Consider the following 52,599-nt stretch of genomic DNA (forward strand, 5'->3'; position numbering starts at 1 on the left):
GCCTTGGCCAGCCGCCACCTGGCCGCGCCGGTGCAGGCCAGCCCCTACGCCGGCGGCTGGCGCGAGATCCCGCCGGCCAGCCGCACCAGCATCGGCCCCAATGGCCGCAACGCCGCGCTGGGCCAGGGCGCGCTGGCCGGCCGCCGCGCCTGGGACGAACACGCTGGCATCCGCCTGACCGTGGGCCCGCTGGACCCGGCCGGCTACCTCGCCTTCCTGCCCGGCGGCGAACGCCACCGCGCGCTGGCCGCGCTGGCGGAGTTCTACTTTGGCCCGGACCTGGACATCCAGCTCAGCCTGCTGTGGCAAGCGCCGGCCGCCGCGCTCAAGCTGCAAGCCCGCGCCGCGCCGCGGCTGAGCTGGGACAGCTGGCTGGGCGGCCCCGGCGGAGCGCGACAGCTGGACACCCGGCTGCAACGGCCGCCCCCGGCCGGCGAGGACCCGACATGAGCGCCGAATTGTCCGAACTGGTGGCCCGCCTCAATCCCAGCTGCCGCAAGGCGCTGGAGCTGGCCGCCCAGCGCTGCCTGCAACAAAGCCACTACTACGTGGAAATCGAACACGTGCTGCTGGAGCTGCTGGAACTGCCCAACGGCGACCTGCCGCTGCTGCTGCCCAAGCTGGGCCTGAGCCCGGACCAGCTGAGCGCGGAGCTGCGCCGCAGCCTGGACCAGTTCAAGCGCGGCGAAACCCGCGCCCCGGCCTTCTCCAGCCACACCGTGGCCTGGCTCAAGGAAGCGCTGCTGCTGGCCACGCTGCGCCAGCAGGCCAGCATCCGCTCCGGCCTGCTGCTGCTCACCCTGCTGGAGCGCGACGAACTGCGCAATCTGCTGCTGATCGGCGCGCCCTGCCTGCTGCGCGCGCCGCGCCAGCCGCTGAGCGAACAACTGGACGCCTGGGCCGCCGCCTCGCGCGAAGCCCCGTCCGCCGCCGCGGCGGAACCGGCCGGCGCGCTGGCGCGCTTCACCCACGACCTGGTGGCCGACGCCCGCGCCGGCCGCATCGACCCCATCGTGGGCCGCGACGGCGAAATCCGCCAATGCCTGGACATCCTGCTGCGCCGCCGCCAGAACAACCCCATCCTGGTGGGCGCGCCCGGCGTGGGCAAAACCGCGGTGGCGGAAGGCCTGGCGCTGCGCATCGCCCACGAGGAAGTGCCGCCGGCGCTGGCCGGCGTCGGCCTGCTGGCGCTGGACCTGGGCCTGCTGCAAGCCGGCGCCGGGCTCAAGGGCGAGTTCGAACAAAGGCTGCAAAGCGTGATGGACGACATCCGCGCCGCCGCCCGGCCCATCATCCTGTTCATCGACGAAGCCCACACCCTAGTGGGCGCCGGCGCGGCCGAGGGCCACAGCGACGCCGCCAACCTGCTCAAGCCGGCGCTGGCGCGCGGCGAACTGCGCACCGTGGCCGCCACCACCTGGCAGGAATACAAGAAATACTTCGAACGCGACCCGGCGCTGGCGCGGCGCTTCCAGCCGGTGCAAGTGGAAGAACCGGACGAAGACAGCGCCGTGGCCATGCTGCGCGGCGTCGCCGCCCGGCTGGAACAGCACCACGGCGTGCGCATCCTGGACGCCGCCATTCACGACGCGGTCAAGCTGTCCCACCGCTACATCTCCGGCCGTCAGCTGCCGGACAAGGCCATCAGCGTGCTGGACACCGCCTGCGCCCGCGTGGCGCTGGCCCAGCACGACCAGCCGCCGCAGCTGGAAAACCTGCGCCACCGCCAGGCCATGCTGGACGAGGAACTGGAGCGGCTGCTGAACGAACAGGCCACCGGCCTGGACCACGCCGCCCGCATCGCCGCGCTGCGCCAAGACAGCGCGCGCCAGCTGCAAGCCATGCGCGAACTGACCGTGCGCTGGCAGGACGAATTGCGCGCGGTGCGCGAAATCCTGCGCACCCGCCAGCAACTGCTGGACTTCCTGGCCAGCGAACCCGAGCTGCCCGCCGGCGAACCGCCGCTGCTGCTGGAAGAAGCCGAAGACGGCACCGCGACCGCCGACGAGGACGAAGCCGCGGACCCGGCGCTGCGGCTGGCGGAACAACTGGCGCGGCTGGAAGCCGGCCTGGACGCACTGCGCCAGGACGACCCGCTGGTGCCGGAGCATGTGGACTCCAAGGCGGTGGCCGCCGTCATCGCCGGCTGGACCGGCATACCCGTGGGCAAGATGCTGGCCGACGAAGCCTACGCCATCCGCACCCTGGCCCAGCGCATGGGCCAGCGCGTGATCGGCCAGCCGGCCGCGCTGGGCAAGATCGCCCAACGCATCCAGGCCTACCGCGCCGGCCTCACCGACCCCGGCAAACCGGTGGGCGTGTTCCTGCTGCTCGGCCCCACCGGCGTCGGCAAGACCGAAACCGCCTACGCGCTGGCCGACGCGCTCTATGGCGGCGAACGCAATCTGATCGTGGTCAACCTGGCGGAATACCAGGAAGCCCATAGCGTCAGCCAGCTCAAGGGCGCGCCGCCCGGCTATGTCGGCTACGGCCAGGGCGGCGTGCTGACCGAGGCGGTACGCCGCAAGCCCTACAGCGTGGTGCTGCTGGACGAAATCGAAAAAGCCCACCCGGACGTGCTGGAAGCCTTCTACAACGTGTTCGACAAAGGCCAGATGGAAGACGGCACCGGCCTGACGGTGGACTTCAACAACACCATCATCCTGGCCACCAGCAATGTGGGGGCGGAAGCCATCCTGGCCGCCGCGCCCGCCGCCATCGGCCACCCCGGCTTCATCGACCAACTGCGGCCGCAGCTCAACGCCGCCTTCCGCCCGGCGCTGCTGGCGCGGATGACGGTGGTGCCCTACCGTGCGCTGGACGACGCGGTACTGGCCGACATCGTGCGCAGCAAGCTGGAAGTGCTGCGCCAGCGCTATCAACGCGCTACCGGCAAGATGTTTGATTTTGATCCGGGGCTCATTCAGGCGGTGCTGAACCGCTGTCGCGGCGCGGGGGCGCGGGATATTGATAATGTGTTATTGGCGGAGGTGGTGGGGAAGTTGGCGGAGTGGGTGGTCGGGTGATTTTATTGAAGATGGACACCCCATCGCAATTCAAATCAAGTACAAGTCATATAACTTAACTCAAAAATAAATTAATTTCTCAAGAAATTGAATCTCCTAAACAATAAAAAAGAAAAAACAGTCACCTCATTTTATTATGCAACAATCCAGGCACATGACTTATATCTCGAAATTCTTCCTTATCTTTACCAGCTGAGAATTCACAAAAGACCCCACATACAGGGAATAGCATAAAAACAACCAACAAGAGGCTAGGAAATGAAAAATGAAAAAATGAAAATATTTATCCCAATAATACCGAATCACCCTTTTTCGCGCATAAAATTTGCCGCCAGCATTGCTTTAGACGAATGCGACAACAAACAAATCAAATGCAAACCCACAAAACCAATAGAAGAAAATAAACTGTCAAAATTACAAAACGATGAAAATGAAAGTGTTTACATAATTGGACACGGGAAAGCCGGGAGTCCCTATTTAAGCATTGAGGGCCATGCTTTCACAGCCGATGCCTTAGTAACACAACTAGAGCAAAACGGCCTTAACAAGGAATATCCAGGAAAAATTAAATTATGGACGTGTGAAAGTGGAACGCCTGGCAATAATGGAACCCCTGCATTCGCAGTTCTTGTATTGAAAAGTTTAAGAGAAAAAGGTTTTATAAAGTGCAAAGTTTATGGCTATGCCTGCAAATTAAGAAACAAAAGATTCTCAAAATCAGAACATGAAAACCCTAAAATAAAAGGCACCATTAACGATGGAAACAAATATGGCGTTATTAATGCAGATACTCATGATGAAATGTTAATTAGAGCAAAAGATGCACGACTTGAGTTCTGCTCAGCCGAGCTTATCCAATAAATGGGCTGTGCGCGGCGATACGCCAGCTGCTGGGCGCCACCACAGACCGCCACAGCGTGACGCTTTGGCTGAGTAAATTGGAACTAATTAAACCACACCCGGCAGAGTATCTAGTCATTGAAAGCAAGCACAGGGAGACCACATGATTACCGTAATGACCCTCAGTGGTGGCTCGGGCACCATGTTTTGCAGTTGCAAGAATGGGGACTGCCAAGACCACAGCCTCATTTCCATTACCACTCAAAACCATGAGGTCTATCAGTTTCAATACTCCGCCGGCCATCAAACAATGTATCTCAGAACCGCCAAGGATAAGATCACCCAGTTTTGGACCAACACCAAAGCCGCTCACATCCGGGTCCGGCATGTGATTTACATCCCCAGCAAGAATGAAGTGGCGCACATACTAAGAAGCAAGCCGCCGGAAATCGGCATCCCGCCAACCAGCGCCATCGGCAAGCCGCCGCCAACCCATCAGAGCATGGGTTCGGTAGTGGAGATGAAGCCGCCCACCATGACCATGCGCCGCGGCGATGATGTCTTAATTGACATTGGCGGCAGCCATGGCGATGAAAAGGCCTTCTCGCATAAGCCGCTATTAAAAAAAACGCCGACGGCGCTGGGCTTGGATCAAGACAGAATGATCCAATTCATGAAAGAAAATAATGGAAAAAACCTAGGCAACTGCGCGGAGGTGGTGGCGGCGGTGCTTGAGGCCGGCATCACCGACGCGCGGGATAGGCCGCTGACCACCGGCTGCACGCTGCCCTTATGCGCTTGCATCTGCTGCTGCCATTCGCCTACCTCGGTGAGCAAACTGGCCTTTAACATTCAGAAAAACACCCTGGCGCAACTCAGCGAACAAGGCCTTCTGAGCACGGACTTGCTGGGCTACGCCCCCAATAAAATCTCCCAAGCCGGGAAAAGTCAACGTGACGAATTCGACTTATTCGATATCGACTTTGACTCGCTGTCTTACTACCAGAAAGATGACAATTGCTGTACCTCCCTGATTAAAATCATCTGGGACACTTTATCCATGTGCACCTTCAGCACCTACTCCAGAGCGCATGGCGGGGGCCAAGACAAGCAGCACTAACACCGCAGCATTAATTTGGAAGCTGTTTACCATCTGCTACGCGGTCAAGATCAAAGCGACTTGGCTTGCCAGCCGCACTGGAAACCGCGTATTCGATGCTCCCCAGGTCCCTTCAAGCCTGCCGTCGGGTGGCAGGCCCGAGGTCTTAAGCGGCTGCTTGTTCGAGCACCGCGACGTTAGCGCGGGGCGAGTTTGTGGGGTGGTGGTTAGTTTGTCACTCCAGGATAGAGGGGCGAATGCTGCTCAAAGCCAATAGCGGCGCGGGGTCTGTCGAATTCTTGCTGCGCGGACGCTGTGCGCAAAAATGAGAAATTCTGGTGTGATTGTGGAAGTTTTTGCGTTGTTATTGTCACTGGAATGATCAGCTTTCGACAATAACTGACCATCGTCCTAGTCGTAGAGCGGATCGTTTGCCGCCTCTTTGTTCTCGGGACGATTTTTCATGTATGGGCAGTGCGGGATTTTGCATAGTCGAGCCTGAGCTGTCTCTTCAAATGCATCATCCAAGGCACGCATCAGGGCAAGCTTAACCTCGTCTAGTTCCAACTTGCGGCTATGCTAACTGCAAAGCCGTCAGCATAGCCACATTTATAAGCGCCGCCAATTCTAGGCGGAGAGCACCTTCAACATTTCCTGCAAATCCTTCTCCGTCGCGCCTTTGGCCAGATAGTCGCACAGTACGGCCAGAATGCCCGCCCGCCGCTCAGGCTTGAGGCGTAGCCCTTTTTTCTGTAGCCACTCTTCTAGGACGGCATCGACAAACTTTATCGTCTCCAAGTCGACGCTACGCCCCCCCGGCATGATCGTGCCAGCAACCTTCTCTTCCTGTGCAGCCTCTATTTGCTCAGTTGGTATTAGCTCCGTCGGTAGAGGGACGGCCACCTCTACTGCAGACAAGTACTGAGCGGGAACTTCATAAACGCGGCGAGTGCCGCCTATCCCTTTCTTCTCCTCAAAGTACCAGCCCTCAGCAGCCGCTCGTGCAATCACAGCTTGCTTGGAAGTCGGCAGGCCAGGAAGACGCATCGCGCCAATCTCGCTGGCAGAAAGTAATTTTTTCACGGAACGCTTTGCGCCTCAAAAGTGTTCCGCTAGGACGATTTGCGCACCCGCACGGAACAGTTAAAATTTACCAATAAAAATCAATGGCTTGCTAGCCAGTCAACCCTAAAGGACACAAGCGACGAGTGTTTTTTAGTGTTCCGCAGCGGAACACTCTTGACGGAACACTTAAGAACACTTAATCTTGGTTAAAAGTGACCTTCGGGATTAACGCCCGAACAAAAAACCGGCGGTAACCGGTTATCAAAAGGAGCCAAGTATGAGTTCGACTCAGCCCCCTGGCTGGCACAAAGAGGACATCAAGGCGGCTATCCGCAAAGCCGGTAGCACGATGAACGCCTTGGCGCGCGATCGCAATCTTCCGCTTTCGACCATCCGCAACGCCTTGATTCGTCCTGTGTTGTCCGGAGAAGTCGCCATTGCCGAATTTCTTGGCATACCCGCCCACGAGCTTTGGCCGGAACGCTGGACGCCGGAAGGACGCCGCATCCGCCCTCGTTACGCCCACAAGTATATCGAGGCGAACAAAAACCGTTCATGACAAAACGGTCAGCGTAAATCGCACCCCTTAATTCTAACGAATTGTTCGCTTTGATAGTGCTTCAAGTGAACTGAAGCGGCAAAGGAGTACAGCATGAGCCGTCGCAAGCGTAATGATCGAGTTGATCCGCACGAGGACCAGCTTCCCCTTAACTTCGATGTGTTCGCCATCGAAACCCCCAGCGGCGTCGTCGCCGTCCAGGGCGAAAACATCCTGGACGCCGCGATCCGTCAAGCACTGGTTGTGGTCCTGGATAGCGCATTCGGCCGCGGGCTGTCACGCGACCGTGTCGCGGATCAAATGAGCGAGAAGCTGTGCCGCAACATCAGCAAGGCCCACCTTGACTTGTGGACGGCCCCCAGCCAAGCGGAGCGCCGGATCCCCGTCGACGCGATGATGGCGCTGATGTCGGTATGCGACGACTACAGCCCGCTGGAGTGGATGGCGCATTACGCCGGGCGCAAGCTGTTGACCGCCGACGAAGCATTGTGTGCCGAGTTTGGAGCCATGGCGGTGTTGGATCGCCACATCAAAGCCAAGCAAAAATCCATTGAGGGACAGATGGATGAAAAGCTGCTTGGCCAGTTGATGAACAGAATAAAGCGGCTGAACAAATGAACTTGGCCCTGAAGTCCCACTACAGCGCCGCAGAGCTGTCGGCCTTACAGGTAGAAGGCTTGCCGACCTCAAAAGGCAAGCTGATTGCCAAAGCAGAGCGGGAATGCTGGTCATTCGTTGAGACCAAAGGCAAAGGCGGCACCCGCCGCGAGTACAGCCCGCCCGCCGATGTGCTTGCAGCGATCCGCGCTAAAGCCGCCGAGAAAGTGGCGGCGCTGTCTGCGCCTGTCCTTCCCATCCGACGTGAAGACCAACTGCCGTTGATCGAGACCGAGGGCCAAGCGCTCAAAGCGGACGCCCGGCGAGGCGTGTTGCAGGCGCTGGAAATGCTGATGCAGCGCTCCGGCTACCCGATGAAGAAAGCCGCCGCGGTGCTGATCGACATGGCCCGCGTGGGTGCCGCCAACGAGCAGTTGGTGGGCATGCTGAAGATGGCCCGCGACGAGCGCGGCCGCAAGAGCGAAGACGGTTTGCCGAGCGTGCGCAGCGTGCAGCGCTTCGTCGAGTACGAACGCGCCGGCATGCTGGCCCCAAAAAAACGCGAGCGCGACATGAGCGTGCCGGCCTGGGCACCGTTCTTTCTCGGTTACTACCAGCGCCCGGAAAAACCCACGTTGGAACACGCTTACCGCGAGTTCATCAAGGACTGGGCCCAGGCCCAGCCGGGAACCGAAATGCCGAGCGTGTGGCAAGTGCGCCGCTTTCTGGCAAAGGTAGGCAACGTCAGCCGCGAGATCGGCCGCATGGGCGAGCGCGAGCTGAAAACCCTGCGCCCCTTCATCCGCCGCGGCTTTGAAAACCTGCTGCCGGGCGACATCTACAGCGCCGACGGCCACACATTTGATGCCGAAGTGCAGCACCCCTTGCATGGTCGCCCGTTCCGCCCGGAGATCACGACCATGGTCGATATCGCCACCCGCAAGGCGGTGGGCTGGTCTGTCGGCCTGGCAGAAAGCGCGCTGGCCGTGCTGGACGCATTGCGCGATGCGGCGATGAAGGCTGGGATCCCGGCGGTGTTCTACGTCGACAACGGGTCCGGCTACAAGAACCAGATGATGCTGGACGTCTCCACCGGCTTCATGGCCCGCCTTGGCATCGAGATGGTGAACAGCCTGCCGTACAACTCCCAGGCGCGCGGCGTGATCGAAAAATTGCACCAGACCATCTGGATCAACGCCGCCAAGAGCCTGCCGGGCTACATCGGCTGGGACATGGACCGCGAGGCCAAGCTGGCCACCTTCAAGCTGTCGCGCAAAGCCATTGCCCAAAACCAGCAGACCGCCGCCATGCCGCTGATGGCCTGGGCACGCTTCGTCGCATTCTGCGATGAAAAGGTGGCCGAGTACAACGACCGCCCGCACCGCAGCCTGCCGAAGATCACCGACCCGGCGACGGGCCGCCGTCGCCACATGTCGCCGAACGAGAAGTGGGCGCTGCATGTCGCCCAGGGGTTCGAAGCCCACCGCGTCACCGACGACGAGGCCCGCCCGCTGTTCCGTCCGCAAATGCTGCGCACGGTGCGCCGCTGCGAGATCGAGCTGCTAGGCAACCGTTACTTCGCCCGCGCCTTGGAAGAGTTTCACGGCGAGCAGCTGCGAGTCGGCTACGACATCCACAACCCGCACATCGTCTGGGTTTACGACGACGAAGGCCGCTTCCTCTGCACCGCCGAGCTGGACGCCAACAAGCGCGACTACATGCCGAAGTCGCTTATCGACCGCGCCCGCGAGAAGCGCGCCACCGGCCGCGAGAAGCGTCTGGAAGCCAAGCTGGTAGAGGTGCGCGAAGAGCTGCACGGCACCCCGGCGCTGGAGCACAGCGACACCGTCACCATCCCCGGCTTCATGAGCATCAACCGCGAGCAACTGGCGCAACGGGCGCGGGAGCTGCAGGCGGTGGACGTGGTGGCCGAACCGGTTGTCAGCAAGCCGACGGCGCAGGAAACCGCTACGCCGGCCGTAGAGACCGCCGCCTGGGGCGTGCCAAGCACACCGGAAGCGCGCTGGGCTGAGTGGAAACGACTGAACGCGATGACAGAGGAGGACATCGACAGCGAGAAGGCAAGGAAATGGCGGCACACCTATCAGGCGACCGCCGAATTCAGAACGTATCAGCGCAAGAGCGCGTGATCTTATGCCGCGCTGCTGCAACAGCGCGGGACCAACTTGGAGATTAAATCATGACTCAACACCAACCGATGGTCAATCGCGTGGCGCACATCGCCAACCTGGACCTGGTCGCCGTCGCTGCCGAGAAACTGCTGTCGCGCGTTGATGGACTGCCCGGCATCGGCGTGATGTACGGCGAAGCCGGCCGCGGTAAAACCATCGCCTGCAGCGCTCTGGCGAACCAGACGCGCGGCTACTACGTGCAGATGCGCAGCGCCTGGAACCGCAAGGCTTTGCTGGAGAAAATCCTGTTCGAGATGGGCATCAAGCCCGCGGGCACGATCCCGAATCTACTCGACCAGGTGTGCGAACAGATCGCCGCCAGCCGCCGCCCGCTGATCATCGATGAATTCGACTTTTGCCTGCGCTCCGACGGCCTGATCGAACTGGTACGGGACATCTACGAGGGCAGCCAGGGCACGCTGTTGCTGGTCGGGGAGGAAACCATCCCGCAGAAACTCAAGCGCTGGGAGCGTTTCCACAGCCGAGTGATGGCATGGATCCCGGCCCTGCCGGTGTCGCTGGTCGACGCCGAGTTGTTGGCCCCGATCTATTGCCCGAGCGTGAGCATTGCCGAGGATCTGCTGGCGCGCCTGGTTGAGGTGGCGCATGGCTCGGTGCGCCGGGTGTGCGTGAACCTGACCCGCGTCCATGAAGAAGCCATGATGCTGGCCGAGTCCGAAATGACGCTGGCTAAGTGGGGCGAGCGCGACCTGTATACCGGCGACGCGCCGAAACGCCGCGGGGGCCTGTGATGACGCGCCCCGCACCGATGATCAGCGCCGGCGGCCGCGGCAGCTTTCAGCGGATCTGGGAGGCGATCCGCGCGCGGCGCGACGACTTCACGCTGCTGCTGATTTACAGCGACACCGAGGCCAGCCGCGGCGGGATCCTTCACTACATCAACGCCCTGGTCAAAGGCGGCTACGTCGAACGCATCAATCAGCGCATCCGCAACAACGATCAGCAGCACTTCCGCCTGATCCGAGACTGCGGCATCGAGTACCCGCGTTTAAACGCCAAGGGGGAACCGATCCAGCGGGATCTGGCCACCGAGGCGATCTGGAGAACCATGCGCATTGTCGGCGGCGAGTTCTCGACGCGCGAACTCGCGGCGCTGGCCAGTACGCCGGAACGCCGCGTCGCCCACACCACCGCCAGCGTGTACATAGGCCAGTTGGTCCAGGCCGGCTATGTGCTGCAGACCCGGAAACGGAGCAAGTCCGGCCCGCCGCGCTATCGCTTCCTGTCGCAGCGCTACACCGGGCCGCGTCCGCCCGTCGTCGGACGCAACGCCTACGTGTACGACCCGAATTTGGACCAAGTGGTGTGGGCTGAGGAGATCAACCATGACGACCTCTGAAACCCGTACTTACTGGCTGGACTTGCTGCGCGCCGAGGCCGAGCGCACAAGCATGCGCTCTGTCGCCGCGCGGCTGGGGTACAGCCCGACCACGATCAGCCTGGTGCTGTCCGGCAAGTACCCCGGCCGGCCCGACAAGATCGCCAAGGCCGTGATCGAACTGCTGGAACAAGCCGTGGCTTGCCCCTACCTCGGGCAGACCATCGCCGCCGACCTCTGCCGCAGCCATGCCACCGGCCCGGCACCGACTCACAACCCGCTCAAGATGGCCCACTGGCGCGCATGCCAGCAGTGCCAAAACCGCCGCAAAGGAGACTGACATGCATGCCGTTCAAACACAGATCTATTCCCCGGCTCAGCGTCAATGCGTCAACGAAGTGATGCTCGCCGCTGCGCTGCGCCTGGCTGGAGCCATTGAAGAACTGACCGCCCGCGGTTTTACCGTGCTGCGCGTCGACTTCACCCCGGCTCGGCCGACCATCACAGTGCTGAAAGACGGCCGCTGCCAAGCGCTGATTGAGTCCGGCGAAGCGGCTTACTACTCGTTCGGGCGGGAAGCGCATTTCGGCCCCTACCGCGCCGCGCAGTTCAAGTGTGAAGGCTGCCGGGTGGTCTGGTCTGAACTTGAGTCATGACACAGATCGAGTTGGACGCGGCCACCAAGCAGCGCCTGGCCGACGAGGTCGAGCGTCTGGTGGCGATGGGGAAGACGAGGAAGGAGGCGCGACAGATTGTTTGGCTGGACTACCAAGACGAGCTGGCGGCCTTCACTACCCCAGCCCCTCCGGAGCCAGTCCAGCCGGAGCCGGCCCCACCGGACACCCCGGTGCCGGAGCCACCGGAGCCGCCACCGCAGCCCGCTGTAACGACGCCAGAGCGTAAGTTCTGGCAAGCAGCAGATGAACCGGCCCTTACCCCGGATTGGTTGAGCCGGAACCGGGTTGAGCTGGCAAAAGTGAAGCGATTACTGAGGAGCAAGACATGAACACGATTCCGCAGGGCTACAAACAAGATGCCAAGGGGCGCCTGATCCCTATCGAGACCATCAAGCCCATTGACCTGGAACGCGACCAGTTGGTGGCCGAGATCATCGAGAAGGCGCAAGTGGTGAGCCAGACGCTGGCCACGTTCAAGGAAACCGTCTTCGCCGACATCGGGGCGTTTATCGAGCTGTCGGCCGAGCGCTACGACGCCAAGCTTGGCGGAGCAAAAGGCAATGTCAGCCTGGTGTCGTTCGATGGTCGCTATATGGTGAAGCGCGCCAACCAGGACACGCTGACATTCGACGAAGGGCTGCAGGCCGCCAAAGCCCTGATAGACGAATGCGTACATACGTGGACCGAGGGGGCGCGCAGCGAACTCCGCGCACTGATCAACGACGCTTTCAACGTCGACAAGGAAGGCAACATCAGCACCGGCCGCATTCTCAGCCTGCGCCGCTTGGACATCCAGGACGAGAAGTGGCAGCGCGCGATGACGGCGCTCAGCGACTCGGTACGGGTGCAGTGCTCGAAGTCGTATATCCGCGTGTATGAGCGCGTCGGCGACACCGACCAGTACCGCCAAATCCCACTTGATATTGCGGGGGTGTGATATGGCCGATCTGATCGTGAAATGCGCCCGTTGCCGTTACCCACATCGTGAGACCGAGCGCATCAGCCGCCCAACGGAACTGGGGGACGTATTGGCCTGCCCTCGTTGCGGTGCCCATTCGTACTACGACATGACACCGCAGGTCGCCTGGTGCTGGGCCTCGGGCCTGATTGAGTGGGGTGACCAGGGACAGGAGCCGGAAGGCGGCATCGTCATCGCCCGCGGCCCGAAGTGCTCGCTCAAGTCCATCCTGAACGTGGTGGCGCGGCATGGCTTCCAGCACGGAGTTCTGTTGGTGCCGGGCGTGCCGGAGGCATCAGACCAGCGTGCGGCGGCCGACGCCCTGGATCAGTGGCTGTCCTGGTGCGCAAGCACCTCTCACGAAGACGTCGTGTTTGTGACGCTTCCTGAGAAAGTCTTTGGAGGTGCCGCGGCATGAAAACCTTCGACCCTGACGTTATTGAATTCACCAACCAGCTCCGCGATTGGCACGAATCCCGCGTCCAGAACCTGCAGTTGATCGTGGAGAACCCAACTGCCGACTTGATGCTCGGCACAAGCGAAATCAAGGCCGATAGCGACCTCGCCAAAGGCATTCGTATTGGCATCCAGTTGGCCCTGGCTCAATTGGGCAAGTTGCCCTTCAGCGTGACCCCTTGCACTGTCGACGTAGTAGATGAGGAGACCGAGTGATGGACAAGCAAACCGCAATTGAAAAGATCAGGAAGTGCTTAGCGCTGGCCAAGAGCGCGAACGAGCACGAAGCCGCCGCCGCGCTGCGCCAAGCGCAGGCGCTGATGCGCAAGTACGGCGTGGAGGATGGAGACATCCTGATGGCGGAGGTGAGTGAAGCCAAGGCAAAGGCGGGAGCCAAAGCCAAGCCGGTGAAGTGGGAAAGCCAACTCTCCAGCGCTGTGGCTTCTGCCTTTGGTTGCCGCAAGATTTTTGTCCAGGAGTGGAAGGCGGGTTACTGGACTTTCATCGGCTGCGGGCCGGCCGCTGAAATCGCCACCTATGCCTTTACGGTGCTGATGCGCCAGTTGCGCAAGGCTCGCAGCGTCTACCAGCAAACCCATTGCAAACGCCTGGTTCCTGCAAGCCGTACTCGCCGCGCTGATCTGTTCTGTGAAGCCTGGGTTGCAGCTGTACGTCGTCAGATTGAAGCCTTTGCCGGCACGCCTGCCAATGAAGAGGCGCTGGAGATCTACATGGCTAAGGAATACGCAGACCTTGGCTCATTGGTGCCGAGAGATCGCCAAGCCGGCAAGAACCTGCGCGGTGGCGATGTGGATGCACGCCGCGCCGGCTGGAATGCCGGACGCGAGGCGCAGCTGAACCATGGTGTCGACAACAAACCCTTGGCCTTGGGCCAGTAAGGCGGTGCCACATGAAATTAAGCAAAGAGCAGAAGCAGGAGCTGATCGACACGCTGAGTCAGCCCTGGGGGCGGGTTAGCCTCCAGTGCGATGGCTATCAAATCTCGTTGGTTGTTAGGCGAAGCAAGGGAATGACCTACCGGGTTGTTACCTACGTAAATGGCAGCTGGGATGGTAAGTGGATGTCCGGCCGGGAAGAACATCCGGAGCAAAAGTTCCTTCGCAAGTCCGTCACTTCTGCCGCCAGCAAGAAGTTTAGGGACGATATGGAGAAAGCGGTAGGCAAGCGGCACTTCAAGAAAATGTGTGCTGCGGATCCGTATTGGACCGCAGCCATAACCGTCTATGACGTCAGCTGGGCCAGCGGCAAGGCCGTCATCAACCATCTCTGCAAGGTCTGCGACTCCATCGAGATCGTTGCAGAACAAGCTGCATAACCGCAATGAGAGACGCCATGGACAAGTTTTGTGATCGCATCGACGAAATCGAGCAGAAGGTCGCGATGGGCGAGATCGACGCCTTCCAGTGCTTCACACAGATGCGCCAGATGGTTGATGCCGCCCGCAGCCAATCGGCGTTGCTCCCCCTCTACCGCGAAGTCGTCGGGCGCATCGCCATTGCTCCAGACGCCCGGACAGCATTGGAGAACATGCGCTGTTGGTGGGACAGAGAAAACATGCTCCGCATTGCGATGGATCTACCAGAACGAGAAGGCCGAGCCTTCATCGGGCGCTAATAGAACCCGGTGTCGAGCCGGCGCTTGCCGGCTCCGCAACGCGTTTTAACGGAGTGACAAATGAACTGCAACCCCGCCCTGGCGAAGATCCACATCGCAAAGAAAGAGCTGGCGATGGACGACGACACCTACCGCGCGATGCTGCAGAGCATTGCCGGCGTGTCGTCGAGCAAAGACCTGACAGTTGCTGGCGTCAACAAGGTGTTGGCCCATCTCAAGCGCTGCGGCTGGAAGCCGAAGACCGCGGCCAAGACCGGAAAGCGGCCCACCGTGGGACGGGATCGCAAGGTGCTGGTGGGCAAGGTCGAAGCGCTGCTGGCGGAAGCCAAGCGCCCCTGGGCCTACGCCGACGCGATGGCCAAGCGGATGTTCACGGTGGACAAGGTGGATTGGCTGGATGCTGAGCAGTTGCAGAAGCTGGTGGCGGCGCTGACTTACGACGCGAAACGACATGGGAGGGACGTGAGATGAAACTGGACGACGTGAAGCACTTGTTGCCGGAAATGGCCCAGCTGATCGCCACCCTGATCGGCCTGCCCAAAGCCGCTCGCTTGGTGGAAGTCTGGGGCGGCACTACATTCCCGGTCAGCAAGAACAAGCGGCGTGAAGGCCAGATCCGCTATGAAGCGCTGGCGGAAGTGGTGGGCGTCGATGCCGCAGATAAGATTACCGCCCACTTTGGTGGTGAAGTGCTTGCGATCCCGCGCTGCGCCGTCGCGATGCGAGAAGTGCGCGACCGGTTGATCCGGGCCGAGTTCGACGAACTGACCCGCGAGCACCCCGCCGTGCATGCCGTCAACCAGCTTGCGCGCAAATACCAGATGACCGAGCGCAATGTATGGATGTTGCTGAAAAAGGTGGACCAGATTAGCGAGACACCGCAGGGCAAGCTGTTTTAACATCCAACATGGATAAAACAGCAGGAGTTAGCAATGCGCAGTGCTTTATCGAGGTTGGCATTGGTGTGCTTGATTGCCGTATCGACAAATGCAGTGGCAGATTCCGAAGTTCAGATGCAACAATCAGCCATGCGGGGCGATTATCAAGCACAGCGCAATTTGGCATACAGTTACGCAACAGGCAGGGCGACAACTGGCTCGCCAAAAAAACCGATAGATGCGTGTGCCTGGTATCGAGTTATTGCCGCTTCCAATAATCCAAAAGTTCAGTCTGGCGATTATTCGAACGAGTGGACTTACTGTAGCAAATTGCGTCCAGATCAAAGCGAGTCCGCATGGATCTTGGCGAAGAAGTTGATGAAGCAGATTGCCAAGAAGTAAAAACTCACTGAAGCCCCTCACAGCGCCCCCAACGGGGCGCTTTCTTATTCTGGCGGTGTTCCAACCAAAATGGATACCGCTGTCATGGCAAGCCGAAAAATCGAGGATCTGCACCCGGACTTGCAGCCTCTGTGTCGCGAGTTTGTACGCCGCTGCGAAGCGGCTGGGGTCACCGCCCTCATTACCACCACTTATCGTTCTGGCGCTGAGCAGGACGAGTTGTATGCCCAGGGCCGGACCAAGCCTGGCCCGCGCGTGACCAATGCCCGCGCCGGCCAATCGGCCCACAACGCGATGATCCAGGGAAAACCGGCCGCGCGTGCGTTCGACGTGGTGCCAACCATTGGCGGTAAGCCGATGTGGGACGCCAAGCACCCGGCCTGGCAGACGATGGGCCGGATCGGCATGGAGCTGGGGCTGAACTGGTACGGCCGTCCCAATGCGCCGTTCCGCGAATTCCCCCACTTCGAACTGGCGAAGGGGTATCAGTAATGAGCCTCGGCGACCTGTTTAAGAACCCCGCAACAAACCGGTTGAGCCACAGCAAATTGTGGGCGAATGTGGCATGCGCGTCGGCGACCGGCATGTTTATTCATCTGGGCGTGATGGGTGCGTTGACGCCAGAGATCTGGCTGATCTACCTCGGTGTCGTGGGCGGCTACTCTGCGGCCCGCAGCTGGATCGCCACCCGTCGCGACAACGCCAAAGGGGGCAAGGATGCTTAAGCTCGCGCTGCGCCTGGTGAGCTGGGGGCGTCGTTTGCTATCCCCGGCCAAGGTCCAAGCCCCCGCCGTTCAGCCGCCGCCCATCCCCAGCGCCGCGCCGGTCTGCCTCAGCTGGCCGATGCCTGGCCGAAAGTCCGGCGTGGCGGCGATCCGCCGCGCGGCCAGGAAGGCGCGCAAACAGCGGAGAACTCGCCATGTTTGATATCCGCCCCTTCATCAAGCCCTTGGCCATCACCGCCCTTATTGCCCTGGTCTGGGGGACTGGCTTCTATTCCGGCCAGAAAGTCGCGTCAACCGCTGCCGCCAGCAAGCTGCAGGCTGTCCAGCTCTCTCACGAGCAAGAGCGGTCCCGCGCGGCTGATGCCAAAGCCGGCGAGCTTGCGACCGCGTTGGCCGGCCAGCAGAAGCTCGCAGAACAAGCCAACAAGCTGGGCTGGGAGCTGCTGCAAACCCGTTCCCAGTTGGCTACAACCCAGACCCAACTGAAGCAAAGGATTGCCGATGCGACCCAATCTGATGGTGATCGTTTTACTGGCCTCGGCCCTGGCGGGCTGCGGCTCTACAGTTCCGCCCTCGGCTACCCCGAGCGTAATCCGGGTCTGCCCGCAGCCAACGCCGGAGATGCTGCAAATCCCGGTCAAACCGGGGCCGCCGGTGCCGGGCTACAGCCGGCGGACTTGATCGCCCACGCCGCCGACTATGGCGCGTGGTGCCAACAGCTTGAAGCTCAACTGGGCACCCTGTCCCACCTTCATGGAGGTGCCACGACTAAATGACGGACATCTTCGACCAGGCGCAAGAACTGGAGCTGCGCCAGCGTGAGCAGGCGCTGGCCCGGCAGGCAGCACAGCAAAAAATCGGCACGAGCCTCAGTCACTGTGAAGACTGCGGCGACGCGATACCGGAGAAGCGCCAGACCTTGGTCAAGGGCTGCACCCGCTGTTTTGAGTGCCAAACCATTCACGAGAGGATTAATGCCAGATGAGCGACAACAACGAAGTCACCCGCGCCCTGGGGCGCATCGAGGGCAAGCTGGACATGATTGTTACCAGCCAACAGCAGCAGAACGAACGGCTGGACAGCATGGACGAGCGGCTGCGCCACGTCGAGCAACAAGCCGCCAAGGCCGGGGCGATCAGCGGCGGCATCGTGGCCGTCGGCACCGCCATTGCCGTCGAGGTGGTTAAACGGGCGTTGACGTAATGGCGCATGCACCGGAGACCCGCGACAAAGTCAGGCGCCTGTATGTGTTTGACCGCATCGGGCTGGAGGTGGCGGCGCTGCAGTGCGATGTGTCGATGTCTACCGCCAGCCGCTGGAAGCGCGAAGCGGCCGAGGCCGGCGACGACTGGGACAAACTGCGCGCCGCGGCGATCCTTGCCGGCGATGGCATCGAGAACGTCGCGCGGGCGGCGCTGACCGGCTTTTTAACGCAGTACCAGACGACGATGGACGCGATCAACACCAACGGGGATCTGCCTGCGGAAAAGAAGGTCGCGATGCTGGCCAGCCTGGCCGACTCGTTCAACAAGACCGTGGCGGCCAGCCGCAAAGTGTTGCCGGAGACCAGTCAGCTGGCGACGGCCATGGACGTGGTGCAGAAGATGGCCGCGTACATCCGCGAACGATATCCGCAGCACGCCCAGGCGTTCGTCGAGGTGCTGGAGCCGTTTGGGGAAGAGTTGGCGAAGCTGTATGGCTAGCTGGCTATGCCTTTGAGCATAGTCCAGACGGCTTGTGGGTTATCACAGGCCATTTCAACCAATTTATTGGTGAAGGTTTTGAGCGCTTCGCCGGGTAACTCTTTCAGGGTCTTGGTGAAGGAGTTTTTATCTTCGGTAGAAAGGGCAGAAGCTAGGATTTTGGTCTCCAGCATATCTCGGATGGTGTCTGCATGGAGCTTGACCGTGACCGTGCCAAGAATAGCTGAGAGACCTCCGTCTTGTGCAATAAAGTCCAAGCCAGCTGCCGATATTTTCACCCTTAATGGAACGGAACTGAGGCCGAGGGGCAGCCTTTCCGCCACAGCGGAATTGGCACCATCGACCAAGCCGTGCTCAATGAGATATGCAAGATTTGCCAACAGGACTGGTCGGTCAACTCCATCGAAAATGTCCGAATGAATGGTTACCCAATCAGGATAGAAGGTGCTTAGCGACTGCAGAAGATGCCTTTGCAAATCCCTATCAAGTTTCATAGTGCTTTCTTTCGGAGCAGTTAAATGGCTAAGGCTACCAAAAAAGGCTTCTTAAATGACATAGCATTGCTAGCCGCCGAGTACCGCCGCCAGATCGACGCCGAGTGCGACGGCTTCAACCCAGACCCAGCGGCGCGTGAACAGCGCCGCTTGCAAGCCTTTGCCAGCTTTCGCTTCTTTGCGCAGACCTATTTCCCGCACTACGTCAAACACAGCCCGGCAACCGTCCATGACTACCTGTTCGACCGTTTCCAGGACGTTGTCGATAACGGCATCGGCGATCACGATGCGGTGGCCGCGCCACGCGGTCACGCCAAGTCCACCATCGTCACCCAGATCGGCACGCTGTGGTGCATCGTGACCAAGCGCAAGCACTACCCGCTGATCGTGATGGATGCCATCGAGCAGGCATGGCCGATGCTAGAAGCAATCAAGGCCGAGCTGGAGTTCAATCCGCGTCTGCAGCTGGACTTTCCTGAAGCAACAGGGCGCGGCCGCGTATGGCAGGTCGGCACCATCGTCACCGCCAACGACGTGAAGGTGGAAGTGTTCGGCTCCGGCAAGCGAATACGGGGTCGCCGCCACGGTCCCTACCGTCCCGACCTGGTGATCGGCGACGATCTGGAAAACGATGAAAACGTGCGCAGCCCGGAGCAGCGCGACAAGCTGATGAGCTGGATCACCAAGAGCCTGTTGTCGCTTGGCCCGGCTGACGACAGCCTGGACGTATTCATCATCGGCACCATCCTGCATTACGACTCGGTGCTAGCCCGGCTGATCAAGAACCCGTTGTGGAAGAGCGCCAAGTTCCGCGCTGTGGAGCATTGGCCTGAACGCATGGATCTGTGGGACCGCTGGACCGAGATCTTGCTTGGTCAGGGCGAGGACGAAGCCAAGGCGTTCTACCTGGCGCACCAGCCGGACATGGACGCAGGGGTGAAGATTTGCTGGTCCGGCGGCACCACCTTCTACAAGCTGATGACCAAGCGCGCACGCGATGGCAAAGCCGCGTTCGACTCGGAACAGCAGAACGACCCGCTGTCTGGCGACGATGCCCCGTTTGCTGAGTGCATCACCTTCTGGGTGAACCGGCTGCGTGAGTGGGTATTCTACGGCGCGTGCGACCCGTCGCTCGGCAAGGCCGGGGCGAGCCGTGACCCATCGGCCATTCTGGTCGGCGGCTACAACCGCCATACCGGCATCCTGGACGTGGTCGAGGCCAGCATCCGCAAGCGTCTGCCCGACCGCATCATCGAGGACGTGATCGCCTTTCAGGCCGAGTACCGCTGCGTGCTGTGGCTGGTCGAGTCGGTGCAGTTCCAAGAGTTCATGCGCACCGAGTTGGTCAAGCGTTCCGCGGCACGCGGCATCCCGGTGCCGGCCCGTGCCGTCAATCCGCATGGCGACAAGCTGCTGCGCATCGAGACGCTGCAGCCGCATATGGCCAACGGCCTGATCCGGCTCTATCCCGACCAACACACCCTGATTGAGCAGTTGCGTCATTTCCCCAAAGCCGACCACGACGACGGGCCAGACGCGCTGCATATGCTGTGGGCCGGCGCGTTGTCAGGTGGCGGTCAGATCGAATTCACCCCGGTGCCGCGTGGCGGTGCCGATGACGACTTAGGCAGCGCCGCCGGCTTTTCTGGCGGGGCATGGTAGGAGTGACAAACATGGCGCAAATTGTGGACCAATTCGGTCAACCGATTCAAAAAGAAGTCTTGCACGAGCCGCAGACCGCCCGCGTGGGCTGGGTTACGCGCGAGTTCGCCGAGCATCCGTCGCGCGGCCTGACGCCGCAGCGCCTGGCCCGGATCCTGGAGGATGCCGAGCAAGGCAACCTGGCCGCGCAAGCCGACCTGTTCACCGACATGGAGGAGAAGGACGGCCACATCCTCGCCGAGATGTCAAAGCGCAAGCGCGCGCTGTTGACCCTGGACTGGAGCATCGCTCCGCCGCGTAACGCCAGCGCCGCGGAGAAGAAACAAGCCGATCAGTTGCAGGAGTGGCTGGCGGACATGGCCGAATTCGACGACGTGGTGCTGGACTGCCTGGATGGCATCGGTCACGCCTTTGCCGCGCTGGAGATCGAGTGGCAACGCTTGGGCGGCGACTGGCTGCCGCGGAGCCTGACGCACCGGCCGCAGCGCTGGTTCCAGACCATGCCGCATGACGGCAACGTGCTGCGGTTGCGCGATGGCTCGGCCGAGGGGGCTGAGCCTTGGCAGTTCGGCTGGGTGATCCATCGCCATAAAGCCAAGTCCGGCTATCTGAACCGCGCCGGCCTGCACCGCGTGTTGGCCTGGCCCTATCTGTTCAAGAACTTCAGTGTGCGCGACCTGGCCGAGTTCCTTGAGATCTACGGCTTGCCGCTGCGCCTGGGCAAGTACCCGGCGGGAGCCAGCAAAGAAGAAAAAGCCACGCTGCTGCAGGCGGTGGCCAGCATCGGTCACAACGCTGCTGGCATCATCCCGGACAGCATGCTGATCGAGTTCCAGAACGCCGCCAATGGTAGCCATGAGCCATTCCAAGCAATGATGGATTGGTGCGAGCGGACCCAGTCCAAAGCCATCCTAGGCGGCACGCTGACCAGCCAGGCCGACGGCAAGACCTCGACCAATGCCCTGGGCACGATCCACAACGAAGTGCGCCATGACTTGACTGTCAGTGACGCGCGTCAGTTGGAAGGCTCGCTGACCCGAGATCTACTCTACCCGCTTGCGGTCCTGAACTTCGGTCAGGTGGATCCGCGCCGCATGCCGCGCCTGGTGTTCGATACCCGGCAGCCGGAAGACTTGAAGCTGTACGCGGACGCGCTGCCGTCGCTTGTCGGCCTGGGATTGAAGGTGCCCACAGCCTGGGTCTACGAGAAGCTGGCGATCCCCACGCCTCAGCCAGACGAGGAGGTGCTGATCGCGCCGCGGCCTGAAATGGCGCTGCCGCCGGAGCTGCGACCGAAGGAGGCCAAGGCGGCGTTGTCTTATCGCGCGGTCCTGACAAATGCCCAGGGCGAAGTGGTGTATCCCGACCAGGCGGCGCTGGACGCCATCGAGTTGCCGGATCTGAGCGGCGAGGCCAACACCCTGCTTGAGCCGGTGATCCAGGCGCTGCGCAGCGGCGCGACGCCGGATGACGCCGTCGAGGCGCTGACGGCGGCTTTCCCGCTGTTGGACGACGGCACGATCAAGGAGATGCTGGCGCGCACGATGTTCGTCGCGGATGTGTGGGGGCGCTTGAATGCCGACAGCTGACGCGGTCGATCTGAGCTACGCCATCGGTTTGCCGCCGGAGGAGGCTATCGCCTACTTCAAAGAGAAGGGCTACGCGATTGGCTTCAAATGGCAGGACGTCTGGGCCGAGGCGCATGCGCGCGCGTTTACCGTGTCCGGCGTTACCCGGCTGGACGTACTGACCGATGTGCGCGAAGCGCTGACGGCCGCGCTGGAGAATGGCGAAACCCTGGCCGACTTCCAGAACCGGCTGCAGCCGCTGTTGGAGGCAAAGGGCTGGTGGGGCAAGGGGCGCATCGTTGATGAAGGGACTGGTGAGATTCTGGGCAAGCGGCTCAACCCGCGCCGGCTCGAAACCATCTTCCGCACCAACCTGCAGTCGTCCTATATGGCCGGCCGCTTCCAGGAACAGCTGGCCAGCGCCGAGTTGCGACCGTACTGGGAGTACGTGGCCGTCATGGACAACCGCACCCGGCCGGCGCACCGCAGCTTGCACGGCCGCGTGTTCCGCTACGACGACCCGTTCTGGAGCCGCTTCTATCCGCCGAACGGCTGGAACTGCCGCTGCAGAGTACGCACTCGCAGCGCGCGGGACATGGAGCGCCTGGAGCTGTTGGCGGCCAGCAGCGAGGGGCGACTGGAAGAAGTGGATCAGACAATAGACCGCGAGGGCAATACGCGGAAGGTGATCGCCTTCAACGACCCGGCGACCGGCAAGCGCTTCGTCGCAGATCCCGGCTTCGGCTTCAACCCCGGCGTTGCCGCCTATGAGCCGGATCTGAGCCGATACCCGCCAGAGCTGGCGAAGCAATACCGCAAGTACCAGGAGGCCGCATGATAGACATCAAGGTGGACAACAGCGGCGTCCTCGCCGCATTGCAGCGGCTGGAGAAGGCGATCACGCACCGCGTGCCGCTGATGCAAGCCATCGCCGGCATCATGGCCGACGCGGTGGAAGAGAACTTCGCCCGCGAAGGGCGGCCAGCCTGGCAGGGATTGAAGCCAGCGTCCTGGATGTCGAGGGCTGGCGCGCTGACAAAACGCGGCCAGGTATCGGCGGCGCGCTTCGAGAAGAAGGTGCGCGGCGGCAAAATCCTGCAAGCGTCCGGCCGGCTGGCCAGCAGCATGACCCAGAGCAGCAGCAACGATAACGCGGTGGTGGGCACCAATGTGAAGTACGCCGCCATCCAGCAGTTCGGCGGACAGACAAAGCCCCACGAGATCCGCCCGCGCAACAAGCGCGCGCTGGCCTGGGCCGGGGGCCGGCATCCGGTACGCAAGGTCAACCACCCCGGCAGCAAGATCCCGGCGCGCCCCTTCCTGGTGCTCGGCGACGAGGACATGCGCGAGATCGAGGCGACGGTGGAGGACTATCTGAGAGCCGCGACGGGCGGTTGACCACAAAACGAAACGCGCCGTTCTGGCGCGTTTTTAGCGGGCTGGGTGGTGCGGTGATGCACCGGAACCCCGCATCGTTGAAATTAAACGGGGTTTAAACGCCTTCCAGCGGATCAGGACGGAAAGTTTCGAGTGCCTTTTCCAGTATGGGCTTCAAAACGTAGAAATCGACACCGATGCTTTCCTTGCCGTCAGGTCGGCCAAACATGATGCTTACCCTATTGCCGGACAGTAGAGCATTGCCCTCTATGCTTGGCAAGTCGACCTGTTGCTTCTTCAGGACAGGCATATTCCAGAGCGACAGAATGTCTTCCTCGGATATGCTTAAGTCGTAGGTGCATTTGTCACCATCGTCATAGATGCTTACGCGTGCGGTTTTCATGGGTTGAGTGTCCGTATTGTGGCATCGCTCGTCCGATGCTGGTTTTCCAGCTTGTCCAGCAAGTCGTGTCCAGTCCAGGTCAATACGACCAGCGGGTTATCACGTTGCATTTCCAGACTTTGCTTCTCGAAACGAATAAAGCCGGCGCTTTCCAGCAAGGACAAGTGGAAGTCTTGTTCCACCTTGCCAGCGCCAACTTTGTCGGCAACCCCTCGCCGCACCGACGCGCTAGTCGGTTTGCCATCCGGCTCTTTTGCCACCTCTTCCAGGATGGCAAGTACCGTATTCATGTTTCTTCTCATCTCGGCTTTACCTTGCATGACATTGGAAAACCGCCATTGTGACATGCCGCCGGGCATGGTCAATGCACAGCATCAATTTCCACTGAAGCCCCTCAGCTAAGCCCTCTCGCAGTGTCCCATCAAAATGGGGGCATGCCACACCTGACACATTTCATCGCCGCTCTGACGGTCGACCTCTCCAAACAAGCCGGAACGGAAGGCAAGGCGCCTCGCGCCGTCAAGCTGATCCCGGCCGGTAGTTTCCGCGCCCGAGACGGCCGGCCGGCCGAGGTGCCCGCCTGGAAGATGGATAGCGTCCAGGCCGCCATTTTGATTGCCGCAGCCACCGACCGGAGGACGCGCTATGTAATCGACTACGAGCATCAAACCCTACGCAGCATCGAGAACGGCAAGCCCGCGCCTGCCGCTGGCTGGTTCCGCACGCTGGAATGGCGGGACGATGGACTCTACGCGATAGACGTCGAATGGACGACGGCCGCCGCCGCGATGCTCGAGTCCGATGAGTATGGCTACCTCTCTCCCGTTTTTACCTACGACAAGGAAGGCCGCATCACGGGCCTGCTGCATGTCGCTCTGACCAATAACCCCGCGCTCGATGAGTTGCCGGAGCTGTCGGTCGCCGCCTTGTCGCTCTTAGCGACAGTTTCCCCCCCAACCATCCAGGAGGAGTCCATGGATATCGCCGAACTGCTGGAGCAATTGCGCTGGATGTTAAATCTGCCGGTGGGTGCCACGGTAGAAGACACCAAAGCACAGCTTCAGAAACTGATTGACCACTTGTCCGCCGGCCAAGGCACCGCCGCCGCCAGCGTTGACTTGCTCGGACTGCTCACCGGCCAGCAGCAACGCATCGCCGCGCTGTCGGCAACCCAGGTCGACCCCGCCCGCTTCGTGTCGGTGGAGACCATGCGCGCCCTGCAGGAGCAAGTCGCCGCGTTGACTGCCCAGCAGCAGGGCCGCGTCGTCGAAGACCTGGTGACGGTGGCGCTGTCCGACGGCCGGTTGTTGCCGGTACAGGAAGAATGGGCGCGCGGCCTGGGCAAATCCAACCTCGACGCGCTGCAGTCCTATCTGGCCAGCGCTCCGAAGATCGCCGCGCTGTCGACCACCCAAACCCAAGGCAAGCCGCCCGCGGCTGACTCGGAAACCGGCTTGGACGCCGACACGCTGGCAGTTTGCAGCATGTTTGGCAACGACCCGGCCGCCGTGGCCGCCGCGATGAAGGAGTAAGCACGTCATGACCGCTACGACTCAAGACCGCAACACCCCGATGAAGGATGGCTCGCTGATCGTTGTCCCGGTGGCCGCCGGCCAAAAAATTCCGGCCGGGGCGCTGGTTGCCGCCAGTGCGACCGGATTCGCTACCAATGGCGCGACGGCGACGACCTTGGCCTACCTCGGCCGCGCCGAAGGGCTGGCCGACAACACCGCTGGAGCCGACGGCGCGATCAGCATGACGATCCGCCGCGGCAAGGCGTTCAAGTGGGCCAACGAATCCGGCGACCCCGTCACCCAAGCCAGCGTCGGCCGCGCCTGCTACATCGTCGACAACCAGACCGTGGCAAAAACCAACGGCACTAACACCCGTTCGCTGGCAGGCACCGTACTCGGTGTCGACGTCGACGGCGTGTGGGTCATCTAAACCCCAGCGACTGGAAGGAGCAAACCCCATGATCATCAACGCCGCTACGCTGAAGGCGATCTTCGTCAACCTGAAGACCACCTTCAACAACGCCTTCGACAGCGCGCCCAGCCAGTGGCAGAAAATCGCCATGCTGGTGCCGTCGACCGCCCGTTCCAACGATTACAAGTGGCTGTCCGCTTTCCCGCGCATGCAGAAGTGGATCGGCGAGAAAGCGGTCAAAGCGCTGTCCGCCTTCGGCTACAGCATCACCAACGACGACTGGGAAACCACCGTCGAGGTGGACCGCAACGATATCGACGACGACAACCTCGGCATCTACGCGCCGCAAGCGCAGATGGCGGGCTTCTCGGCCAAGCAGTTGCCCGACGAGATCGTGTTCGACCTGGTCAACAAGGCATTCAACAGCCTCTGCTACGACGGCCAGTACTTCTTCGACGTCGATCACCCGGTGGCCGATGCCTCGGTATCGAACAAGGGCACCAAGAAACTGTCCGCCGCGTCGCAAGCGGCCGCCCAGGCCAGCTACGGCGTAGCGCGCACGGCGATGAAGAAGTTCAAGGACGATGAAGGCCGCCCGCTGAACATCACCCCGAACGTGTTGCTGGTGCCGCCGGCCCTGGAAGACATCGCCCGCGCGCTGCTGAGCAACGACCGCTTGGAAGATGGCAAGACCAACCCCTACAAAGGCACCGCCGAACTGGTGGTGGTGCCCTGGTTGACCTCTGACGACGCCTGGTTCCTGCTCGACACCACCAAGCCGGTCAAGCCCTTCATCTACCAGGAGCGTAAAAAGCCGGTATTCGTCCAGCAGACCGATCCGCAGGCCGATGACGTGTTTAACCGCCGTAAGTACAAGTTCGGCGCGGAGGCTCGCGCGGCCGGTGGTTACGGTTTCTGGCAGCTGGCTTACGGCTCCGACGGCAGCGTGGCGTAAGGGGGCGTCATGGCTAAAACCAACACCAAGGCCGCGCCGAGCGGAGCGGCCGAAGAGAAGCTGCAGCCACCCGCCGACCAGGCGGTGGAGCCGCCGGCCGCGCTGCCGCCGAGCATCCAGGAATCTGGCGCTGCGACCGAAGGCGATCTGCAGCAACCCGCCGCCCATGTGGTGGAGCCGCCGGCCGCGCTGCCGCCTGAAGTGACGGGGATGTTTGCCCCAGACACCGTCGAGGTGGTGGCGAAGTGCGAGCAGTTCCGCCGCGCCGGCCGCTGGTTTACTCGCGAAGTTACCCGGATCCCGCTGAGCGAGTTGACCGCCGCCGAGTTCGAAATGCTGTGCCAGGAGCCGATGCTGTCCTTGCAGCTGCTCCGCGTCGGCGGGGGCGAATGATGTACGCCACCCGCGACGACATGGTGACGCGCTTCGGCGAGGGGGAAGTCATTGCGCTGACCGACCGCGCCTTTGCCGGCGCAGTCGACGAGACGGTGCTGGCGGGCGCGCTGGAAGCGGCCGGCGTCGAGATCGACGGCTACATCAGCAGCCGCTACCGGCTGCCGCTGGCCCAGCCGCCGAAGATCCTCACCGGCTACGCCTGCGACATCGCCCGCTATCGCCTTTGCGGCAGCGGCACGCGGGTGACAGACGACATCCGCGACCGCTACCGCGATGCGGTGAAGTTCCTGGAGCTGGTGGCCGGCGGCAAGGTCACGCTGGGCGGCATGCCGGACGGCGCGCCCATGCCAACCGACAACACCGTGCAGTTCGCCAGCGGCACGCGGGTGTTCGCTCGCGACGGAGGGCTGTTCTGATGATCATCGCCAGAACCGAAGAGGCCATCATCGCGCGTTTGCGCCTGGGCCTCGGCCGCATGGTCCGCGAAGTCGGCAGCTATGGCGGCGAACTGGACGACGGGCTGGAGGAAGCCATCCGGCGTTTCCCGGCGGCGTGGGTGACCTTCGGCGGCGTTCCCAGAACCGAGCCGTACTCCGCGTCGAAGTGGAAATACAAAGCCGACGCCAGCTTCGTCGTGATGGTGGGCGACCGCAGCGTGCGCAGTGAAGCGGCCAGCCGTACCGGCGGCGCGGCGGCGGCGGAAGTCGGCACATATCGGCTGGTCACCGCGGTGCGCCGCCTGCTGTCGGCCCAGGATCTGGATCTGCCGATTCATCCGCTGCAGCCCGGCCGGATTCGCACCCTGTTTAACTCCAGGCTGGAGAACGACGCGTTTTCGGTGTTCGCCTGCGAGTTCTCGACCTTCTGGATTGAAGAGGCCCTGCCGCAGCTGCGCTGGCCGACGCCGCCGGCTGCCGGCGCGCCGGGGGCGGCTGACGATCCGGACGCGGTGTTCACCGGCTATCAGGGCAAGACCGGCGAGCCAGATCCCGACTGGCTGCGTACCGGCCTGAATTACCACCTGATGCCGGACGACGGCCAGCCCGACGCCTCGGACATCCTCACCAGGAGCGATCCATGAAAGTGAAAGCCGCGCCCGGCATCCAGGTGCCGAGGGAAGACAAACCGCGTGAGTTCATCACCGACGCCGCCGCGGTGGACGTGCCGAACAGCGCCTATTACCTGCGCATCCAGGCCGATGGCGATCTGATCGAGATCGACGCCGCCGACAGTGCCAAAACCACCGCAAAGAAAGGGGGTGAATGATGGCCAGCCCGAATATCAGCTTCGACAGCATCCCGGCAAGCATCCGCAAGCCCGGCAAGTACTTCGAATTCAACACCAAGCTGGCGGTGCGCACGCTGCCGGGCAATCCGCAGCGCGTGCTGGTGCTGGGCCAGAAACTGGCAGCCGGCACCCAGGCGGCGATGGTGCCCGCCGACGTGTTCAGCGACGAGCAGGCGGCGCAGCTGTTTGGCCGCGGCTCTCAGCTGCACTTGATGGCCCGCGCCGCGATCACGGCTTACCCCTATTTGCAGCTGACCGCCGTCGCCATCGCGGATCCGGCCGGCGTGGCGGCCTCGGGCACGGTGACCTTGACCGGCACCGCCACCGGCAGCGGCGTGCTGAAGCTGTGGGTCGGCGCGACTCGTGTCGATGTCGCGGTCAACAGCGGCGACACTGCCGCCGCCGTGGCGACGGCCCTGGGCGCGGCGCTGGCCGCCCGGCCGGATTTGCCGGCTACCGGCGCGGTGGCGTCGGGCGTGGTCACCGTGACCTGCGTCCACAAGGGCACAATCGGCAATGACCTGAAGCTGGTGGCCAGCGCAACAGCGCCCGGTCTCTCCGCCGCGGTGGTGACCCTGGCAGGCGGCACTTTGGACCCGGACTATACCGCCACCTTGGCGACAATGGCCGGCGGCGGGCACAACATCATTGTGGCCCCGCTGGCTAGCCAAGCGCAGCTGACCGTGATCCGCAGTCATCTGGACTTCGTGTCCGGGCCGATGGAGCAACGCGGTGCCATTGGCGTGTTTGGTTGGCCTGGCTCGCTGGCGAGCGGCACCACCCTGGCCGGACAGATCAACAGCGGCCGCATCACCGGGGCCTGGCATCGAGGCGCCTTGCGCCTGCCCTGCGAAATTGCCGCCGCCTACGCCGCCGTATTGGCCAGCGAGGAGGATCCGGCGCGGCCGCTGAACACCCTGGAGCTGGCGGGCATCGACGTGACCGGCATTGACCAGCGGCCGACCCGGACCGAGCAGGAGAACGCCCTGTACAACGGCATGACGCCGCTGGAGATCGGACCCGGCGACCGGGTGCAGATCGTGCGCGCCATCAGCACCTACACCAAGGACGCCCAGGGCGTGGACGACGTGGCGCTGCTGGACATCACCACCATTCGCACCCTGGACTACGTGCGCAAGGCGTGCCGTGAGCGGATCTCGCTGCGCTTCCCGCGCGAGAAGCTGTCCGAGCGAACCCCGGACAAGGTGCGTTCGGAGCTGTTCGACGTGCTGCTGAAGCTGGAAGAACTGGAGATCGTCGAAGCGGTGGAGGCCAACAAGGACGGCCTGATCGTCGAGCGCGACAGCCAGGACGTGAACCGCCTGGACGCCAAGATCCCGGTGGACGTGGTCAACGGCCTGCATGTGTTCGCCGGCCGCATCGACCTGCTGCTGTAAACACCCAGGGGCGGCATCCGCCGCCCTGTACCAACGGAGGAGGACATCATGGCGCTTCAGGAATACGCAGGGGCCATCGTGCTGGAAGTTGATGGTAAGGAAGTCGAAGTCATCGACATCAGCATCAGCACCAAGACCGGCCGGAAGCTGGTCAAGACCATGAACAAGACAGGCCGGGCCAAAGGTTTCGCCAAGGGCATCGCCGAATACGACCTGTCGGTAACCGTCGCCATCCCGCTGAGCGGCGACCTGGACTGGGAGGCGATTGAAGGCGCGAAGCTGACCATCTACCCGAACAGCACAGGCGGCAAGCGTGAAAGCTATCTCGACTGCTTCACCACCGAGACCGGCGACAAGTACTCCGTCGACAACGAAGCACGCCGCGACCTCAAGCTGCAGGCGCTGCGCCACGTGAAAGAATAAGCACCATGACCGAAAAAGGCGAACTGCAGTACGGCGTCGAGTATCCGGCCGGCTCCGGCCAGATGCACTACGAATTCGAAATTCGCTTGCCCACCGTAAGCGACAACATCGACGCCATCGAGACCAGCGGCGGCGGCTCCAACTTGCGTCTCAACACCATGATGCTGGCGGCCAGCCTGGTGAAGCTGGGCAGCATCCCACGCGAGGCGATCACATTCGAGCTGTTGAGCACCATGGTGGATGACGACTACGACGTGATGACCGAGGCGCGGGATCGTCTCAAAAAAAAGCGGATGCGGCCGAAGAGCAACTCAGCGGATTCCGACTCGCCGTCGTCGTCCTCGGCCGGCACGGCATCCCCGAGTCCCGGATCCGGGAGCTGAACGCCGTCGAGTTTGAAGGCTACCTTGCCGCCGTCAATAGTTTGTACGGCGGCAAGACACGCCAGCGCGGAAGCGTCGAGCAGCGCAGCATTAAATCCAAGCGCAAAAGGAAGCCCGGTTAAACATGGCAAGAGAACCTGAAGTCGGCCTAACCCTCAAATACCGCGACGAAGCCTCGCGCCCGCTGGCGCGTTCGATGCAGGATCTGGAGAAGAACACCCAGCGTGCCGAGAAGGCGGTCATTGGGCTGTCGCGCGAAAGCCAGCGGATGGCCAGCGCCAGGGAGCAACTGGGCGTCAGGTCAGAACGTACAATCCAGCGCGAAATCCAGCAGACCGAGGCCGCATACAAGCGCCTGGCAAGCAGCGGCACCATGACGGCGCGGGAGCAAACCCGCGCCTACAGCGCAATGCGGGACCAGGTCAAAGAACTGCGCCGCGAGATGCGAGGTGTCAGCGAATTGCAGCGCAATCTATCGACAGGGGCCAAAGTGTTGACGGCGGTTGCTGGCGGTGTTGCGGCCGGAGCCTATGTTGTCGGGCAGCCGGTGAAGCGCACCATGGACTATGACCGTCGTCTGGCGATGATGTCCAATACAGCCTACGCAGAACGTGACATCGGAGGGCGGCGTGCTGGTATGCGTGAGTTGGATGGAGCGATTCAACAGGCGGTAAGGATTGGCGGAGGCTCGCGAGAAGGAGCCGCTGAGACCCTTGACAATCTGATTGCTTCTGGCGCTATGAGCCAGCAATCGGCAACTAAGTTATTGCCAGTTCTACAGAAGTACTCGACGGGTACAGGGGCAGACCCCAATGAATTGGGAAATATCGCAATACGCGCTATGCAGACGTTCAAAATCAAAGAGCATGAACTGCCGAAGCTGCTGGATATGTCAATTATGGCCGGCCAAGCCGGCGGATTTGAGCTGAAAGACATGGCCAAGTGGTTGCCTCAGCAGATGGCGGCTGCAAAACAATCTGGCATGAACGGGATGTCTGGTGCAGCGAAATTGCTGGCATTAAATCAGGCTGCCGTGATTACTGCGGGCACTAAAGATGAGGCCGGCAACAACGTGGTCAATCTGCTTGCCAAAATCAACAGCCAAGATACGGCTAAAGACGCTTCAAAAATAAGCTCCACCACATTTCAAGCAAAGAAAAAGGGGGAAAAAGGGATTGACCTTGCTGGAACGCTGGCGGCTGCAAGAGAGAAAGGAATGGATTCTCTAGACGCCTTTGTTGGGTTGGTCGATAAAGTTGTCGCTCATGACAAACGATACCAGAGCATTCAAGGAAAACTAAAGTCGGCAAAGGGGGATGAAAGAAAGGCTCTTTTGGACTCCCAAGCTGATATTTTGCAAGGTTCGGCTATTGGCACCCTCATTCAAGACCGACAAGCATTGATGGCCTTGGTCGGGTATATGGGGAATAGAGAGTACGTCAATGGCATTGTGGCAAAGCTGCCCAATGCTGCAGGTACTGGGGATGCAAACTTCGGTTTAATACAGGGCACCGCATCGTTTCAAGCTGAGCGTGCAAGGAATGAGAAAACGATTGCGGAGCAGAAGGCTTTTGATGGGCTGAGTAGCACGATTGGAGATGTAGCCGGCAAGTTGGCGGACTATGCGCAAGAGTATCCAGGGTTGTCCGCGGTACTGGCAGGGACAACGGTAGCCATAGGTGCTCTTGGCGCGGCGGCCGGTGCAGCGGCGTTACCCATGCTGTTATTGGGTAAGGGCGGCGGCGGTGCAAAGCTACCTGGGGGGGTGTTACCTAAGACAGGCCCAGCAGCGCGCAACCTACCAGTCGCTGGCGCTGGCCTCGGTTTGACCGCAGTATCGCTGGCCAATTTCACCACGGATCAAGAAGACGATGAGCTTAAACATGGTGATGCGCGCTGGAAGCGGCTCCGTGCCCAGTACTCGCAAGCTCAGATAGACGCCGCACGAAAGCGTTATCAGCCTTGGTATCAATTTGGTAAAGGCTATGCGGCTGAGAACGAGCAATGGCTTCAACGCTATGCCCAAGACGAGGCTCGTGCCAAAGCCCCGCCGATTGACCTACGCAATGCCCCAAGCTCTGCTGCTCCGATCCCACAACTCAACATGCTTCAGTCCACCATGAACGCCGCGACCAAACTTGATGTTGCGGCACAGAAAATGCAGCAGGCTGTCAACCAGCCGATGCAGATCCAGTTGACGGGTGAATTCAGGGTTAATGGTAGTGACCTGGTCGCAGTGGTCAACCAAAGCAACAGCACACAAGCGAGGAGGAACTGATGGCCTGGGCCGACACCCTGCTTGACGCCAGTTTCCGCGGCATGACCTTCGATTGCCTGCGCGCCCAGGACAGCGCACAGCGCGACTCGGCAAGCCACGAATACCCCTACCTGGACGGCGCGGACGTGGAAGACCTGGGCCGCAAGGCCCGACGCATTACGATGTCGGCCGCCTTCTTCGGCAAGGACTACGAAAGCCGCCTGCAAGCATTCCTGAAAGTGCTGGACGAGCCGGGCCACGGCGAGCTGATCCACCCGGTGTTCGGCAGCATCAAAGCGGCCCAGCTCCTCAGCTACGAAATCGGCCACGACGCTGACAGCCCGGATTACTGCACGGTGGAGTTGGCCTTCGTCGAAGCCACCCCCGGCAACCCCTTCTTTGTCCAGCAACTGCCGGTGCAAAAGGCCGAGGCGGTCAGCCTGCTGGCGGAAACGGCCCGTTTCAACGGTATCGAGGTGTTCGCCTCGGCAATCTCTGCCTTGAGCGGCGTCACCGGCAGTCTGTCGCGCTTGAATGCGTTGCGCGACGTGATGACGGGCACGCTGGGCGCAATCCGCAGCCAGTTGCAGAGCATCATCGGCACCACGCTGGATCTGATCGACTACCCGCGTGCCTTTGCTGGCGACGTGGTCAGCCTGGTTAACGGCATGGCGGATCTGCGCAGCTTCGATGCCGGCGTGATCATGTCGGACTGGAAAAGCCTCACGGGTCAACTCAACAATGTTGTCCAGTTGCCGGGCGCGGTGGTGTCGGGATCCGCAGGCACGACAGGAAGCGGCGGAGAGTCTGGCGGCAGTGTCGGGGCTGAAGCCAAGCCGATTCCCGCGAAGGCGGAAGATGTCGCGCTGGTGACGGCCGTAGTACAGACGACAGTGGCCACTACGCTGGCCGAGGTGGCGGGCCAGATCCTGGCCGCCGAGGCGGAGCAGCCGACCTTATCCCCTCCCGAAGTCGAGCGGATTGCCAATGATGTGCGTGGCTCCATTCAGCAAGCCATTGAAACGCACCGCCAGCTGTTCCCCGTCGAAGTTTTCCGGCCCGTCACCGAGGCGCTGAAAGACACCGCCCTGGGCACCCAGGACGCCGCCTCGGCGGTGATTGAGGCGCTGCCCCCGCTGATCACCAGGACCGTCGAGGCGCCTGGCAATCTGCACTTGGCCGCTTTCCGGTGGTATGGCGATTACACGCGGGCCCAGGAGCTGGCGCGGCTGAACCCGCACTTGATCAACCCGAACGCGCTGCAAGTGGGAGACGTGCTCAATGCCTACGCCAGATAACACGGTCAGCGTGCTGATCGGTGGCCGGGTCCACCAGCAATGGACCAGCTACGAGATCGACTCGGATCTGATGATCCCGGCCGACGCCTGGCAGGTGTCGCTGGGCTTGCCCAAGGGCGAGTTCCCTCCGCTGGTGGAGGCTGGAGCCAGCGTAGTGGTGCGGATCGGCCGCGACACGGTGTTGACCGGACAGATAGACGAGATCGCCGACCCCATCGACAAGAACAGCCACACGCTCAGCTTGTCCGGCCGCGACGGCGCGGCGGTGCTGGTGGACTGCTCCAGTCCCATCTTCACAGCCAAGCAAGCGACGCTGGCCGAGGTGGTGGCCAACGTGGTCAAGCCGTTGGGCATCAGCAAGATCCGCATCGACGCCGCCCGGTCGATGACGTCGGAGAAAATCAACGTGGAGCCAGGCGACACCGCATGGGAAACCCTGGTCCACGCCGCTGAGGCGAACGGGCTGTGGCCGTGGTTCGAGCCAGACGGCACCCTGGTGATCGGCGGCCCGGACTACAACACCCCGCCGGTGGCCAGTTTGGTGATGCGCCGCGAGGGCAAGGACAACAATGTGATCAGCTTGAGCCGGGTGCGCTCAATGGCTGAGCGCTACTCCGAGTTCACAGTGCTGGGCCAACGCCATGGCACAGCAACGGAAAACGGCAAGCACGCGCTCAAGAGCACGGTGCGGGATCCCGACGTCAAGATCTATCGACCCAAGATCATCGTCGACCACGAGGCCGAGAACACCGAGGCGGCGCGCGCTCGCGGCCGCAAGCTGTTGTCTGACTCCAGATTGAAGGGCTTTACGCTGACCGCCAAGGTGGCCGGCCACCGCACAAGCGGTGGCGTGTTGTGGCAGCCTGGCCAGCGCATTCATGTGATCAGCGACGCCCACGGCATCGACGCGACCTTCTTTCTGATGGCGCGCAAGTTCCAGGGTGGCCGGGGCCAGGGCACCGTCACAACGCTGACGCTGAAGGAAGACAAGGTCTGGGTGCTGGACGCCCACCCGCATAAACGCAAGCACCGCCGCGGCAAGAACGGATCGGCGGGGCTGGAAGCCGTGGACGTGAGCAAATGATCAACGAAATCGATAAGCGCATCCGTCGGGCGATGTCCAGCGTGCGCCAGGCGTTCCGCGGGGTACTGACACGCGTCAGCAGCGGCCCGGCGGTGCAACTGGCCCAGGCTGACGGCCTGGCTGGCGAGCGCCTGCAGGACAACGAGCTGTTCCAGCACTACGGGCTGACCAGCAACCCGCCGCCGGGCACTATGGCGGTGATCCTGCCGGTGGGCGGCAAGACCGCTCACGGCATCGTGATCGCCACTGAGCACGGCAGCTACCGGTTGAAGTCATTGGCCCCCGGCGAAGTAGCGCTCTACACCGACGAAGGCAGCAAGATCGTGATGAAGCGCGGCCGGCTGATCGAGACTGACTGCGACGTGTTTAAAGTCAACTGCCAGACCTGGGAAGTTAGCGCCAGCGCCAGCGCTACCTTCAACACCCCGGCGCTGACGGCCAGCGCGGTGTTCAACGCCCAGGGCCAGATCAACGGCAGCGGCGGGATGGCGATCAGCGGCGGCAGCGGCGCGCATGTGGATGGCACGCTGACGGCGACAGAGGATGTGGTGGCTGGTGGTAAGAGCGGCGCGCATCATACGCACCCAGGTGACTCTGGCGGGGTGACGGGTGAACCTCTCTAATGTCAAATATCAGGTTGCACTGCCTTCAATTCGTTTGGCATTATGTGGGTTTCATAAGAACTTAAAGTAAAGTTATGGGCGAGGCAGGAATATTCATCCGTAGTGAAGATGACGCATATCGGTATCTGACGCAGCTGGTTGATGGCACGATCAAGCTGGACATTGAGGATCTGAATGTCCACTTTGAAGGGTGGCCAAACTTGCGTGTGTACGCCAAAGGTCGCAAGTACGATCAGTCGATTACTCCTGCCATGATGAAAAGCTTCTTGGCTCTTCAATCTGCAGTTTATCGATCGTATGCTATAAGCAAGTACAACACACCGAACATCAACAACCTTACCAAGCAGGAAAAGGAAGACCTGGAAATTCAGGTTCGTGTTGATGGAGGCTCTTCAGATTACAATGTCGATTTTCAAGCCCTAGCTGAAAAATTTCTTGATGGAGCGATGGGAAAGATGACCGGCGAACAAATGCTCATCGTAATCCTAGCGGCCATGTTGCTGCTTTTTGGCCACTTCGCGATCAAGAGCATCCTAGAGCACCGCCGCCAAGTTAGATCTGAAGAACTTGGTACAGAGGTGCAGAAGCAGCAGCTCACGGTCATGCAGTCCATGTCCAGTGAGGAGACCAAGCGCATGACTGTCATGCAAGGTCTCATTAAAGAAAACGCGAAGGTAGACAATATCTACCGTACTGCCTACGACATGAACATGGACATGCTCAAGGGCATGGAGTCAACCAACAGTGGGGAAATTCAAGGGGTGGCACTGAGTGGTGAGCAAGCACATCTATTAGTTCAGAACGCAAGACGTCGTTCAAATGAAATACGTCTCGATGGGCGGTTCAGAATTCTCGGCGTTGACAGCTCCTTACGAACTGATTTCAGGATTAGGGTCATGAGCCTTGAGTCTGGGGAAGACTTTGTCGCACAAGCGGATGAAACCAGCCTCACTATTGATGCGATGAACAAGCTGCAACGCGCCGAGTGGAAACGAAGGGTCATTACTCTCCACATTAATGCAAAAGAGCATCACGGCCAGGTGAAGAACGCAAAGATCATGGCTGTGGGCGACATTGAGGAGCCTGAAGATCTAGATAACGAAGAGCAAAGCTCCTAAGCCCTAAGTAACTGAAGCCAATCAAACATTACTTTCCCTACCATGCCCCGCACACTGTGGGGCATGGACGCTTTAATTGACCCCAAAACCGGCGACTACGCCGGATCCCGCACCGACACCCTGGCCAATGCCGTCTACCTGAGGCTGATGACCCCGCTGGGCAGCTGGTGGGCAGACCCCTCCTTGGGTTCGCGCTTGCACGAGCTGCAGCGAGAGAAGGACGTCAGCCGCGTGGCGGTGCTGGCCCGCCAATACTCGGAGCAAGCGCTTGCGCCGCTGATCAAGGACGGTCGCGCCAACAGCGTTGCCGTCACCACGTCTCGCCATCGGCCCGGCTGGCTTGAGCTGCACATCCAGGTTGAAGACATCAGCGGCCGTGTACAACGCTTTCAGCACCCTGTGAGGGTCGCGTGATGGCCTTCTCCGTTCCCGCATTCGCCAAGATCCGCGACGATCTATTGCGGGACATCAAGAACCAGTTGCCGGATGCCGACACTGGCCCCGATAGCGACTACTTCATCCGCGCCAGCTCGGTCGCCAGCGCCGTTGAAGGGCTGTACCAGCATCAGGCGTGGATCGTGCGCCAGATCTTCCCCGACACCGCCGACCGCGAGTATCTGGAGCTGCATGCCCGCGTTCGCGGCCTTGCTCGCAAGGCGGCAGTGGCGGCCCAGGGGCAGATCAAGGCATACGGCACGCCGGGCGCGTCGGTGCCGACTGGTCTATCCGCAAAGCTGGGCGACCAGGTGTACACCACCACGTCGGCCGGTGTGATCGACGGCGGCGGCATCGCCACCGTGACGGCCGTCGCCAATACCGCCGGGACTGTCGGCAACGCTGCGGCCAATGCGGCGCTGGAACTGACCGCCGCGCCGTCCGGCGTCACCAGCGCGGCCAGCATCGTGACCATGACCGGCGGAGTGGACGAAGAAGACGACACTGCGCTTCTCGCGCGGCTGCTGGAGCTGATCCGCCGCCCGCCGGCCGGCGGCAACCGCCACGATTACCGGCGCTGGGCGATGGAGGTGCCGGGCGTAACCGCCGCCTACGTTTATCCGCTGCGCCGTGGCCTCGGCACCGTCGACGTGGCGATCACATCTGCCGGCGCGCTGCCGTCGGAGGCCACTATCGACGCGGTGCAGGACTACATCGACGACCTGCGCCCAGTCACGGCCAAAAACTGCCTGGTGCTGGCTCCTACACCCAAAACAACCAACGTCGCCGTCCAGGTGAAGTTGTCCGGTATCACCTTGGCTGCCGTCCAAGTGCAGATTGAGGCGGCGCTGGGCGTCTATTTTAATCAGCTCGCGCCAGGTGAAACCGCGATCAAAAGCCGCATGGAAGCACTGGTCTCTGATCTGTCCGGGGTGATCGACCGCGCGGTGACGTTCCCGGCCGCCAACGTGGTGCCGGTTGTGGATGAAACCAAGGTGGAATGGGTGCGGGTGGGCACCATCACCGTGACGGCGATGCCATGAACCACGATGAGCTGTTGACCCTACTATTGCCGCCAGTGAGCTATGCGCCCAGTGGCGGCACCTTGCAAGCGGAGCTGACCGCAGAAGGCAAGGCGCTGGATGCGGTGCAGGTTAGCGCGCGTTATGTCGTGAGCGGAGTGACGCCCTTTCTTGCGCAGCAACTGCTGCCGAACTGGGAGCGCGTCTGCGGCATCACCCCGCCGGCCAGCGCCCCTTATCAGCAGCGCCTGCAGGCCGTGCTGGCCAAGTTGGCGGAGATCGGCGGCTTGTCCATCCCGTACTTCATCCGCTTGGCGGCCGGGCTGGGCTACCAGATCACCATCAATGAGCCTCAGCCCTTCCGTGCCGGCGTGAACCGAGCAGGCGACATGCTATGGGTCGCCGACATTGTTTGGGTGTGGCAGGTGGTGGTGCATAGCGACAGCGCGCGCATGTTTCGGTTTCAAGCAGGGCTATCCGCTGCCGGCGAGCGACTGACGGCCTTTGGCGACCCGGTCATTGAAGAGGTCATGAACGATCTCAAACCGGCGCATACCTTTGTTTACTTCGCCTATCAGGAGGCATAGATGCGAGAGATCAACACCCCAGATGGGCTGTTCCATGACGGCAACCCCGCAACCGGCGAGCTTGGCACCATTGTGACGGCGGCATGGCTGAACATGCTGCAGGCTGAGGTTATATCTGTTCTGGCCGACCGCGGCATTACGGTTGACCCAGCGAAGAGCAATCAACTGTTGGAGGCAGTCAAGAAAATCGCCTGGGGCGGGTCGGGTGCTGCGCGGCCGACGACGTTGGCCGGATACGGTATCACGGATGGCGTAGCCGTCGATGCGCAGGGAAATATTGGCCTCGGCGTCGTCCCTCGCGAGTGGGGCGGTCAGTTCCCCGTGATACAGATTAACGGCAAGAGCGCAATCGCCGCCGACTTTAATAGTACCTACTACAGCACCAACTGGTATCGCGGCACGTCAGGGCACAAGCGTTTGCAAGATGGCTTTGCCCTGCAGTATTGGCAGGACGCTGCGGCCGGGATGCATAAATGGAGAACCGCTCCAAGTGCTGCGGCAGAGTCCGCAGTGGACTGGACGGAGGCGATGTCCTTGGATGCCACTCTCGGCGTCCTGAAAGTCGCAGGCGGCTTCATGTCCACCCCCAAAGCCATCACGGCCAGCACCACGCTGACCATGGCGCATGTTGGCACCGTACTGGTGAATGCGTCCGCAGCGCTGGCGCTGACGTTCAACCTAACTGGCGTGCCTGCGGGTGCCCGTTGGGAGCTGAAGCGCGTCGATAGTTCAGCGAACGATGTTCGGCTGACGGCTCCGGCGGGCAAGACCTTTGGCGGGATCGAATCCGCCGATATCGCAATGCTGTATGTAGATGGCCTTGTTGAAGTAGTTTACGACGGCTCAAACCTGATCGTGTTGAGAGAGAGCAACCCACATGGTTGCAACTTGTTTGGCGTAAGGGCCGGTTACCTGGCATCGCCGCCGCGCGGGGTAATGATGGCCTCAGGGCAGGCTATCAACAGCACTGACTATCCACGGCTCTACGCCTTATATGGGGCCACCGTGCCCGACGCCAGAGGTGTGGTGGAGCGCTACACCGACGAGGGTTCCGGTCGGGTAGCCAGTGGTCAACAGGCCATCAGAAGCATAACGGGCGATGCCGTCGGCTCGCACAGGCACTTCAGCGCCGGTTCGCAAGAGCTGCAAACCCAGACGGGTAGCAACCGCTGGGCGCTATCTGACCAACTCGTGAACCTGGCGCGACAAGTCGACTACACCGGAGGTGCCGAGACGCTGGTGAAGAATATTCATGTGAAGCCCTGGATCCAACGAGGTTGATATGACCACTCCCAAGTACTACGCCTACGCCGACAACGGCGTGTATACCTACCCAATCGACTATGCAGCCGGCCAAACGACTACAATTGCTCCCCCGGCCAAACTGGTGGTGGACCATGTCGCCCGCATCATCGAGGCCGGCAAACCGGACAGCGGCTGGCAGGCTGTTCGTGACTGGCGCGGTGAAACCTTATACAGCACAGAAGATGGCGCGGAGCAGCACATTGACGAACGAGGATCCGGCATTGCAGGTTGGAATGGGCTGGGCAATGTGCCAAGTGGTTACACCGAGCTGCAGCGTCCGAGCATTTATCACCGTTGGGATGGCGAGACATGGACGCTTGATGGCCCTGGGCGCTCGGCTCAACTGCTTGCCGCCCGTGCTGCGGCCTATGCTCGTATTACTGCGGAGCGTGACCGTTTAGAGGCCGCCGGGTTTCCCTACTTGGGCAAGGTGTTCGACAGCGACCCGCGCAGCGTGCAACGCATCACTTCCGCAGCGTTGGCGGCGCAGTCCGCTAAAGCCATTGGCGTACCGTTCGAAATCTCGTGGGATGCGGCCGACAACAGCGTGATGAAGCTTGACGCGGATGGAGCGCTTGGTCTGCCGATAGCCCTGGCCACTTATGTGGCTGGGCTTTATACAACGGCGCGTGAGCTGAAGGCTTTGATTGACCAAGCGGCAACGGTCGAGACCGCCGAAGCTATCCGTTGGCCAACGATGTAGCTGTAAACATAGTAGAGACAGCGACCGGGAGAGTGTTGGAGCACCCTCCCGGCCAGCTGACCAGCAGTCCTAGCCTGCAAGTCATCCCAAGGCTGCCGCTTTTGACGTCAAAAGCGCGGCAAGTCTAGCGGAAAAATTGTCACCCGATAAGGGGCTTGCAGATGTTTAACACCGATATTCGCTGTGGTCAGTGTGGCCGTAAACTGGCCTCCGGCCGCTTCTTTGAATTGACCATCAAGTGCCCACGTTGTCGGGCTATGAACCATCTGAAGGCCGAGAGCCTCACCCCAGAGCGCCAGGGAGCGCCACAACCAGGAGAGAGTGATGGATGCCAGTCCTATCATCCCTTGGCTGGGCGGCAAACGTCGCTTGGCTGACAAGCTAATGCCCTTGTTCCCAAAGCACGAGTGCTATGTGGAGCTGTTCTGCGGTGGTGCAGCGTTGTATTTCTTGCGGCATGTTCCAGCATCAACTGAGGTACTCAACGATGTTAATGGTGAACTGGTAAACCTCTACCGGGTGTTGCAGCACCACCTAGAAGAGTTTGTAAGGCAGTTCAAGTGGGCCATTAGCAGCCGCCAGGTGTTCAAGTGGCAGCAGATGGCCCGGCCCGATACCCTAACCGATATTCAACGCGCTGCAAGGTTCTACTACCTGCAACAGCATGCCTTCGGCGGCAAGGTGCAAGGCCAGACCTTCGGCACCGCCACCACTGGCCCAGCAATCAACCTGTGTCGAATAGAGGAGAATCTGAGCGCTGCGCATCTACGGCTAGCCGGCACATACGTCGAGAACCTGCCGTGGCTTGAGTGCCTAAAGAAGTACGACCGAGCGCATACCTTCTTTTATGCCGACCCCCCTTACTGGCAGACCGAAGGCTACGGCGTCCCGTTTGAGTTCGACCAGTACGAGCAGTTGGCCGAGGTGATGCGGACATGCAAGGGCAAGGTGATGGTGAGCATCAACGACCACCCGGATATTCGGGCGGCCTTCAATGGCTTCTGGATGGAGGGGCTGGACATCAAGTACAGTACCGGCAACGCCCATGGCGCAGCTGATACTAGCCGAGAGCTGGTCATTACCAACTGGGAGCCGGAGGCGCTCGGTGGCCTGTTCTAACCTCTAAAACACACAGCCCGCATCAAGCTGGGCTGGTGACAATCAAAGTGCAAATCCTATGTGGCTTGGTGTTAGGCGGCGGTGCCAAAACTAACGCAAACGGGTGCCAAATAGCGCGCCGCGTTACAGAGTTCAGCCGCGCCTCGGGCCTGACGGGGCCCGACGGGAAGCCGTAGGCCAGGCTTGCAGGGCGGCCTTTGGGGTGAAGGGGAATTTGGCCGAGCAAATTCCCCTTCCTGCCCGCCGGGCAGCCCCGGCAATGCAAACCATCATCCGCATAGCGGATTCAATGTATTGGGCAATACCTGAAAAGATCGTGAACAGACGTTTAGAGCCGTCAAGGAGCAACGATGCGCGTAGCCAGCTTCAATCTGGAAAAGAACGGCGAATCCTCGCCGCTGGATAAAAAGGCGCAGGTCGAGACCTTCATCCACCAATGCTGCTCCAACGACAGCTGGGACGTTGACGTGGTGTTTCTGTGCGAAGTGCACTCCGCCAGGCTGGACGACTATTACGATTATTTACGCGGCGTGTATCAAAACTATGATGTCCACGCCTTTGCCGGCGGCCACTCCAACGGCTACATCGTGATAACCAGAAAAGGGCCGCATCTCGAAGTTGTCAGCCAGGGGCACTTGAAAGGCCTGAACCGGGACTTGATCGCGGTCGTGGCCCAAGGCGTCAACGGCTACACCGGCCTCTTGTTTCTGGCTCACTTCAAATCCGGCCAGGGCGGGCTGACCAAGAGCCAGCTGCGGGACTGCACCAGCCTGGACGGACACTGGGTGGCCACCGGCGATCTGAACCTGGACTACACCCGAGTAGAGGAACTGGACACCCCCGGCGTGGCCTATGAATGCTGGCAAGGACAGGCCACCCACGCCAAAGGCGGCATCCTGGATTGGGTGCTGGCCTCGGTCGACGTCAAAGTCGCGCCTTTCGACATCAGCGGCTGGGCGGACGCGTTCGACATGAGCGGCCCGGACCATCGCCCCATCGTCTTCGACGTCCTCAGCTGAGCGCCGCTGCCGCGAGATCCCATGCCCCGCCATCGGCCTGACTGATTATTCGACAAAGCAATACTAAGCCCACCTTTTAGGAGCATAGCGATGAGTCTAAGGTTGAGATTTGAATTGCTGAAGAGCCTGGTGAATGTCACATCGATAGAAGGCGACGGCAAGTTTCCCGGCAATGCCAACAGCAGCTGCACCGGTCAGGTGCTGACCTGGTTTCGCGCCTTGAGCGGCAACTTGAAAAGCGGCACCGGCCTTAGCGAATCGCTATTAAGCCCTCAGCAACAGGCCACCCAATTGCATTTTGAACAGCTGAATAACGGCAACACCAGAATACTGGCGTCGATAGCGGAGAAAACCGTCAATATGCGCGGGCAAAACTCCGCGGAAAACATCAAAGACAAAACCCCATGGTCAGGCAAATACAAGCTCTACATCATCGCCAGTTCCAAAGGCAGCGGCCATGCGTTGGGCGTCTATTTTCCCTGGACGGGCAGAGTCCAGTTTTACGATCCCAACCTGCTAGTGTGCGAGATGAAGAAAGACGACGACATTTACCCTTTATTATCGCAATGGGTCAGGATGTACGACGGGCTGGACGCGCCGGACTCGATATGGGGGCACGAAGACCTGTACGTCATTCCCGAATCCAAATTAAAAACCGCCTATATCGTATGACGCGGCAATCGCAAGCATCGATGCGCGCCAGCCCCCGAGCCGAGGGCAGAGGGCAGAGGGCAGAGGGCAGAGGAAAAGTGCACATGAAACACCGCGCCCCATTCACCGCCTCAAGCCGGCCTGGCCAGCGGCAAGCCGCCCTATTGGCCGTCTTGCCGCCAGAGACGCCCAGGCAGGAGCAGAGTCAATCCCGCCGCGCCGCTCATGCTCTATTTCCCAATATTTGAGAACCGTCATGCCCCGCCCCTCCGACAAAACCACCCCGCTCTCGCTCAGCGCCTCCGCGCTGAAAGAGCTGTACCCGGACAGCCTGTCCGGCGACGAGGCGCTGAACGCGCTGGGCAGCTTCACCCTGGCCGGCTTCAGCGACAGCGCGCTGACGCTGGACAAGGCGGTGGCCTCCCACCTGACGCTGAGCCTGCGCCGCGACGACAAGACCCGGCCCGTAGACGGCCTGTGCGCGGCGATACGCCAGCTGCCGGGCGACGCCACCGCGGACCGCTACAGCGTGACGCTGCGGCCCTGGCTGTGGTGGCTGAGCCTGGCCGGCAACAACCGCATCTTCCAGAACCAGAGCGTGCCGGACATCGTAAAAGCGGTATTCGCCGGCCATGGCTTCAGCGACTACCAGCTGAAGCTGGATGCGACTTATCCCAAGCGCGAATACTGCGTGCAGTTTGGCGAAAGCGATCTCAATTTTGTGATGCGGCTGCTGGAAGACGCCGGCATCTTCTGGTTCTTCACCCACGCCGACGGCAAGCACACCCTGGTGCTGGCGGACGGCAACAGCCATTTCCCTGACTGCCCCAATAACGCCAAAATCCCCTACCTGGGCCAGGACCTGGGCGGGCGCGAGCTGGAAGGCGTGCGCAGCGCCGGTATCAGCCGCCAGGCGGTGGCCGGCGGCTACCGCGCCGGCGATTACGAATTCACCACCGCCAGCGCCTCGCTGTACGCGCAGGCGCTGGCCAAATCCGATCTGCCCAATCTCTACCAATACCCGGGCGGCTACGCCAAGAAGGCGGACGGCGACGCGCTGGCCAAGCAGCGCAGCGACGGCCTGCGCGCCGAGGAAGTGGAACTGGTGGGCGACAGCGACTGCCGCTGGCTGATCCCCGGCCACTGCTTCACCCTGAGCGGCCACCCGGACCCGGCCTGCAATATCGCCTGGGTAATCACCCGCGTCAGCCACGAAGCCGGCCAGCAGCATTACCGCAACCGTTTCGCCGCCATTCCCAAGGCCACCCCCTACCGCCCGCCGCGGCTCAGCCCCAAGCCGGTGATGCACCCGCAGGTGGCCAAGGTGGTGGGCAAGGCCGGCGAGGAGATCTGGACCGATAAATACGGCCGCGTCAAAGTGCAATTCCCCTGGGACCGCGACGGCAAGGACGACGAATCCAGCTCCTGCTGGCTGCGGGTGATGCAGCCGTGGAGCGGCAAGGGCTTTGGCATGCAGTTCATCCCGCGCATCGGCCAGGAAGTGATTGTCAGCTTCATCGACGGCGACCCGGACAAGCCGCTGGTCAGCGGCTGCGTCTACAACGGCGACAACGCGCTGCCTTACGAACTGCCGGCCAAGCAGGCCCAATCCGGCCTCAAGACCAACTCGACCAAGGGCGGCGGCGGTTTCAACGAATTGCGCTTCGACGACAGCAAGGACAAGGAGGAAGTGTTCTTCCAGGCGCAGAAGGACTACACGGTGAAAGTACTCAACGACGCGGCCGCCGACGTGGGCCACGACGAAACCCTGGTGGTGAAGAACGAGCGCAAGCGCAGCGTCACCGAGGGCAACGACAGCCTCAGCGTGGACAAGGGCAACCGCACCGTGGAAGTGAAAACCGGCAATGAAACCCTCAACGTCAAAGGCAAGCGCACGGTCAAGGTGGAGGGCGACCAGAGCCACAGCACCGGCGGCAATCACGAACACAAGGTCAGCGGCAACTACACGCTGACCGTGGACGGCAACCTCACCATCAAGGTCAGCGGCACCCTCACCCTGCAAAGCGGCGGCGCCTTCACCGCCAAGAGCGACGCCGCCTACACCGCCCAGGCCGGCACCAGCCTGACCAACAAGGCCGGCACCGGGCTCACCAACCAGGCGGGCACCGAACTGACCAATAAAGCCGGCACCACCCTGACCAACGACGCCGGGGTGTCGCTGACCAACAAGGCCAGCGCCAGCCAGACCGTGGACGGCGGCGGCATGCTCACCCTCAAGGGCGGGCTGATCCAGCAGAACTGACGCGATGGCGGAACCGATAGACCTCCAGCAAGACCAGCAGCGCTTCGTCGGCCAGCTGGCCGACGGCAAGCTGCAAGGCCCGGCGCGCATCGACCAGGCCGGCGCGCCGCTGGCGCGCTTCCACTACCAGGACGGCCAGCTGCACGGCCCGGCCACCCTGCTGCACCCCGGCGGCCAGCCCTCGGCCCAGCTGCATTACCAGCGCGGCCAGCTGCACGGCGCCGCGCAGTACTGGTCGCCGGAGGGCGCGCTGCAACGCCAGGCCCATTACCGCCACGGCCTGCCGCACGGCGAAACCCGCACCCTGTTTCCCAACGGCCAGGCGGCGGAGCTGGCGGTCTACCGCAACGGCCTCAAGCACGGCCTGCAACAGCGCTACCACCCCAACGGCGCGCTGGCGGAACGGCAGAACTTCATCGAGGGCAAACCGCTGGGACCGCCGGAACGCTTCGCCGACGACGGCCGGCCGCTAAACGCGGACGGCAAGCCGATGGCGCGCTGGCGCTGGTGGTGGAGAAAGATAATGGGGTGAGCGCGGGGCCTAAGAACCTGTTTACGATCTGCTGTGCGTCGGCGGGATGGATAGAAATGGGCGTTGAAACCAAGCTCAAAATGCTCATGTACCACGTGTACATTCCGCTTTTTCGCTCGTTTTCGCCTTGTCTCGCTCTTGCTCGCGAGATCGTAAACACGTTCTAAGAGCGGCTAATATTGTCAGTTTCACGTCTTTCGCCAATCAAGACGGCTCTACATTTCTTGGACGAACATCACCGTGTTTCCAGCGGGATCGCTGACTTGCGCAAGCTTTATGAATCCTAGGTCCTGTATTTCGCTGGCGGCAATACCAGCGTCTTGACAAACGACCCTCTGTGCTTCGATATCGTGGACACCGCAAACCACAGATGATTTACCCGCAAGGCTAGGGTCAGGAGCCAGCGAAACTTGAATCCAAGCATTTTCCGCCAGCTGCCATTCGGCGACGCCCTCATAAGGTGTGATATCTGGCTTGCGCCCAAGCCATTTGGCGTACCATTCAACGGCTCCGTCGAAATCATTCACGTGAAGAACGGAGACTACACTCGTAAAATTGTTATTCGACATTTCCTTATTCTCCTTATCAAATTAAAACATCCGTTTTTGAACTGGCAGGCTCATATTACGAATTGCAGTGCGTGAAGTGCTGCGTAGATACACAGGAAAACGCGCTCCGGGTCCCTTCAAGCCTGCCGACGGGTGACAGGCCCGAGGTGTTAGCGAGGCGGAAACTTCGCTACGCTCGGTCTTGGGCAGCCCCGGCAATCAAGACCGTCATCCGCGCAGCGGATTCAAGGCTTTGAACAAGACTTCCCGTCAGCAAAGACCATGAACAGGCGAGCGCTACACCTGCCGCCCCAGCCACACCACCCGTCCCAACACCGAGAAATCCGCCGGCGGCGCGGCCAGGTCCACCTCGAACGGCGGATAAGCCTCATTGGCGCTGGACAGCCCCAGCTTGCCGCCCGGCAGCCGCTGCGCCCGGCGTACCACCACCTCGCCGTTCAGCTCCAGCGCGTACAAGCCGCTGCCCGGCTGCGTCTCCGCCCGGTTGACCAGGGCCAGATCGCCGTCGTTCAACACCCCGGCCATCGCGTCGCCGGCCACCGCCACCACCGCCAACTGCTCGGCCGGCAGCTTGAGCCGGGACGCCAGCCAGCCCTGCGCCAGCGGCAAGGCCGCGCCGGCGCCGTAACACGGCACCTCCACATGCGCGCCCTGCGGCGCATAGCGCTCCGCCGTCTCGCCGGTCCGCGGACCGGCCTCGCCCGGCAAGGCCTCGCCCTCGCCGAACAACAGCCAATCCGCCCGCACGCCGGTCAAACGCGAAAACTTGGCCACCAGCACGGCGGACGGCTGGCGCGCGCCGCCTTCGTAGTTTTGCAGCGACACCAGCGAGATGCCCAGTTTCTGCGCGGTGACGTCGCGCGCTTCTTTCAGCACCGTATCGCGGATAAACCTCAGTCGTTTGCCAAGAGATTCCACTGCCCACCCCCTCAGATTCAACAACGGACCCAGCTGATAGACGGAAAAACAACATTCGCGGTCCATGCAATGCATTGACTTTATTGAATATCTTTATTTTTCCGTATAACGGACCACGATCGCATTTGCAATAAACCTCAATCGTGGTCAGATGTTCCATGCCGATGACAAGAAGCGGCCGACGCCGTCAAGGCTGAGCCGGCCCAGGCCCGGCGGCCATCCGCCAGACCGCGCTTGCGTCAAGGCCAAACCAGGCGCCGACACGATTCGTGCATTCTAAGCCCGCCCTCTGGAAAGCGCGAATCCGGCCGGTCCAGCCCCGGCCGGCGCGCCGGCGGCAAGCCGGCCGCGCCGCTGGCCCCCTTTAGGAGCAGCCATGCCGATACGCACCCTCCTCGCCCGATTCGCCAAGCCGCCGCCGGCCAAGCCGCTCGCCCGCCTGATCAAGACCGTGCAGCAATTGCACGCGCAGCGCGCCGACAACCCCGCCCTCGCCGCCATCGATCTCGAGCTCGCCTATCTGTCCCGCTGCTGCGAGCATTACGACGACATCGCGGACGAGCTGCGCCAGTGCTGCGAGGCGCTGAGCGCGCTGCTGCTGATGCTGCGCCACACCGAAAACGCGCAACTGCGCGGCAAGGCGCTGTGGGCCTTGCTGGAGCCGCTGCAGCAACGTTTGCAGCTGGCGGCGGCCAAGCTGGAGGCGGTGACCTCCTGAGCGGCGGCGTGACCGTCGCGCCAGCCAGCGCGAGACTGGCGCTTGCGGCCGAGACGGCGGCCAGCGCAAACGGCGCCCATGCGTTTTAGAAGCCGTGCTCGCCGCGCCGCGTTTCACGAATAGCGGCAGACTGCGAACAGGTCCTAAAGCGGCGCCGACTCGCCGCCGCCCTCTGCCCGCAGCCAATCGAACAGATTCGCCATCGCCTCGCTGCGCAGCGCGTCGCGCGGCCGGGACAACCACCATTGCGCGCCGGGCCGGCGCGGGTAGCCGGCCAGCTCGCGCAGCCTGCCTTCGGCCAGCGCCTCCTCCAAGGCCGGCGACGGCAGACAGGCGATGCCGTGGCCGCGCAGGGCCGCGTCCAGCGCCAGCTGCGGCGCGTCGTAAACGGCGGCGACGCCGAAACGCGGCGACAAGGCCCGCACCGCGGCCTCCGCCTCCTCCGGCATGCGCGTCTTTTCCAGGCAGATCAAACGCGCCAGCTGCGGATGGCGCTCGGCCGGCAACGCCGCCAGCTGTTCCGCCAAGGCCGGCGCGGCGACGAAACGCCAGTCCTCGCGCAGCCAGGCCGCGTCCTCCCAGCCGGCCGTCGCCATCGGCTGCCGGCCGATGACGATGTCCACGTCGATCTCATCGGCCTGGCCCGGCTCCTCGTCTATGGATAACAAGGGCACGATGTCGGGATGGGCGGCGCGCAGCCGGTCCAAGCGTCCCTGCAGCCAGCCGTGCAGTAAAAAAGCCGGCCCCACCAGCACCACCAGGCCCGGGTCCGTGTAGACCGCGATGCGGTCCAGCCCGCGCCGCAGCGTGTCCAGCGCGCGCCGCACGCTTTGTTGCAGCATTTCGCCGGCAAAGGTCAGTTCGATGCCGCGGCCCACTCGCTGGAACAAAGGCTGGCCGACAAAGGCCTCCAGTTGTTGAATCTGATGACTGACCGCGGACTGCGACAGATGCAGCGCCTCGGCGGCGCGGGAAACGCTGCCCAGGCGCGCGGCGGCTTCGAAGCCGGTCAGCAGCCGCAGCGAGGGCAGGCGGCCAAGCGCGCCCGTCGCCGGGTCTTCCCGCTCGGCCGCCTGCGGCCCGCCGCTGTTATCGCCTCTCTCCATCCGAATATGTCCTCCTGATTTCCGGCCGGCGCGGACGCGCAGCGGGCTGTGAACGCATGCTCAAGCCGGTTGCTGCTGGGTCGCGCAATGAATGCCCCCGCCGCCTGCGGCGATGCCGTCGATGTTCAACTGCACCACCTCGCGTTGCGGGAAGAGCTCGCGCAAGGCCGCGCCCGCGTTGCGGTCCGCCTTGGCGTCGCCGAACTCCGGCGCGATCACCGCCCCGTTGCAGACGTAGAAATTGATATAGCCGGCCGCCATCTCGTGGCCCTCGTACTCCGGCCTCACCCGCTCCGGCCCCGGCAAGACCACCACCTCCAACTTGCGGCCGCGCGCGTCCCGCGCCTGGCGCAGCAGGCTCAGATGACGGCGCGTCACCTGGTAATCGTAAGACTGCGGGTCCGTCTCCAGGCCGGCCACCACCACGCCGGGGCGGGCGAAACGGGCGTAAAAATCGGTATGGCCGTCGGTGATGTCGCGGCCGGCGATGCCGGGCAGCCAGATCACCTTGTCCACGCCCAGCAGCCGGCGCAGTTCGCGCTCGCACTGCGCCTTGCTCAGGCCCGGGTTGCGATTGGGGTTGAGCACGCAACTTTCGGTGATGATGGCGGTGCCCTCGCCGTCCACCTCGATGCCGCCGCCCTCCAGCACCAGCGAGGTCCGCACGACCGGCGCGCCGCTCTTGGCCGCCACCGCGGCCGCCACCTTGGCGTCCCTACGGTGCGCCTGCTTGCCTCCCCAGCCGTTGAAGTTGAAATCCACCGCCGCCGCCCCGCCCTTGCCCTTGACGAAGATCGGGCCGCTGTCGCGTATCCACAGATCGTCCAGCGGCTGCTCCACCAGTTCCACCTTGGGGCCGCACAGCTTGGCCGCCAGCGCCATGTCCTCGGCCCGCGTCAGCATGCGCACCGGCTCGTGGGCGGCGATGGCCTGGGCCACTCGCGCCAGATCCCGCCGCACCACCGGCAGCAAACTCGTGCCCCACACCTCCAGGCTGGGACCGAAGGCCATCCAGGTGGCGGCGTGGCCCTCGCCCTCGTCCGGCATGCGGTAGCCGGCCGCGTTCGGCTCCGCGCTCCAAGCGCGGGCGGCCATCATGCCGCCCGCCGTCAACAGGCTTGCGCCCAGGAATTGTCGTCTAGTGCTCATCGCCGTGTCTCCAAGGCCGGTTTCCAGCCACATGGCCGTGCTTGGCATTGTGCAAGCGGACATGCATTTGAAAAAGCGATGAATTTTGCGGAAACCTATCTATTTCTATCATGTATTTGCCGCCGCCGCGCGCCGGCGGGAAGAATGACATAAGCTGAAGACGGAATACAGGAGGGGCCGGCATGCGTCTCGCGCTTTGCATCATCATCGCCGTCATCGCGGCCCAGGCCCGCCTGGCCCTGGCGCAGGATCCGGAACTGGTGATGGGCTACCGCACCAATGAACGGCGTCCCTATATCGACGACGACAACGACGAAGGCATCTATAAAACCCTGTACAGCCGCGCCTGCCAAAGAATCGGCTGCACGCTGAAAGTGGTTCGCCTGCCAAAGAAGCGCGTGCTGCAAGCGCTGGCGCAGGGCGAGGTGGACTTCTATCCCGGCTACACCTACAACGCGGAGCGCGAGCCCATCGCCCTGTTCCTGCCCAACGGCCTGCGCGAGCGCCATGTCGTCATTACCCGCGCCAGCCACCCCGCGGTACGCGGCTACGCCGATCTGGACAATGGCGTGGAACTACGCAGCCTGGGCAACCCGGACCTAATTCCCCTGCCGTGGCAAGCGCGCATCAAGGTGCTGCAAGTGCCGGAAATGGATGTGGAGCGCGCCTTTCGCCTGATCAGCGCCGGCAAGGCGGACTTCTACATCTACGACGAACTGACGCTGCGCTTCTACTGGGAGCGGCTGCGGCCGGCCGGGCTGACGCTGCACCCGTCGCTGGAGCCCTGGCAAGCCATGCATATGGGCTTTTCCAAACACTCCCGCTTTTACCGCGCGCAGCCCAATCCGGATTACCGCGCCGACCAGCCCTTAAACCCGGACAACTACCCGCTGCGGCTGGACCCGGCCTCGCTGGCCGGCAGACTGACGGCCGCCTTGCAGGCGATGAAGCAATCCGGCGAAACCGAACGCATCGTCGAACACTTTCTCCAGACGCCGGCCCGGTAAATGGAAAACCACCGGCTCCCACCCCCATAAACAAAACCCCTGACGCCGCCGTACGGCGCGTCAGGGGTCCCTGCGGCAGACTTTAAGAACCTGTTTACGATCCCGCGAGCAAGGGCGAGACAAGACGGAAACGAGTGAGAAAGCGGAATGTACAGGTGGTACATGAGCATTTCAAAACCATTTTCAACGACGTATCGCCGACGCGCAGCAGACTATGAACAGATTCTAAGAGCCTGTTCACGATCTCGCGAGCAAGAGCGAGACAAGGCGAAAACATGCGAAAAAGCGGAATGTACTCGTGGTACATGAGCATTTTGAGCATGTTTTTAACGCCGTATCGCCGACGCGCAGCAGATCGTAAGCAGGTTCTAAGGCGTGACCCGCATATAGGGCGTCGTGCTCAACGTCGCGCTGATGGAGCAACCGCCGGACAGCTGGGCCGCATCCAGGCCGATCACGGTTTCGCTGCCGTTGTCGGCAACGCTGCCGACTATCTTGGTGGGCCCGCACAGGCCGCCGGCGATCGGCGATTTCACGTTCACCGCCACATTGTCCAAGGTCAGCTGGGTGGCGGTGTCCACATGGCCGGTCCACGGCGAGGCGAGCGAGGCGGAGGGCTTGATCACCTTGCACAGCGCGCCGCCGCTGAACGAGGCGCTGGTGATGGCCACATTGCCGTAGCCGTCCACGGTGC

The 52,599-nt window shown here is 61.9% G+C and carries 68 protein-coding genes (1 of these 68 only partly in view); 59 read left to right on the forward strand and 9 right to left on the reverse strand.

Annotated elements, in window-relative coordinates; genetic code table 11:
• The 4 genes from NK214_RS10910 to NK214_RS10925 all read left to right on the forward strand — a co-directional run.
• On the forward strand, positions 1–450 hold a 450-nt coding region (locus NK214_RS10910; protein WP_253314460.1), incomplete at its 5' end, for a type VI secretion system baseplate subunit TssG.
• Positions 447–3,026: a type VI secretion system ATPase TssH gene (gene tssH / locus NK214_RS10915; RefSeq protein ID WP_253314461.1), complete on the forward strand. Its 2,580-nt coding sequence runs from the start codon at positions 447–449 to the stop codon at positions 3,024–3,026. The genes NK214_RS10910 and tssH, both read left to right, overlap by 4 nt.
• A 258-nt stretch (positions 3,027–3,284) precedes the next feature.
• Positions 3,285–3,887, forward strand: coding sequence for a hypothetical protein (locus NK214_RS10920; RefSeq protein WP_253314462.1), 603 nt, complete (start codon positions 3,285–3,287; stop codon positions 3,885–3,887).
• Positions 3,888–4,029: 142 nt separating this feature from the next.
• Positions 4,030–4,986 (forward strand): hypothetical protein, encoded by a 957-nt coding sequence (locus NK214_RS10925; protein ID WP_253314463.1) that lies wholly within the window; start codon positions 4,030–4,032, stop codon positions 4,984–4,986.
• A 606-nt stretch (positions 4,987–5,592) separates the two neighbouring features.
• Here the strand turns inward: NK214_RS10925 and NK214_RS10930 are convergent.
• On the reverse strand, positions 5,593–6,048 hold the full coding sequence (locus NK214_RS10930; protein WP_253314464.1) for a DNA-binding protein: 456 nt from the start codon (positions 6,046–6,048) through the stop codon (positions 5,593–5,595).
• Positions 6,049–6,307: 259 nt separating this feature from the next.
• Here NK214_RS10930 and NK214_RS10935 point away from each other — a divergent pair, with 259 nt between their 5' ends.
• The 23 genes from NK214_RS10935 (at position 6,308) to NK214_RS11045 (ending at position 18,151) form a co-directional block, all read left to right on the forward strand.
• On the forward strand, positions 6,308–6,589 hold the full coding sequence (locus NK214_RS10935) for a helix-turn-helix domain-containing protein (RefSeq protein ID WP_081575558.1): 282 nt from the start codon (positions 6,308–6,310) through the stop codon (positions 6,587–6,589).
• Between the two features lie 93 nt (positions 6,590–6,682).
• Positions 6,683–7,207: a hypothetical protein gene (locus tag NK214_RS10940; protein ID WP_253314465.1), complete on the forward strand. Its 525-nt coding sequence runs from the start codon at positions 6,683–6,685 to the stop codon at positions 7,205–7,207.
• Positions 7,204–9,336, forward strand: a complete 2,133-nt coding sequence (locus NK214_RS10945; RefSeq protein WP_253314466.1) for a Mu transposase C-terminal domain-containing protein — start codon at positions 7,204–7,206, stop codon at positions 9,334–9,336. Before NK214_RS10940 ends, NK214_RS10945 begins: the two co-directional genes overlap by 4 nt.
• A 50-nt stretch (positions 9,337–9,386) precedes the next feature.
• Entirely contained in the window at positions 9,387–10,130 is a 744-nt protein-coding gene (locus tag NK214_RS10950) for an AAA family ATPase (RefSeq protein WP_253314467.1), read from the forward strand.
• On the forward strand, positions 10,130–10,738 hold the full coding sequence (locus NK214_RS10955) for a hypothetical protein (RefSeq protein ID WP_235088069.1): 609 nt from the start codon (positions 10,130–10,132) through the stop codon (positions 10,736–10,738). Before NK214_RS10950 ends, NK214_RS10955 begins: the two co-directional genes overlap by 1 nt.
• Positions 10,725–11,057 carry an XRE family transcriptional regulator gene (locus NK214_RS10960; protein WP_235088071.1) on the forward strand — a complete coding sequence of 111 codons (333 nt, stop codon included), beginning with the start codon at positions 10,725–10,727 and terminating at the stop codon, positions 11,055–11,057. The genes NK214_RS10955 and NK214_RS10960 overlap by 14 nt, the downstream gene beginning before the upstream one ends.
• Position 11,058: 1 nt before the next feature.
• Positions 11,059–11,373 carry a hypothetical protein gene (locus NK214_RS10965; RefSeq protein WP_107732745.1) on the forward strand — a complete coding sequence of 105 codons (315 nt, stop codon included), beginning with the start codon at positions 11,059–11,061 and terminating at the stop codon, positions 11,371–11,373.
• Positions 11,370–11,723, forward strand: coding sequence for a hypothetical protein (locus NK214_RS10970; protein ID WP_253314468.1), 354 nt, complete (start codon positions 11,370–11,372; stop codon positions 11,721–11,723). The genes NK214_RS10965 and NK214_RS10970 overlap by 4 nt, the downstream gene beginning before the upstream one ends.
• Positions 11,720–12,331, forward strand: a complete 612-nt coding sequence (locus NK214_RS10975) for a DUF3164 family protein (RefSeq protein WP_081575566.1) — start codon at positions 11,720–11,722, stop codon at positions 12,329–12,331. Before NK214_RS10970 ends, NK214_RS10975 begins: the two co-directional genes overlap by 4 nt.
• Before the next feature lies 1 nt (position 12,332).
• On the forward strand, positions 12,333–12,770 hold the full coding sequence (locus NK214_RS10980; protein ID WP_253314469.1) for a hypothetical protein: 438 nt from the start codon (positions 12,333–12,335) through the stop codon (positions 12,768–12,770).
• Positions 12,767–13,024 (forward strand): hypothetical protein, encoded by a 258-nt coding sequence (locus NK214_RS10985; RefSeq protein ID WP_253314470.1) that lies wholly within the window; start codon positions 12,767–12,769, stop codon positions 13,022–13,024. Before NK214_RS10980 ends, NK214_RS10985 begins: the two co-directional genes overlap by 4 nt.
• Complete coding sequence (locus NK214_RS10990; RefSeq protein ID WP_253314471.1) at positions 13,024–13,707, forward strand: DUF2786 domain-containing protein; 684 nt, start codon at positions 13,024–13,026, stop codon at positions 13,705–13,707. The genes NK214_RS10985 and NK214_RS10990 overlap by 1 nt, the downstream gene beginning before the upstream one ends.
• 11 nt (positions 13,708–13,718) lie before the next feature.
• Positions 13,719–14,144, forward strand: a complete 426-nt coding sequence (locus NK214_RS10995) for a hypothetical protein (protein ID WP_253314472.1) — start codon at positions 13,719–13,721, stop codon at positions 14,142–14,144.
• Positions 14,145–14,161: 17 nt separating this feature from the next.
• On the forward strand, positions 14,162–14,443 hold the full coding sequence (locus tag NK214_RS11000; protein ID WP_253314473.1) for a hypothetical protein: 282 nt from the start codon (positions 14,162–14,164) through the stop codon (positions 14,441–14,443).
• A 60-nt stretch (positions 14,444–14,503) separates the two neighbouring features.
• Positions 14,504–14,914, forward strand: coding sequence for a gp16 family protein (locus NK214_RS11005; protein ID WP_253314474.1), 411 nt, complete (start codon positions 14,504–14,506; stop codon positions 14,912–14,914).
• Positions 14,911–15,342 (forward strand): Mor transcription activator family protein, encoded by a 432-nt coding sequence (locus tag NK214_RS11010; RefSeq protein WP_253314475.1) that lies wholly within the window; start codon positions 14,911–14,913, stop codon positions 15,340–15,342. Before NK214_RS11005 ends, NK214_RS11010 begins: the two co-directional genes overlap by 4 nt.
• Positions 15,343–15,375: 33 nt before the next feature.
• Positions 15,376–15,723, forward strand: coding sequence for a hypothetical protein (locus tag NK214_RS11015; RefSeq protein WP_141113222.1), 348 nt, complete (start codon positions 15,376–15,378; stop codon positions 15,721–15,723).
• 84 nt (positions 15,724–15,807) lie between these two features.
• Positions 15,808–16,215, forward strand: coding sequence for a M15 family metallopeptidase (locus NK214_RS11020; RefSeq protein ID WP_253314476.1), 408 nt, complete (start codon positions 15,808–15,810; stop codon positions 16,213–16,215).
• Complete coding sequence (locus tag NK214_RS11025; protein WP_253314477.1) at positions 16,215–16,448, forward strand: hypothetical protein; 234 nt, start codon at positions 16,215–16,217, stop codon at positions 16,446–16,448. The genes NK214_RS11020 and NK214_RS11025 overlap by 1 nt, the downstream gene beginning before the upstream one ends.
• A gap of 194 nt (positions 16,449–16,642) precedes the next feature.
• Positions 16,643–17,224, forward strand: coding sequence for a hypothetical protein (locus NK214_RS11030; protein ID WP_253314478.1), 582 nt, complete (start codon positions 16,643–16,645; stop codon positions 17,222–17,224).
• Positions 17,221–17,433, forward strand: coding sequence for a TraR/DksA family transcriptional regulator (locus NK214_RS11035; protein WP_253314479.1), 213 nt, complete (start codon positions 17,221–17,223; stop codon positions 17,431–17,433). Before NK214_RS11030 ends, NK214_RS11035 begins: the two co-directional genes overlap by 4 nt.
• Positions 17,430–17,651: a hypothetical protein gene (locus NK214_RS11040; protein ID WP_081575578.1), complete on the forward strand. Its 222-nt coding sequence runs from the start codon at positions 17,430–17,432 to the stop codon at positions 17,649–17,651. Before NK214_RS11035 ends, NK214_RS11040 begins: the two co-directional genes overlap by 4 nt.
• Positions 17,651–18,151 carry a DUF1804 family protein gene (locus NK214_RS11045; protein WP_253314480.1) on the forward strand — a complete coding sequence of 167 codons (501 nt, stop codon included), beginning with the start codon at positions 17,651–17,653 and terminating at the stop codon, positions 18,149–18,151. Before NK214_RS11040 ends, NK214_RS11045 begins: the two co-directional genes overlap by 1 nt.
• Here NK214_RS11045 and NK214_RS11050 read toward each other — a convergent pair.
• On the reverse strand, positions 18,148–18,645 hold the full coding sequence (locus NK214_RS11050; protein WP_253314481.1) for a hypothetical protein: 498 nt from the start codon (positions 18,643–18,645) through the stop codon (positions 18,148–18,150). The two genes, NK214_RS11045 and NK214_RS11050, sit on opposite strands and share 4 nt — an antisense overlap.
• 24 nt (positions 18,646–18,669) lie before the next feature.
• On the opposite strand from NK214_RS11050, the gene terL reads away from it, so the two are divergent.
• The 4 genes from terL to NK214_RS11070 are packed head-to-tail and all read left to right on the forward strand — an operon-like array spanning position 18,670 to position 23,273.
• A complete protein-coding gene (gene terL / locus NK214_RS11055) occupies positions 18,670–20,307 on the forward strand; it encodes a phage terminase large subunit (RefSeq protein ID WP_253314482.1) in 1,638 nt (545 codons plus the stop codon).
• Between the two features lie 11 nt (positions 20,308–20,318).
• Positions 20,319–21,896, forward strand: coding sequence for a DUF935 domain-containing protein (locus tag NK214_RS11060; protein WP_253314483.1), 1,578 nt, complete (start codon positions 20,319–20,321; stop codon positions 21,894–21,896).
• The gene (locus tag NK214_RS11065) at positions 21,883–22,713 is read left to right on the forward strand and encodes a phage minor head protein (protein ID WP_253314484.1); all 831 of its coding nucleotides are present in this window, start codon (positions 21,883–21,885) and stop codon (positions 22,711–22,713) included. Before NK214_RS11060 ends, NK214_RS11065 begins: the two co-directional genes overlap by 14 nt.
• Entirely contained in the window at positions 22,710–23,273 is a 564-nt protein-coding gene (locus NK214_RS11070) for a phage virion morphogenesis protein (RefSeq protein WP_253314485.1), read from the forward strand. The genes NK214_RS11065 and NK214_RS11070 overlap by 4 nt, the downstream gene beginning before the upstream one ends.
• 94 nt (positions 23,274–23,367) lie before the next feature.
• Here the strand turns inward: NK214_RS11070 and NK214_RS11075 are convergent, their stop codons facing one another.
• Positions 23,368–23,655 (reverse strand): hypothetical protein, encoded by a 288-nt coding sequence (locus NK214_RS11075; RefSeq protein WP_253314486.1) that lies wholly within the window; start codon positions 23,653–23,655, stop codon positions 23,368–23,370.
• Positions 23,652–23,945 carry a DUF2513 domain-containing protein gene (locus NK214_RS11080; protein WP_253314487.1) on the reverse strand — a complete coding sequence of 98 codons (294 nt, stop codon included), beginning with the start codon at positions 23,943–23,945 and terminating at the stop codon, positions 23,652–23,654. Before NK214_RS11080 ends, NK214_RS11075 begins: the two co-directional genes overlap by 4 nt.
• 144 nt (positions 23,946–24,089) lie before the next feature.
• On the opposite strand from NK214_RS11080, the gene NK214_RS11085 reads away from it, so the two are divergent.
• From NK214_RS11085 to NK214_RS11210, 26 genes are all read left to right on the forward strand, one after another.
• A complete protein-coding gene (locus tag NK214_RS11085) occupies positions 24,090–25,187 on the forward strand; it encodes a phage protease (RefSeq protein WP_253314488.1) in 1,098 nt (365 codons plus the stop codon).
• Between the two features lie 7 nt (positions 25,188–25,194).
• Positions 25,195–25,599 (forward strand): hypothetical protein, encoded by a 405-nt coding sequence (locus NK214_RS11090; RefSeq protein ID WP_253314489.1) that lies wholly within the window; start codon positions 25,195–25,197, stop codon positions 25,597–25,599.
• Between the two features lie 28 nt (positions 25,600–25,627).
• Positions 25,628–26,536, forward strand: a complete 909-nt coding sequence (locus NK214_RS11095) for a Mu-like prophage major head subunit gpT family protein (protein ID WP_253314490.1) — start codon at positions 25,628–25,630, stop codon at positions 26,534–26,536.
• A gap of 9 nt (positions 26,537–26,545) precedes the next feature.
• Positions 26,546–26,929, forward strand: a complete 384-nt coding sequence (locus tag NK214_RS11100; protein ID WP_253314491.1) for a hypothetical protein — start codon at positions 26,546–26,548, stop codon at positions 26,927–26,929.
• On the forward strand, positions 26,926–27,348 hold the full coding sequence (locus tag NK214_RS11105) for a gp436 family protein (protein ID WP_253314492.1): 423 nt from the start codon (positions 26,926–26,928) through the stop codon (positions 27,346–27,348). The genes NK214_RS11100 and NK214_RS11105 overlap by 4 nt, the downstream gene beginning before the upstream one ends.
• The gene (locus NK214_RS11110) at positions 27,348–28,013 is read left to right on the forward strand and encodes a DUF1834 family protein (RefSeq protein ID WP_253314493.1); all 666 of its coding nucleotides are present in this window, start codon (positions 27,348–27,350) and stop codon (positions 28,011–28,013) included. The genes NK214_RS11105 and NK214_RS11110 overlap by 1 nt, the downstream gene beginning before the upstream one ends.
• Entirely contained in the window at positions 28,010–28,198 is a 189-nt protein-coding gene (locus tag NK214_RS11115) for a DUF2635 domain-containing protein (protein WP_081575593.1), read from the forward strand. The genes NK214_RS11110 and NK214_RS11115 overlap by 4 nt, the downstream gene beginning before the upstream one ends.
• The gene (locus tag NK214_RS11120) at positions 28,198–29,616 is read left to right on the forward strand and encodes a phage tail sheath subtilisin-like domain-containing protein (RefSeq protein ID WP_253314515.1); all 1,419 of its coding nucleotides are present in this window, start codon (positions 28,198–28,200) and stop codon (positions 29,614–29,616) included. Before NK214_RS11115 ends, NK214_RS11120 begins: the two co-directional genes overlap by 1 nt.
• 48 nt (positions 29,617–29,664) lie before the next feature.
• Positions 29,665–30,039 (forward strand): phage tail protein, encoded by a 375-nt coding sequence (locus NK214_RS11125; RefSeq protein WP_253314494.1) that lies wholly within the window; start codon positions 29,665–29,667, stop codon positions 30,037–30,039.
• A gap of 5 nt (positions 30,040–30,044) precedes the next feature.
• On the forward strand, positions 30,045–30,422 hold the full coding sequence (locus tag NK214_RS11130; protein WP_253314495.1) for a hypothetical protein: 378 nt from the start codon (positions 30,045–30,047) through the stop codon (positions 30,420–30,422).
• Positions 30,423–30,546: 124 nt separating this feature from the next.
• Positions 30,547–32,700: a phage tail tape measure protein gene (locus NK214_RS11135; RefSeq protein WP_253314496.1), complete on the forward strand. Its 2,154-nt coding sequence runs from the start codon at positions 30,547–30,549 to the stop codon at positions 32,698–32,700.
• Positions 32,700–33,977 carry a DNA circularization protein gene (locus NK214_RS11140; RefSeq protein ID WP_253314497.1) on the forward strand — a complete coding sequence of 426 codons (1,278 nt, stop codon included), beginning with the start codon at positions 32,700–32,702 and terminating at the stop codon, positions 33,975–33,977. Before NK214_RS11135 ends, NK214_RS11140 begins: the two co-directional genes overlap by 1 nt.
• A complete protein-coding gene (locus tag NK214_RS11145; protein WP_081575598.1) occupies positions 33,961–35,061 on the forward strand; it encodes a phage baseplate assembly protein in 1,101 nt (366 codons plus the stop codon). Before NK214_RS11140 ends, NK214_RS11145 begins: the two co-directional genes overlap by 17 nt.
• Positions 35,058–35,684: a phage baseplate assembly protein V gene (locus NK214_RS11150; protein WP_253314498.1), complete on the forward strand. Its 627-nt coding sequence runs from the start codon at positions 35,058–35,060 to the stop codon at positions 35,682–35,684. The genes NK214_RS11145 and NK214_RS11150 overlap by 4 nt, the downstream gene beginning before the upstream one ends.
• Positions 35,685–35,758: 74 nt before the next feature.
• Positions 35,759–36,802, forward strand: a complete 1,044-nt coding sequence (locus NK214_RS11155; RefSeq protein ID WP_253314499.1) for a hypothetical protein — start codon at positions 35,759–35,761, stop codon at positions 36,800–36,802.
• Positions 36,803–36,865: 63 nt separating this feature from the next.
• Positions 36,866–37,216 carry a phage GP46 family protein gene (locus tag NK214_RS11160; protein WP_253314500.1) on the forward strand — a complete coding sequence of 117 codons (351 nt, stop codon included), beginning with the start codon at positions 36,866–36,868 and terminating at the stop codon, positions 37,214–37,216.
• Complete coding sequence (locus tag NK214_RS11165) at positions 37,216–38,280, forward strand: baseplate J/gp47 family protein (RefSeq protein ID WP_253314501.1); 1,065 nt, start codon at positions 37,216–37,218, stop codon at positions 38,278–38,280. The genes NK214_RS11160 and NK214_RS11165 overlap by 1 nt, the downstream gene beginning before the upstream one ends.
• Entirely contained in the window at positions 38,277–38,846 is a 570-nt protein-coding gene (locus NK214_RS11170; protein WP_253314502.1) for a YmfQ family protein, read from the forward strand. Before NK214_RS11165 ends, NK214_RS11170 begins: the two co-directional genes overlap by 4 nt.
• Positions 38,847–40,127: a hypothetical protein gene (locus NK214_RS11175; RefSeq protein ID WP_253314503.1), complete on the forward strand. Its 1,281-nt coding sequence runs from the start codon at positions 38,847–38,849 to the stop codon at positions 40,125–40,127.
• 1 nt (position 40,128) lies between these two features.
• Complete coding sequence (locus tag NK214_RS11180) at positions 40,129–40,854, forward strand: DUF4376 domain-containing protein (protein ID WP_253314504.1); 726 nt, start codon at positions 40,129–40,131, stop codon at positions 40,852–40,854.
• 161 nt (positions 40,855–41,015) lie between these two features.
• Complete coding sequence (locus NK214_RS11185; RefSeq protein WP_253314505.1) at positions 41,016–41,231, forward strand: Com family DNA-binding transcriptional regulator; 216 nt, start codon at positions 41,016–41,018, stop codon at positions 41,229–41,231.
• Positions 41,179–41,973, forward strand: coding sequence for a DNA adenine methylase (locus tag NK214_RS11190; RefSeq protein ID WP_253314506.1), 795 nt, complete (start codon positions 41,179–41,181; stop codon positions 41,971–41,973). Before NK214_RS11185 ends, NK214_RS11190 begins: the two co-directional genes overlap by 53 nt.
• 350 nt (positions 41,974–42,323) lie before the next feature.
• Positions 42,324–42,992 (forward strand): endonuclease/exonuclease/phosphatase family protein, encoded by a 669-nt coding sequence (locus tag NK214_RS11195; RefSeq protein WP_235087645.1) that lies wholly within the window; start codon positions 42,324–42,326, stop codon positions 42,990–42,992.
• 114 nt (positions 42,993–43,106) lie between these two features.
• The gene (locus NK214_RS11200; protein ID WP_227104100.1) at positions 43,107–43,664 is read left to right on the forward strand and encodes a hypothetical protein; all 558 of its coding nucleotides are present in this window, start codon (positions 43,107–43,109) and stop codon (positions 43,662–43,664) included.
• Positions 43,665–43,899: 235 nt separating this feature from the next.
• Positions 43,900–45,906, forward strand: coding sequence for a type VI secretion system Vgr family protein (locus NK214_RS11205; RefSeq protein ID WP_107799795.1), 2,007 nt, complete (start codon positions 43,900–43,902; stop codon positions 45,904–45,906).
• 4 nt (positions 45,907–45,910) lie between these two features.
• The gene (locus NK214_RS11210; protein WP_253314507.1) at positions 45,911–46,438 is read left to right on the forward strand and encodes a toxin-antitoxin system YwqK family antitoxin; all 528 of its coding nucleotides are present in this window, start codon (positions 45,911–45,913) and stop codon (positions 46,436–46,438) included.
• 215 nt (positions 46,439–46,653) lie between these two features.
• On the opposite strand, the gene NK214_RS11215 is transcribed toward NK214_RS11210, so the two are convergent.
• Entirely contained in the window at positions 46,654–47,007 is a 354-nt protein-coding gene (locus NK214_RS11215) for a VOC family protein (RefSeq protein WP_253314508.1), read from the reverse strand.
• Between the two features lie 276 nt (positions 47,008–47,283).
• Positions 47,284–47,925 (reverse strand): S24 family peptidase, encoded by a 642-nt coding sequence (locus NK214_RS11220; RefSeq protein ID WP_235087642.1) that lies wholly within the window; start codon positions 47,923–47,925, stop codon positions 47,284–47,286.
• A 376-nt stretch (positions 47,926–48,301) separates the two neighbouring features.
• Here NK214_RS11220 and NK214_RS11225 point away from each other — a divergent pair, with 376 nt between their 5' ends.
• Entirely contained in the window at positions 48,302–48,643 is a 342-nt protein-coding gene (locus tag NK214_RS11225; protein WP_107799799.1) for a hypothetical protein, read from the forward strand.
• A 143-nt stretch (positions 48,644–48,786) separates the two neighbouring features.
• Here NK214_RS11225 and NK214_RS11230 read toward each other — a convergent pair whose 3' ends face one another.
• Positions 48,787–49,749, reverse strand: coding sequence for a LysR family transcriptional regulator (locus NK214_RS11230; protein ID WP_253314509.1), 963 nt, complete (start codon positions 49,747–49,749; stop codon positions 48,787–48,789).
• Positions 49,750–49,809: 60 nt separating this feature from the next.
• The gene (locus NK214_RS11235; RefSeq protein WP_107799810.1) at positions 49,810–50,898 is read right to left on the reverse strand and encodes an agmatine/peptidylarginine deiminase; all 1,089 of its coding nucleotides are present in this window, start codon (positions 50,896–50,898) and stop codon (positions 49,810–49,812) included.
• 182 nt (positions 50,899–51,080) lie between these two features.
• Between NK214_RS11235 and NK214_RS11240 the strand changes: the two genes are divergently transcribed.
• Complete coding sequence (locus NK214_RS11240) at positions 51,081–51,905, forward strand: ABC transporter substrate-binding protein (protein ID WP_253314510.1); 825 nt, start codon at positions 51,081–51,083, stop codon at positions 51,903–51,905.
• A gap of 368 nt (positions 51,906–52,273) precedes the next feature.
• Here the strand turns inward: NK214_RS11240 and NK214_RS11245 are convergent, their stop codons facing one another.
• A protein-coding gene (locus NK214_RS11245) for an activator protein (RefSeq protein WP_107799812.1) crosses the window boundary here: on the reverse strand, positions 52,274–52,599 show its 3' portion. Its footprint extends 175 nt past the window's final position; the window shows 326 of its 501 coding nt (coding positions 176–501); its start codon lies off the right edge, out of view — the gene reads right to left on this strand; it ends in the stop codon at positions 52,274–52,276.

The sequence above is a fragment of the Chromobacterium sp. S0633 genome (assembly GCF_024158805.1).
Classification (GTDB): domain Bacteria; phylum Pseudomonadota; class Gammaproteobacteria; order Burkholderiales; family Chromobacteriaceae; genus Chromobacterium.

Excerpts from the sequence above, each read along its gene's own strand:
- tssH (WP_253314461.1), top strand. The coding sequence starts at position 447 with ATGAGCGCCGAATTGTCCGAACTGGTGGCCCGCCTCAATCCCAGCTGC.
- NK214_RS10920 (WP_253314462.1), top strand. The coding sequence starts at position 3,285 with ATGAAAAATGAAAAAATGAAAATATTTATCCCAATAATACCGAATCAC.
- NK214_RS10925 (WP_253314463.1), top strand. The coding sequence starts at position 4,030 with ATGATTACCGTAATGACCCTCAGTGGTGGCTCGGGCACCATGTTTTGC.
- NK214_RS10935 (WP_081575558.1), top strand. The coding sequence starts at position 6,308 with ATGAGTTCGACTCAGCCCCCTGGCTGGCACAAAGAGGACATCAAGGCG.
- NK214_RS10940 (WP_253314465.1), top strand. The coding sequence starts at position 6,683 with ATGAGCCGTCGCAAGCGTAATGATCGAGTTGATCCGCACGAGGACCAG.
- NK214_RS10945 (WP_253314466.1), top strand. The coding sequence starts at position 7,204 with ATGAACTTGGCCCTGAAGTCCCACTACAGCGCCGCAGAGCTGTCGGCC.
- NK214_RS10950 (WP_253314467.1), top strand. The coding sequence starts at position 9,387 with ATGACTCAACACCAACCGATGGTCAATCGCGTGGCGCACATCGCCAAC.
- NK214_RS10955 (WP_235088069.1), top strand. The coding sequence starts at position 10,130 with ATGACGCGCCCCGCACCGATGATCAGCGCCGGCGGCCGCGGCAGCTTT.
- NK214_RS10960 (WP_235088071.1), top strand. The coding sequence starts at position 10,725 with ATGACGACCTCTGAAACCCGTACTTACTGGCTGGACTTGCTGCGCGCC.
- NK214_RS10965 (WP_107732745.1), top strand. The coding sequence starts at position 11,059 with ATGCATGCCGTTCAAACACAGATCTATTCCCCGGCTCAGCGTCAATGC.
- NK214_RS10970 (WP_253314468.1), top strand. The coding sequence starts at position 11,370 with ATGACACAGATCGAGTTGGACGCGGCCACCAAGCAGCGCCTGGCCGAC.
- NK214_RS10975 (WP_081575566.1), top strand. The coding sequence starts at position 11,720 with ATGAACACGATTCCGCAGGGCTACAAACAAGATGCCAAGGGGCGCCTG.
- NK214_RS10980 (WP_253314469.1), top strand. The coding sequence starts at position 12,333 with ATGGCCGATCTGATCGTGAAATGCGCCCGTTGCCGTTACCCACATCGT.
- NK214_RS10985 (WP_253314470.1), top strand. The coding sequence starts at position 12,767 with ATGAAAACCTTCGACCCTGACGTTATTGAATTCACCAACCAGCTCCGC.
- NK214_RS10990 (WP_253314471.1), top strand. The coding sequence starts at position 13,024 with ATGGACAAGCAAACCGCAATTGAAAAGATCAGGAAGTGCTTAGCGCTG.
- NK214_RS10995 (WP_253314472.1), top strand. The coding sequence starts at position 13,719 with ATGAAATTAAGCAAAGAGCAGAAGCAGGAGCTGATCGACACGCTGAGT.
- NK214_RS11000 (WP_253314473.1), top strand. The coding sequence starts at position 14,162 with ATGGACAAGTTTTGTGATCGCATCGACGAAATCGAGCAGAAGGTCGCG.
- NK214_RS11005 (WP_253314474.1), top strand. The coding sequence starts at position 14,504 with ATGAACTGCAACCCCGCCCTGGCGAAGATCCACATCGCAAAGAAAGAG.
- NK214_RS11010 (WP_253314475.1), top strand. The coding sequence starts at position 14,911 with ATGAAACTGGACGACGTGAAGCACTTGTTGCCGGAAATGGCCCAGCTG.
- NK214_RS11015 (WP_141113222.1), top strand. The coding sequence starts at position 15,376 with ATGCGCAGTGCTTTATCGAGGTTGGCATTGGTGTGCTTGATTGCCGTA.
- NK214_RS11020 (WP_253314476.1), top strand. The coding sequence starts at position 15,808 with ATGGCAAGCCGAAAAATCGAGGATCTGCACCCGGACTTGCAGCCTCTG.
- NK214_RS11025 (WP_253314477.1), top strand. The coding sequence starts at position 16,215 with ATGAGCCTCGGCGACCTGTTTAAGAACCCCGCAACAAACCGGTTGAGC.
- NK214_RS11030 (WP_253314478.1), top strand. The coding sequence starts at position 16,643 with ATGTTTGATATCCGCCCCTTCATCAAGCCCTTGGCCATCACCGCCCTT.
- NK214_RS11035 (WP_253314479.1), top strand. The coding sequence starts at position 17,221 with ATGACGGACATCTTCGACCAGGCGCAAGAACTGGAGCTGCGCCAGCGT.
- NK214_RS11040 (WP_081575578.1), top strand. The coding sequence starts at position 17,430 with ATGAGCGACAACAACGAAGTCACCCGCGCCCTGGGGCGCATCGAGGGC.
- NK214_RS11045 (WP_253314480.1), top strand. The coding sequence starts at position 17,651 with ATGGCGCATGCACCGGAGACCCGCGACAAAGTCAGGCGCCTGTATGTG.
- NK214_RS11050 (WP_253314481.1), bottom strand. The coding sequence starts at position 18,645 with ATGAAACTTGATAGGGATTTGCAAAGGCATCTTCTGCAGTCGCTAAGC.
- terL (WP_253314482.1), top strand. The coding sequence starts at position 18,670 with ATGGCTAAGGCTACCAAAAAAGGCTTCTTAAATGACATAGCATTGCTA.
- NK214_RS11060 (WP_253314483.1), top strand. The coding sequence starts at position 20,319 with ATGGCGCAAATTGTGGACCAATTCGGTCAACCGATTCAAAAAGAAGTC.
- NK214_RS11065 (WP_253314484.1), top strand. The coding sequence starts at position 21,883 with ATGCCGACAGCTGACGCGGTCGATCTGAGCTACGCCATCGGTTTGCCG.
- NK214_RS11070 (WP_253314485.1), top strand. The coding sequence starts at position 22,710 with ATGATAGACATCAAGGTGGACAACAGCGGCGTCCTCGCCGCATTGCAG.
- NK214_RS11075 (WP_253314486.1), bottom strand. The coding sequence starts at position 23,655 with ATGAAAACCGCACGCGTAAGCATCTATGACGATGGTGACAAATGCACC.
- NK214_RS11080 (WP_253314487.1), bottom strand. The coding sequence starts at position 23,945 with ATGAATACGGTACTTGCCATCCTGGAAGAGGTGGCAAAAGAGCCGGAT.
- NK214_RS11085 (WP_253314488.1), top strand. The coding sequence starts at position 24,090 with ATGCCACACCTGACACATTTCATCGCCGCTCTGACGGTCGACCTCTCC.
- NK214_RS11090 (WP_253314489.1), top strand. The coding sequence starts at position 25,195 with ATGACCGCTACGACTCAAGACCGCAACACCCCGATGAAGGATGGCTCG.
- NK214_RS11095 (WP_253314490.1), top strand. The coding sequence starts at position 25,628 with ATGATCATCAACGCCGCTACGCTGAAGGCGATCTTCGTCAACCTGAAG.
- NK214_RS11100 (WP_253314491.1), top strand. The coding sequence starts at position 26,546 with ATGGCTAAAACCAACACCAAGGCCGCGCCGAGCGGAGCGGCCGAAGAG.
- NK214_RS11105 (WP_253314492.1), top strand. The coding sequence starts at position 26,926 with ATGATGTACGCCACCCGCGACGACATGGTGACGCGCTTCGGCGAGGGG.
- NK214_RS11110 (WP_253314493.1), top strand. The coding sequence starts at position 27,348 with ATGATCATCGCCAGAACCGAAGAGGCCATCATCGCGCGTTTGCGCCTG.
- NK214_RS11115 (WP_081575593.1), top strand. The coding sequence starts at position 28,010 with ATGAAAGTGAAAGCCGCGCCCGGCATCCAGGTGCCGAGGGAAGACAAA.
- NK214_RS11120 (WP_253314515.1), top strand. The coding sequence starts at position 28,198 with ATGGCCAGCCCGAATATCAGCTTCGACAGCATCCCGGCAAGCATCCGC.
- NK214_RS11125 (WP_253314494.1), top strand. The coding sequence starts at position 29,665 with ATGGCGCTTCAGGAATACGCAGGGGCCATCGTGCTGGAAGTTGATGGT.
- NK214_RS11130 (WP_253314495.1), top strand. The coding sequence starts at position 30,045 with ATGACCGAAAAAGGCGAACTGCAGTACGGCGTCGAGTATCCGGCCGGC.
- NK214_RS11135 (WP_253314496.1), top strand. The coding sequence starts at position 30,547 with ATGGCAAGAGAACCTGAAGTCGGCCTAACCCTCAAATACCGCGACGAA.
- NK214_RS11140 (WP_253314497.1), top strand. The coding sequence starts at position 32,700 with ATGGCCTGGGCCGACACCCTGCTTGACGCCAGTTTCCGCGGCATGACC.
- NK214_RS11145 (WP_081575598.1), top strand. The coding sequence starts at position 33,961 with ATGCCTACGCCAGATAACACGGTCAGCGTGCTGATCGGTGGCCGGGTC.
- NK214_RS11150 (WP_253314498.1), top strand. The coding sequence starts at position 35,058 with ATGATCAACGAAATCGATAAGCGCATCCGTCGGGCGATGTCCAGCGTG.
- NK214_RS11155 (WP_253314499.1), top strand. The coding sequence starts at position 35,759 with ATGGGCGAGGCAGGAATATTCATCCGTAGTGAAGATGACGCATATCGG.
- NK214_RS11160 (WP_253314500.1), top strand. The coding sequence starts at position 36,866 with ATGGACGCTTTAATTGACCCCAAAACCGGCGACTACGCCGGATCCCGC.
- NK214_RS11165 (WP_253314501.1), top strand. The coding sequence starts at position 37,216 with ATGGCCTTCTCCGTTCCCGCATTCGCCAAGATCCGCGACGATCTATTG.
- NK214_RS11170 (WP_253314502.1), top strand. The coding sequence starts at position 38,277 with ATGAACCACGATGAGCTGTTGACCCTACTATTGCCGCCAGTGAGCTAT.
- NK214_RS11175 (WP_253314503.1), top strand. The coding sequence starts at position 38,847 with ATGCGAGAGATCAACACCCCAGATGGGCTGTTCCATGACGGCAACCCC.
- NK214_RS11180 (WP_253314504.1), top strand. The coding sequence starts at position 40,129 with ATGACCACTCCCAAGTACTACGCCTACGCCGACAACGGCGTGTATACC.
- NK214_RS11185 (WP_253314505.1), top strand. The coding sequence starts at position 41,016 with ATGTTTAACACCGATATTCGCTGTGGTCAGTGTGGCCGTAAACTGGCC.
- NK214_RS11190 (WP_253314506.1), top strand. The coding sequence starts at position 41,179 with ATGGATGCCAGTCCTATCATCCCTTGGCTGGGCGGCAAACGTCGCTTG.
- NK214_RS11195 (WP_235087645.1), top strand. The coding sequence starts at position 42,324 with ATGCGCGTAGCCAGCTTCAATCTGGAAAAGAACGGCGAATCCTCGCCG.
- NK214_RS11205 (WP_107799795.1), top strand. The coding sequence starts at position 43,900 with ATGCCCCGCCCCTCCGACAAAACCACCCCGCTCTCGCTCAGCGCCTCC.
- NK214_RS11210 (WP_253314507.1), top strand. The coding sequence starts at position 45,911 with ATGGCGGAACCGATAGACCTCCAGCAAGACCAGCAGCGCTTCGTCGGC.
- NK214_RS11215 (WP_253314508.1), bottom strand. The coding sequence starts at position 47,007 with ATGTCGAATAACAATTTTACGAGTGTAGTCTCCGTTCTTCACGTGAAT.
- NK214_RS11225 (WP_107799799.1), top strand. The coding sequence starts at position 48,302 with ATGCCGATACGCACCCTCCTCGCCCGATTCGCCAAGCCGCCGCCGGCC.
- NK214_RS11230 (WP_253314509.1), bottom strand. The coding sequence starts at position 49,749 with ATGGAGAGAGGCGATAACAGCGGCGGGCCGCAGGCGGCCGAGCGGGAA.
- NK214_RS11235 (WP_107799810.1), bottom strand. The coding sequence starts at position 50,898 with ATGAGCACTAGACGACAATTCCTGGGCGCAAGCCTGTTGACGGCGGGC.
- NK214_RS11240 (WP_253314510.1), top strand. The coding sequence starts at position 51,081 with ATGCGTCTCGCGCTTTGCATCATCATCGCCGTCATCGCGGCCCAGGCC.